The 57671-nt window shown below is 70.8% G+C and carries 47 protein-coding genes, 4 tRNA genes and 1 pseudogene (1 of these 52 cut by a window edge); 8 read left to right on the top strand and 44 right to left on the bottom strand.

The features are described 5' to 3' along the window. Window positions 1-2766 carry the 5' portion of a leucine--tRNA ligase gene (gene leuS, locus ACFYMM_RS13695; RefSeq protein ID WP_388386055.1) on the bottom strand. It extends 114 nt beyond the left edge of the window, so the window shows 2766 of its 2880 coding nt (coding positions 1-2766); the start codon lies at window positions 2764-2766; its stop codon lies off the left edge, out of view. A 426-nt stretch (window positions 2767-3192) separates the two neighbouring features. Between leuS and ACFYMM_RS13690 the strand changes: the two genes are divergently transcribed. Together ACFYMM_RS13690 and ACFYMM_RS13685 are read left to right on the top strand one after the other, a co-directional pair. Further along, complete coding sequence (locus ACFYMM_RS13690) at window positions 3193-4515, top strand: cytochrome b/b6 domain-containing protein (RefSeq protein WP_388386054.1); 1323 nt, start codon at window positions 3193-3195, stop codon at window positions 4513-4515. Further along, on the top strand, window positions 4512-6122 hold the full coding sequence (locus ACFYMM_RS13685) for an NADH-ubiquinone oxidoreductase-F iron-sulfur binding region domain-containing protein (protein ID WP_388386053.1): 1611 nt from the start codon (window positions 4512-4514) through the stop codon (window positions 6120-6122). Before ACFYMM_RS13690 ends, ACFYMM_RS13685 begins: the two co-directional genes overlap by 4 nt. Before the next feature lie 138 nt (window positions 6123-6260). Here ACFYMM_RS13685 and ACFYMM_RS13680 read toward each other — a convergent pair. The 10 genes from ACFYMM_RS13680 to ACFYMM_RS13635 all read right to left on the bottom strand — a co-directional run bounded on the left by ACFYMM_RS13680 (window position 6261) and on the right by ACFYMM_RS13635 (window position 11430). Next, window positions 6261-6333, bottom strand: a tRNA-Ala gene (locus tag ACFYMM_RS13680). A gap of 168 nt (window positions 6334-6501) precedes the next feature. Then, entirely contained in the window at window positions 6502-6735 is a 234-nt protein-coding gene (locus ACFYMM_RS13675; protein WP_006136074.1) for a hypothetical protein, read from the bottom strand. 3 nt (window positions 6736-6738) lie between these two features. Then, window positions 6739-6912, bottom strand: a complete 174-nt coding sequence (locus ACFYMM_RS13670) for a hypothetical protein (protein WP_388386052.1) — start codon at window positions 6910-6912, stop codon at window positions 6739-6741. A gap of 209 nt (window positions 6913-7121) precedes the next feature. Then, window positions 7122-7194 (bottom strand) — tRNA-Ala (locus ACFYMM_RS13665). 98 nt (window positions 7195-7292) lie between these two features. Continuing rightward, a complete protein-coding gene (locus ACFYMM_RS13660) occupies window positions 7293-7961 on the bottom strand; it encodes a histidine phosphatase family protein (protein ID WP_388386051.1) in 669 nt (222 codons plus the stop codon). Beyond that, window positions 7958-8404, bottom strand: coding sequence for a ribosome silencing factor (rsfS, locus tag ACFYMM_RS13655; protein ID WP_388386050.1), 447 nt, complete (start codon window positions 8402-8404; stop codon window positions 7958-7960). Before rsfS ends, ACFYMM_RS13660 begins: the two co-directional genes overlap by 4 nt. A 103-nt stretch (window positions 8405-8507) precedes the next feature. Continuing rightward, window positions 8508-10232, bottom strand: coding sequence for a LytR C-terminal domain-containing protein (locus tag ACFYMM_RS13650; protein WP_388386049.1), 1725 nt, complete (start codon window positions 10230-10232; stop codon window positions 8508-8510). A 16-nt stretch (window positions 10233-10248) separates the two neighbouring features. Beyond that, window positions 10249-10935 carry a nicotinate-nucleotide adenylyltransferase gene (nadD, locus tag ACFYMM_RS13645; protein ID WP_388386048.1) on the bottom strand — a complete coding sequence of 229 codons (687 nt, stop codon included), beginning with the start codon at window positions 10933-10935 and terminating at the stop codon, window positions 10249-10251. 56 nt (window positions 10936-10991) lie between these two features. Continuing rightward, complete coding sequence (locus tag ACFYMM_RS13640) at window positions 10992-11156, bottom strand: hypothetical protein (RefSeq protein ID WP_388386047.1); 165 nt, start codon at window positions 11154-11156, stop codon at window positions 10992-10994. A 109-nt stretch (window positions 11157-11265) separates the two neighbouring features. Next, window positions 11266-11430, bottom strand: coding sequence for a hypothetical protein (locus ACFYMM_RS13635; RefSeq protein WP_388386046.1), 165 nt, complete (start codon window positions 11428-11430; stop codon window positions 11266-11268). A gap of 100 nt (window positions 11431-11530) precedes the next feature. Here ACFYMM_RS13635 and ACFYMM_RS13630 point away from each other — a divergent pair, with 100 nt between their 5' ends. After that, window positions 11531-12619, top strand: coding sequence for a M48 family metallopeptidase (locus ACFYMM_RS13630; RefSeq protein WP_388386045.1), 1089 nt, complete (start codon window positions 11531-11533; stop codon window positions 12617-12619). Between the two features lie 15 nt (window positions 12620-12634). Here the strand turns inward: ACFYMM_RS13630 and ACFYMM_RS13625 are convergent, their stop codons facing one another. From ACFYMM_RS13625 to ACFYMM_RS13495, 27 genes and pseudogenes are all read right to left on the bottom strand, one after another. After that, the gene (locus tag ACFYMM_RS13625) at window positions 12635-13705 is read right to left on the bottom strand and encodes a hypothetical protein (RefSeq protein ID WP_388386043.1); all 1071 of its coding nucleotides are present in this window, start codon (window positions 13703-13705) and stop codon (window positions 12635-12637) included. Window positions 13706-13794: 89 nt separating this feature from the next. Then, complete coding sequence (locus ACFYMM_RS13620) at window positions 13795-14391, bottom strand: hypothetical protein (RefSeq protein ID WP_388386042.1); 597 nt, start codon at window positions 14389-14391, stop codon at window positions 13795-13797. 90 nt (window positions 14392-14481) lie between these two features. Beyond that, complete coding sequence (locus ACFYMM_RS13615) at window positions 14482-15768, bottom strand: glutamate-5-semialdehyde dehydrogenase (protein WP_388386041.1); 1287 nt, start codon at window positions 15766-15768, stop codon at window positions 14482-14484. 61 nt (window positions 15769-15829) lie between these two features. Further along, window positions 15830-16306 (bottom strand): hypothetical protein, encoded by a 477-nt coding sequence (locus tag ACFYMM_RS13610; RefSeq protein WP_388386039.1) that lies wholly within the window; start codon window positions 16304-16306, stop codon window positions 15830-15832. 110 nt (window positions 16307-16416) lie between these two features. Next, window positions 16417-17535: a glutamate 5-kinase gene (gene proB, locus ACFYMM_RS13605; protein ID WP_388386037.1), complete on the bottom strand. Its 1119-nt coding sequence runs from the start codon at window positions 17533-17535 to the stop codon at window positions 16417-16419. Window positions 17536-17812: 277 nt separating this feature from the next. Next, a pseudogene (locus ACFYMM_RS13600) lies at window positions 17813-18143 on the bottom strand (hypothetical protein); the annotation flags it as partial. Between the two features lie 23 nt (window positions 18144-18166). Beyond that, complete coding sequence (gene obgE, locus ACFYMM_RS13595; protein ID WP_388386036.1) at window positions 18167-19603, bottom strand: GTPase ObgE; 1437 nt, start codon at window positions 19601-19603, stop codon at window positions 18167-18169. 111 nt (window positions 19604-19714) lie between these two features. Then, window positions 19715-19969 (bottom strand): 50S ribosomal protein L27, encoded by a 255-nt coding sequence (gene rpmA / locus ACFYMM_RS13590; protein WP_061922958.1) that lies wholly within the window; start codon window positions 19967-19969, stop codon window positions 19715-19717. Window positions 19970-19983: 14 nt separating this feature from the next. Further along, entirely contained in the window at window positions 19984-20304 is a 321-nt protein-coding gene (rplU, locus tag ACFYMM_RS13585) for a 50S ribosomal protein L21 (protein WP_003990208.1), read from the bottom strand. Between the two features lie 241 nt (window positions 20305-20545). Continuing rightward, window positions 20546-24910, bottom strand: a complete 4365-nt coding sequence (locus ACFYMM_RS13580) for an Rne/Rng family ribonuclease (RefSeq protein ID WP_388386035.1) — start codon at window positions 24908-24910, stop codon at window positions 20546-20548. Between the two features lie 279 nt (window positions 24911-25189). Further along, the gene (locus ACFYMM_RS13575; protein WP_388386033.1) at window positions 25190-25966 is read right to left on the bottom strand and encodes a TIGR03936 family radical SAM-associated protein; all 777 of its coding nucleotides are present in this window, start codon (window positions 25964-25966) and stop codon (window positions 25190-25192) included. A 46-nt stretch (window positions 25967-26012) separates the two neighbouring features. Then, on the bottom strand, window positions 26013-26894 hold the full coding sequence (locus tag ACFYMM_RS13570; protein ID WP_388386032.1) for a hypothetical protein: 882 nt from the start codon (window positions 26892-26894) through the stop codon (window positions 26013-26015). Window positions 26895-26950: 56 nt separating this feature from the next. Next, window positions 26951-29062: a restriction endonuclease gene (locus ACFYMM_RS13565; RefSeq protein ID WP_388386031.1), complete on the bottom strand. Its 2112-nt coding sequence runs from the start codon at window positions 29060-29062 to the stop codon at window positions 26951-26953. A gap of 100 nt (window positions 29063-29162) precedes the next feature. Further along, window positions 29163-31721, bottom strand: coding sequence for an amino acid permease (locus ACFYMM_RS13560; RefSeq protein WP_388386030.1), 2559 nt, complete (start codon window positions 31719-31721; stop codon window positions 29163-29165). Between the two features lie 164 nt (window positions 31722-31885). Next, the gene (locus tag ACFYMM_RS13555) at window positions 31886-32326 is read right to left on the bottom strand and encodes a hypothetical protein (protein ID WP_388386029.1); all 441 of its coding nucleotides are present in this window, start codon (window positions 32324-32326) and stop codon (window positions 31886-31888) included. Between the two features lie 287 nt (window positions 32327-32613). After that, window positions 32614-33207 carry a DUF4291 domain-containing protein gene (locus tag ACFYMM_RS13550; RefSeq protein WP_388386027.1) on the bottom strand — a complete coding sequence of 198 codons (594 nt, stop codon included), beginning with the start codon at window positions 33205-33207 and terminating at the stop codon, window positions 32614-32616. Window positions 33208-33315: 108 nt separating this feature from the next. Next, window positions 33316-35277 carry a TIGR03960 family B12-binding radical SAM protein gene (locus ACFYMM_RS13545; RefSeq protein WP_388386026.1) on the bottom strand — a complete coding sequence of 654 codons (1962 nt, stop codon included), beginning with the start codon at window positions 35275-35277 and terminating at the stop codon, window positions 33316-33318. 98 nt (window positions 35278-35375) lie between these two features. Beyond that, a complete protein-coding gene (locus ACFYMM_RS13540; protein WP_388386025.1) occupies window positions 35376-36875 on the bottom strand; it encodes a CHAD domain-containing protein in 1500 nt (499 codons plus the stop codon). A gap of 46 nt (window positions 36876-36921) precedes the next feature. Further along, window positions 36922-38118, bottom strand: a complete 1197-nt coding sequence (gene rodA, locus ACFYMM_RS13535; RefSeq protein ID WP_388386024.1) for a rod shape-determining protein RodA — start codon at window positions 38116-38118, stop codon at window positions 36922-36924. After that, window positions 38115-40364 (bottom strand): penicillin-binding protein 2, encoded by a 2250-nt coding sequence (mrdA, locus tag ACFYMM_RS13530; protein ID WP_388386023.1) that lies wholly within the window; start codon window positions 40362-40364, stop codon window positions 38115-38117. Before mrdA ends, rodA begins: the two co-directional genes overlap by 4 nt. 110 nt (window positions 40365-40474) lie before the next feature. Beyond that, window positions 40475-41152 carry a rod shape-determining protein MreD gene (gene mreD, locus ACFYMM_RS13525; protein ID WP_388386022.1) on the bottom strand — a complete coding sequence of 226 codons (678 nt, stop codon included), beginning with the start codon at window positions 41150-41152 and terminating at the stop codon, window positions 40475-40477. A gap of 14 nt (window positions 41153-41166) precedes the next feature. Continuing rightward, window positions 41167-42108, bottom strand: a complete 942-nt coding sequence (gene mreC, locus ACFYMM_RS13520) for a rod shape-determining protein MreC (protein ID WP_388386021.1) — start codon at window positions 42106-42108, stop codon at window positions 41167-41169. A gap of 117 nt (window positions 42109-42225) precedes the next feature. Next, window positions 42226-43245 carry a rod shape-determining protein gene (locus tag ACFYMM_RS13515; protein ID WP_266514304.1) on the bottom strand — a complete coding sequence of 340 codons (1020 nt, stop codon included), beginning with the start codon at window positions 43243-43245 and terminating at the stop codon, window positions 42226-42228. A gap of 345 nt (window positions 43246-43590) precedes the next feature. After that, window positions 43591-44004: a nucleoside-diphosphate kinase gene (gene ndk / locus ACFYMM_RS13510; RefSeq protein WP_388386020.1), complete on the bottom strand. Its 414-nt coding sequence runs from the start codon at window positions 44002-44004 to the stop codon at window positions 43591-43593. Window positions 44005-44070: 66 nt separating this feature from the next. After that, window positions 44071-44448, bottom strand: a complete 378-nt coding sequence (locus ACFYMM_RS13505; RefSeq protein WP_388386019.1) for a DUF4233 domain-containing protein — start codon at window positions 44446-44448, stop codon at window positions 44071-44073. 7 nt (window positions 44449-44455) lie between these two features. Next, entirely contained in the window at window positions 44456-45988 is a 1533-nt protein-coding gene (locus ACFYMM_RS13500; protein ID WP_388386018.1) for a bifunctional folylpolyglutamate synthase/dihydrofolate synthase, read from the bottom strand. Between the two features lie 117 nt (window positions 45989-46105). Then, window positions 46106-48763 carry a valine--tRNA ligase gene (locus tag ACFYMM_RS13495; RefSeq protein ID WP_388386017.1) on the bottom strand — a complete coding sequence of 886 codons (2658 nt, stop codon included), beginning with the start codon at window positions 48761-48763 and terminating at the stop codon, window positions 46106-46108. Between the two features lie 137 nt (window positions 48764-48900). On the opposite strand from ACFYMM_RS13495, the gene ACFYMM_RS13490 reads away from it, so the two are divergent. Next, complete coding sequence (locus ACFYMM_RS13490; RefSeq protein ID WP_388386016.1) at window positions 48901-49923, top strand: hypothetical protein; 1023 nt, start codon at window positions 48901-48903, stop codon at window positions 49921-49923. 80 nt (window positions 49924-50003) lie between these two features. On the opposite strand, the gene clpX is transcribed toward ACFYMM_RS13490, so the two are convergent. The 5 genes from clpX to ACFYMM_RS13465 form a co-directional block, all read right to left on the bottom strand. Continuing rightward, a complete protein-coding gene (gene clpX, locus ACFYMM_RS13485) occupies window positions 50004-51290 on the bottom strand; it encodes an ATP-dependent Clp protease ATP-binding subunit ClpX (protein WP_388386015.1) in 1287 nt (428 codons plus the stop codon). Window positions 51291-51458: 168 nt separating this feature from the next. Then, entirely contained in the window at window positions 51459-52124 is a 666-nt protein-coding gene (locus ACFYMM_RS13480; RefSeq protein ID WP_388386014.1) for an ATP-dependent Clp protease proteolytic subunit, read from the bottom strand. A gap of 70 nt (window positions 52125-52194) precedes the next feature. After that, window positions 52195-52800 carry an ATP-dependent Clp protease proteolytic subunit gene (locus ACFYMM_RS13475; RefSeq protein WP_388386230.1) on the bottom strand — a complete coding sequence of 202 codons (606 nt, stop codon included), beginning with the start codon at window positions 52798-52800 and terminating at the stop codon, window positions 52195-52197. A 334-nt stretch (window positions 52801-53134) separates the two neighbouring features. Continuing rightward, window positions 53135-54544: a trigger factor gene (gene tig / locus ACFYMM_RS13470; protein ID WP_388386013.1), complete on the bottom strand. Its 1410-nt coding sequence runs from the start codon at window positions 54542-54544 to the stop codon at window positions 53135-53137. Between the two features lie 181 nt (window positions 54545-54725). Continuing rightward, window positions 54726-54802: transfer RNA gene (locus ACFYMM_RS13465), tRNA-Pro, on the bottom strand. Window positions 54803-54965: 163 nt separating this feature from the next. On the opposite strand from ACFYMM_RS13465, the gene ACFYMM_RS13460 reads away from it, so the two are divergent. The 3 genes from ACFYMM_RS13460 to ACFYMM_RS13450 all read left to right on the top strand — a co-directional run bounded on the left by ACFYMM_RS13460 (window position 54966) and on the right by ACFYMM_RS13450 (window position 55766). Next, window positions 54966-55036: transfer RNA gene (locus tag ACFYMM_RS13460), tRNA-Gly, on the top strand. A 160-nt stretch (window positions 55037-55196) separates the two neighbouring features. Beyond that, window positions 55197-55553, top strand: coding sequence for a PRC-barrel domain-containing protein (locus ACFYMM_RS13455; RefSeq protein WP_388386012.1), 357 nt, complete (start codon window positions 55197-55199; stop codon window positions 55551-55553). Window positions 55554-55595: 42 nt separating this feature from the next. Beyond that, a complete protein-coding gene (locus ACFYMM_RS13450) occupies window positions 55596-55766 on the top strand; it encodes a hypothetical protein (RefSeq protein WP_388386011.1) in 171 nt (56 codons plus the stop codon). Window positions 55767-55844: 78 nt separating this feature from the next. Here ACFYMM_RS13450 and ACFYMM_RS13445 read toward each other — a convergent pair whose 3' ends face one another. Continuing rightward, window positions 55845-56039 (bottom strand): hypothetical protein, encoded by a 195-nt coding sequence (locus tag ACFYMM_RS13445; protein ID WP_388386010.1) that lies wholly within the window; start codon window positions 56037-56039, stop codon window positions 55845-55847. Window positions 56040-56500: 461 nt separating this feature from the next. Here ACFYMM_RS13445 and ACFYMM_RS13440 point away from each other — a divergent pair, with 461 nt between their 5' ends. Beyond that, window positions 56501-57670 carry an acyltransferase family protein gene (locus ACFYMM_RS13440; RefSeq protein ID WP_388386009.1) on the top strand — a complete coding sequence of 390 codons (1170 nt, stop codon included), beginning with the start codon at window positions 56501-56503 and terminating at the stop codon, window positions 57668-57670. Window position 57671: the final 1 nt, after the last annotated feature.

The raw sequence follows: 57671 nt of genomic DNA, 5'->3' as shown, positions 1-57671 counted from the left end.
CGCCTCCGAGATGGCCGGAGGCACCTCCAGACGGGCCTTGACCTTGCCCTTGATCTGCACGACACAGGTCACGGTCTCGTCCACGACGTAGCGCGGGTCGGCGACCGGGAAGTCCTGGTGGACCACCGAGCCGGTGTGGCCCAGCCGGCGCCACAGCTCCTCGGCCACGTGCGGGGCCAGCGGGGCGATCAGCAGCACCAGCGGCTCGGCGACCGAGCGCGACACCGGACCGCCCACCTTGGTCAGGTGGTTGTTCAGCTCGGTGACCTTGGCGATGGCGGTGTTGAACCGCAGCCCCTCCAGGTCCTGGCGGACGCCGTCGATCGCCTTGTGCAGGGCCCGCAGGGTGTCCTCGTCGGGCTCCGCGTCGACGACCGTGACCTCACCGGTGGTCTCGTCGACGATGTTGCGCCACAGCCGCTGCAGCAGCCGGAACTGGCCCACCACCGCGCGCGTGTCCCACGGCCGGGACACGTCCAGCGGGCCCATCGCCATCTCGTACAGGCGCAGGGTGTCGGCGCCGTACTCGGCGCAGATCTCGTCCGGAGTGACCGCGTTCTTCAGGGACTTGCCCATCTTGCCCAGCAGCCGGGAGACCTGCTCGCCCTGGTGGTAGTAGGAGCCGTCGCGCTCCTCCACCTCGGCGGCCGGCACCGCGATGCCCCGGCTGTCGCGGTAGACGTAGGCCTGGATCATGCCCTGGTTGAACAGCTTGTGGAACGGCTCGGCCGACGAGACGTGCCCCAGGTCGTACAGGACCTTGGACCAGAAGCGGGCGTACAGCAGGTGCAGCACGGCGTGCTCGGCGCCGCCCACGTACAGGTCGACACCGCCGTGCGGCATGCCCTCGCGCGGGCCCATCCAGTACCGCTCGATCTCCGGGTCGACCAGCTTGCGGTCGTTGTGCGGGTCCAGGTAGCGCAGCTCGTACCAGCAGGAACCGGCCCAGTTGGGCATGGTGTTGGTCTCGCGGCGGTACTTCTTCGGCCCGTCGCCCAGGTCCAGGGTGACGTTCACCCAGTCCTCGTTGCGGGACAGCGGCGTCTCCGGGGACGTGTTCGCGTCGTCCGGGTCGAAGGTGCGCGGCGAGTAGTCCTCGACCTCGGGCAGCTCCAGCGGCAGCATCGACTCGGGCAGGGCGTGGGCGGTGCCGTCCTCGTCGTAGACGATCGGGAAGGGCTCGCCCCAGTAGCGCTGGCGGCTGAACAGCCAGTCGCGCAACCGGAAGTTGACCGTGCCGTGGCCGATGCCCTTGCGCTCCAGCCACTCGGTGATGCGCGCCTTGGCGTCGGCGACACTCAGGCCGTCCAGGGAGATGTCGCCGTTGGCGGAGTTGATGATCTTCGCGTCGTACGACGCGAAGGCGTCCTGCCACGTCGAGGTGTCGGTCCCCCGGCCGTCGGTCGGCTCGACGATGCAGTGGACCGGCAGCTCGAAGGCGCGCGCGAACTCGAAGTCGCGCTGGTCGCCCGCCGGTACGGCCATGATCGCGCCGGTGCCGTAGCCCATCAGGACGTAGTCGGCGATGAAGACCGGGATCCGCTCGCCGTTGACCGGGTTGGTCGCGTAGGCGCCCGTGAAGACGCCGGTCTTGTCCTTGGCCTCGGCCTGCCGCTCCACGTCGGACTTGGCGCCGGCCTGCGCCCGGTAGGCGGCGACGGCCTCGGCCGGGCTCGCGTGACCGCCGGTCCACACCTCGTGGGTGCCCTCGGGCCAGGCGGCCGGGGTGAACTTCTCGACCAGCGGGTGCTCGGGGGCCAGCACCATGTAGGTCGCGCCGAACAGGGTGTCCGGGCGGGTGGTGAAGACCGTGATCTGCTCGCCGTCGATCGGGAAGTCGACGCGGGCGCCCTCGGAGCGGCCGATCCAGTTGCGCTGCTGCAGCTTGATCGCCTCGGGCCAGTCCAACGCCTCCAGGTCGTCCAGCAGCCGGTCGGCGTAGGCGGTGATGCGCATGTTCCACTGGCGCAGCTTGGCCTTGAAGACCGGGTAGTTGCCGCGCTCGGAGCGGCCGTCGGCGGTGACCTCCTCGTTGGCCAGCACCGTGCCGAGACCGGGGCACCAGTTGACCGGCGCGTCGGAGGCGTAGGCCAGGCGGTACTCGCCCAGGACGTCGGCGCGCTCGGCGGCGCCCAGCTCGTTCCAGGAGCGCCCGCCGGGCACCGCGCGCTCACCGGATTCGAACTGGGCGATCAGCTCGGAGACCGGACGGGCCTTGCGGGCCTCGTCGTCGTACCAGGAGTTGAAGATCTGCAGGAAGATCCACTGGGTCCACTTGTAGTAGTCCGGGTCGATCGTGGCGAACGACCGGCGCCTGTCGTGGCCCAGGCCCAGCCGGCGCAGCTGGATCTTCATGTTCTCGATGTTGGCCTCGGTGGACACGCGCGGGTGCGTGCCGGTCTGCACGGCGTACTGCTCGGCGGGCAGGCCGAAGGCGTCGAAGCCGAGGGTGTGCAGGACGTTGTGGCCGGTCATGCGCTGGAACCGGGCGAAGACATCGGTGGCGATGTAGCCCAGGGGGTGACCGACGTGCAGTCCCGCACCGGAGGGATACGGGAACATGTCCATGATGAACTTCTTGGGCCTGGCCGCCAGCTCCGGGTCGCCGGACAGGTCACCCGTGGGGTTGGGCGCCGAGTAGGTACCCTCGGTGTCCCAGAAGTCCTGCCAGCGTGCCTCGACCTCGGCCGCCATGGCTGCCGTGTAGCGGTGCGGCGCCGCGTCCGCCGACGCGGCGGCGGGGGCGGCGGGGTTCGTCTCGCTCATGATCCTCAAAGCTCCATCGGTCGTCTCTGCCTGCGGCGGTGACTTTCGGGAAACGAAAAATCCCCTCGCACAGGAGGGGACGCCGCGCCGATTCCGCCAGCCGGTTCACCGGTGGTCGGGACTGATCAGCGCGGCCCGCTAAGCAGAAGGCGTACGGCACGCATGGCGTCAGGGTACCGCAGCCCTTGAGCAAGCCGCGACGCGCTTGCGTATGCCTGGTCGACAGTGCCGTCACCATGACAGGAGCCGCACCGTGACCGACCCAAGGTCAAAGGTTACTTCGCGTAACAGCTACTAAGGGACATTACAACTAGCACATGGTCCTTTGATAACAACGCAATAACTGAAACCTCGTACCGATCGGTATGGCGCCACCTAAAGTTCGGCAGCGGGACCGCTTTCCCGAAACTGCTCGGAGTTGCCCCCATGAACCCTCGTCGTAGTACCAGCTCGCTCCCCCGGCCCGGCCGCTCGGCCTATGGGGTGGCCTCAGCCGTCGTTCTGCTGCTCATACCCTTCGTCGTCCTGTTCGGTGGCGACTGGCTCCAGCAGTTCCTGAACTTCGGTGCGGGCGTGCTGTCGCTCGTCTGCCTCACCTGCTCGTGCATCTGGGGCCTCGTCGCCCAGGACCGGCTCCTGCTCAACATCCGCCAGCGGATCGTGGCCCAGGGCATCCACCGGGTGACCGCCGTCGCCTCGATCGCCTTCGTGATCGTGCACATCGGGGTCAAGCTCGCCCTGGACCACGCCAGCTGGATCGCCGCCCTGATCCCCTTCGGCATGCTGTTCGGCAGCGACGGCGCCAACCCGGGCAGCGCCACCCTCATCGGCCTGGGCTCCCTGGCCGCGTACCTCATGATCTTCGTGGGCGTCACCGGCGCGCTGCGCAACCAGTTCGCCTCCCCCGCCCCGGTGGCCGCACGCTGGCGCGCCATGCACATGCTGGCCTACCCCGCCCTGTGCGCGGCCCTGGTCCACGGCCTGTTCGCGGGCCGCCCGGCGAAGACGTTCTTCATGGTCTCGTACGAACTGTGCCTGGCCGGCATCATCGCGGCCCTGCTGCTGCGCGCCGCGCCGCGCCCGTTCAAGCGCAGGGTCGCCGACCGGATCATGGGACTCCTGGGCACCGAGGAGGGGCCGGGCCGCGACGACCTGGACGCCAGCCGGGCACGGCTCACGGACACCCAGTCCACGTCCACGCTGCCGGGCTACGAGAACCGGCGCTCCGCCACGCCGTCGTTCCCGGACATGCCCACCTCCGCCACCGGGTCGTACGACACCGGCGCCTTCCGGGCGGCCCAGGAGCCCGCCTCCGGCTTCGCGGCCGCCTACCGGGCCGTCCAGACGCCCGGCCGGTCCCAGCAGCCGTTCGCGGCCGGCCAGACGGCACGCATGGACCTGCCGACGGACTTCCAGGCCACCGAGGCGATCCCGCGCGTGGACGGCCCCTCCAGCACCTCGGGCAACTGGCCGATCCCGTCCCCGCCGCCGGTCGGCGAGGCACCGCCGTCGGCGTACGACCCGCTCCAGGACACCGGATACAACATCCCGGTCTACGGCAATTCGGGCACGGGCGGATACGGCGGAAGTGACATGTACGACACCCGTGAGACGAACGCCGCCTACGGCACGTACAACTCGAATGACACGTACAACAGCGGTCCCGCCACTGAACCATCACCCGGAGCGTCCTTCGACGCACCGGGTCCGGGCGAACCTTGGAACACGCCTTCCGGAGGCTATAGGTGAACGAGGCCCTGCCCGACGTCCCCGAAGTCCGCGTGGTCGGACTTCCGCAGCTCACGTCGGGCTTCGACCTTGTCGAGCGACTCGATCTGCCCATGCACCTGAAGGTGCACGGGCCGCTTGAACCCATGGGCGGAGAGGCCCTCGCGAAGCTCTCGGAGAACATCAACCTGAAGGGCCGCGGCGGCGCGGGCTTCCCGTTCCACAAGAAGCTGCGCTCGGTCGCCGAAGCGGCGATCAAGCGCGGCGTCCGGCCGGTCGTCGTCGTCAACGGCAGCGAGGACGAGCCGGCCTGCCGCAAGGACACGGTGCTCATCAACCGTGCCCCGCACCTCATCCTGGACGGCGCGCTGCTGTGCGCCGAGGCCCTGGGCGCCCGCACGCTCGTGGTGGGGGTCACCCGTGAGTCGACGCAGCGCTCCATGGAGGCGGCGCTCGCCGAACGCGGCCTCAGCAACAGCCGCCGCTCGGCGCTGAAGGCGTTCGTCCAGCGCAACCCGGTCCGGATGGTCACCGGTGCCGCGTCCTCCCTGATCCGCTCGATCGACGGCGGCCCGGCGATCCCGCCCGGCCGCAAGGTCAGCGCCTCGCAGAACGGCGTCGGCGGCGCGCCCACCCTGCTGTCGAACGCCGAGACGTTCGCCCAGCTGGCCATCGCCGCCCGCATCGGCCCCGAGCGCTACGGCAACACCGGGCTCTACGACGAGCCGGGCACCGTCATGCTCACGGTCTCCGGGGCGGTCGCCCGCCCCATGGTGATCGAGGTCCCCACGGGTGTGCCGCTGCGCTACGTCCTCCAGCTGGCCGGCGCCCCGCCGGTCCCGCAGGGCGTGCTGACCGGCGGCTACCACGGCAAGTGGATCGACGCCGCGACGGTCAACGAGGCGATCGTCTCCCGCAACTCCCTGGACGCGGTGGGCGGCGCGCTCGGCGCCGGCGCGATCCTGCCGATCACCCAGGACACCTGCCCGCTGGGCGAGTCGCTCCGGGTGGCCCAGTGGCTGGCCGAGGAGAGCGCGGGCCAGTGCGGCCCCTGCTACCTCGGGCTGCCGGCCGCCGCGCGCGGCATGGAGGACATCCTCAACGGCGGCGGACCGGCCGCCCTGGAGGCGCTCAAGCAGGTCGCCAAGAACGTCAAGCGGCGCGGCGCGTGCTCGCACCCGGACGGCTCGGCGATGTTCCTGGAGTCGACGATCAAGGCGTTCACCGACGACCTCGCCGCGCACGTCCTCGGGAACGGCTGCGGACGGCCCGTGGAGGGCGTTCTGCCGCTCTTCGAGGGGGGCAGGGCCCCTACGGGCATCCCGGGCGGCGGAGAGCCGGAGGAGACCGGCGAGAGCCGTCAGAAGATCTACGTCGACTGGACGCTGTGCCGGGGCCACGGTCTGTGCGCGGACATCCTCCCGGAGGTCTTCGAACTCGGCGCCGACGGCTTCCCGACCGTCGCCCAGGCGAAGGTGCCGCGCTACGCGGAGGCCAAGGCGCTGCGCGCGGTGCGCCGTTGCCCGGCGCTGGCACTGCGCCTCGAGGAGGACACGCGCGGACAGGCGCCCGCGCGCAACCTGCCGGTCCTCTCCCAGGGCCGCGGCCGCCGCGCCCTCGGCCGCTGAACGATCCGACCCCTACGGCGGGTCACCCGGTCCCGGGTGACCCGCCGTCGTCGTACGACGTGCCGGCGACGGGCCGGTGACGGCTTCCAAAACGCCGAAGGCGGACCATCCCTGGGGATGATCCGCCTTCACTTCGTGTGGAGCTAAGGAGAATTGAACTCCTGACCTCCTGCATGCCATGCAGGCGCTCTACCAACTGAGCTATAGCCCCTTGCCGCCACGCGGCGGAGCCGCATGGTGTCTGTGTCGCCCGGTTTCCCCGGCGGCGACGCCAACATTACACGGTCACAGGGGTGCACCACCAAATCGGTTTCCGTTCCGGGCGGACTCCGGGCGGACACGGACGCCATGTCGGCGTCGGGGGGGCGCCGCGCCGGCCTCAGGCCGTCACGAACGAGTAGAACCTCTTGAGCGTGCAGTGCTCCTCGAGGAGACGGCCGTAGATCGGCTCGCCCTCCAGCTCGCGGTAGGTCTCGATCGGGTCGCCCTTTATGATCAGCGCCCGTGCGCATTCCTCGCACCAGTACTGGTAGTCGGGGTTGATCGGCTCCATGTCACGGACGATCGGCGTACCACTGCCGCACCAGTCGCACTTTCGCCTGTGTGCACCCATCGATCAGCTCCAGCTGTGGCCGCAGGCCGTGCACACGTAGGAGATCCCGCCGTTGTCGCCGAGGACCTGGGCGACATGCGCGGAACCGCAGGAAGGGCACCGGAGGCGGGTGATCGTGTCCCGTATCAACGCCGCACCGAGGAGGTGGCCGCCCTCCCCAAGGATGCTCGCAGGCATCGCTACTCCCTCCCGTCGGGCCGCGCCCCCTTCCGGCCGTTTGATTCTGCCACGGCCGGACCAATACGGTCAGCGACGCCTCAGTACCAGTCCGGACACAGCGCCTCCGCAGAGGTATACGCCTGCGAGGCCCCAAGTGACTCAAGGCAGGCGCGTCCGGAGACCGAACGCAGAAGATCCCGCCCCCTGAGGGGGACGGGATCCATACGTGGAGCTAAGGAGAATTGAACTCCTGACCTCCTGCATGCCATGCAGGCGCTCTACCAACTGAGCTATAGCCCCTTGCCGCCACGCGGCTGGGCCGCATGGTGTTTCGCCCCGCTCGGCGGGGCGAACAAGAAGAACTTTAGCCTGCGACCTGCCGGAAAGTGAAATCCGGGTCAGTCGTCGTCGCCGAGGACCGGTTCCGGGAGGGTGCCGGCGTTGTGCTCCAGCAGGCGCCAGCCGCGGACGCCTTCACCGAGGACCGACCAGCAGCAGTTGGAGAGGCCGCCGAGGCCCTCCCAGTGCCGCGCCTCCAGACCGAGCAGGCGTCCGATGGTGGTGCGGATGGTGCCGCCGTGGCTGACCACCACGAGGGTGCCGTCCTCGGGCAGCTTCTCGACGTGCCGCAGCACCACGGGAGCGGCGCGGTCGGCGACCTCGGTCTCCAGTTCGCCGCCGCCGCGGCGGACGGCCTCGCCGCGCTTCCACGCCCGGTACTCGTCGCCGTGCCGGGCGATGATCTCCTCGTGCGTCAGCCCCTGCCAGACGCCCGCGTAGGTCTCGCGCAGGCCCTCGTCGAGGGTGACGTCCAGGCCGGTGAGGGCGGCCAGCTCGGCGGCCGTCAGCGCGGCCCGCCGCAGGTCGGAGGAGACGATCGCGTCGGGCGCCAGGGAGGCCAGCAGCCGGGCCGCGCGCCGGGCCTGGCCGACGCCGGTCTCGGTGAGGGCGACGTCCGTCGTGCCCTGGAAGCGGCGCTCCACGTTCCAGGCGGTCTGGCCGTGCCGCCACAGGATGACGCGGCGGCCCCGGCCGGTGTGCTCGGTCACCTCGCCGGTGGCGCTCATCGCCAGTCCTCGTCCAGTTCGGCGGCCTCCTCCGCGGCCCGCACCTTGGCGTGCTCCTCGGCCTTGCCCCGGGTGGCCTTCGCGTCGGCCGGCAGCTCGATCTCGGGGCAGTCCTTCCACAGCCTCTCCAGGGCGTAGAAGACCCGCTCCTCGCTGTGCTGGACGTGCACGACGATGTCGACGTAGTCGAGCAGGATCCAGCGGGCCTCGCGGTCGCCCTCACGGCGTACCGGCTTGGCGCCCAGCTCCTTGGCCAGGCGCTCCTCGATCTCGTCGACGATCGACTTGACCTGGCGGTCGTTGGGGGCGGAGGCCAGCAGGAAGGCGTCCGTGATCGACAGGACGTCGCTGACGTCGTAGGCGATGACGTCGTGGGCGAGCTTGTCGGCGGCCGCCTGGGCGGCGGTGTTGATGAGCTCGATGGAACGGTCGGTGGCGGTCACTACGTGGCTTTCCGTCGGCGGTCACTGGACCTCAAGGGTCTCACGGACCGCCGAGCGCACCCCACGCGATAAAACGGATCACGCGGGGTGCCCCGGCACGTGCTCAGGAGGCGGCGGGTTTGTAGTTCTGGCCCAGGACCACCGAGACGTCGGCGCCCGAGGAGACCGTGCCCTTGGTCACGGCGGTGGCGGGCAGCCCCAGGGTCTTGGCGACCTCGGTGGCGTTCTCCTTGTCGGCCGCGTCGGAGTAGACCACCTTGGAGGCCGCCTGGGCCCCGGAGGCGGCGCCGCCCTCCAGGAACGTGAAGCCGCCGTTGAGGAGCACCACGCGGGCCTTCTCCGTGTTGTCCTTCACACCGGTGGCGTTCTGCACGGAGACCCGGACGGCGGAGCCGGCGGCGGGGCTCTTGGCGGTGCCGCCGAGGATGTCCTTGATCACGCCCGCGCTGGTCCGCGCGCTCAGGGTGCCGTCGCCCTGGACGGGCAGCAGCGCCGTCTTGTAGTCGCCGCCCTTGGCGAGGTCGGCGAGCTTGGCGAGGAAGGCGCCGAGGTTGCTGTCGGTCAGCGGCGGTTCGATGATCTGCCCCAGCGTCTGCACGGTGACGGTCGCGCCCTGCGCGTCGGAGGACAGCTTGCGCAGCACGCCCTGCATCACCTGGCCGAACCGCTCCAGCTGGGCGTCCGGGGACTCGCCGGGGGCGCGGTAGGTGGCGTAGGCGACGGCCGCCTTGCCGCTGAGGGTCTGGTCCTTGCCCTGGTGGACGAGGGCCGGGCTGCCCTTCTTCTCGTCCGGGTCGGGCACGTCGGTGTTGGTGTCGATGTCGATGTTGCCGACCAGCTCGACGAGGTTCTGCAGGTAGGGGGTGTCGAGGCGCCAGGTGCCCTCGATGTTCGTGCCGAGGACGGTGTCCAGCTGGTCGCGGGTGCCGGAGGAGCCGTCGTCGTCGACCGACTTGGCGAGGGTCGTGGTGCTGCCGGAGTCGTCGGTCAGGGCCAGGGAGTTGGGCAGCAGGACGGTGCTGCCCTGCTTGGTGGTGGTGTTGTCGACGAGCAGCGCGGTGGAGGTGCCGCCCTTGGCCGTGTTGTGCAGATGGACGACGATCACGTCCCGGTTCTGGGCGGCGGCGGCCGTCGTGGTGCCCGACTTGGCGCCGGAGGAGGACAGTCCGGGGAGCTTTCCGGCGTACCAGAGGTAGCCGACCCCGCCGACGGCGACCAGCGCGAGGACGACGGCGAGGGCGACGATCCGGCTGCGGGCGCGGCGGCGGGCCTCCTCGCGGCGTTCGGTGCGGTTCTCGGTGAACTTCAGCCAGTCGATGACGTCTTCTGAGTCGTCGGTGGGTTCCTCGACGAAGGCGAACTGCCCGGTGTGGTAGTCCCGTTCGCCGTCCTCGGGCCCGCTCTCCGCCCCGCTGTCCGCCCTGCTCTCCGCCCCGGTCTGCTGGGCCGGGCCCGCCTGCTGCGGGATGTAGGCGGTCTGCTCGGCGACCCGGGGCTGCCGGCCGGCCGGGGCCGCCTGCCCGTAGGGGTCGTACGAGTCGGCGGGCGCGGCCGTGCCGTACTGGTCGTAGGCGTCGTAGGCGGGCGTCGCCGGCTGCGGGCCGGTGTCGTAGGGCTGGTACCCGTCGTGGGACGGCACGGGCTGCTGCGGGCCGGTCGCGTACGGGTCGTAGCCGTAGCCCTGCTGCTGGTACGCGTCGTAGCTCCGGCGCGGTGCCTGCTGCGCCGGGATCTGCCGGTACACGGGCTGCCCGTACTCGTCGTAGCCGACCAGTTCGTACTGGTCGGCGCCGTGGCCCGCGGCCCCCGCGTCGTATCGGTCGTTCACCGGTGCCCCTCTCGGCTCACTCGCCGCGGTACAGCTCGCGCTTGTCGATGTAACGCACGACTCCGTCCGGCACCATGTACCAGATGGGGTCGCCCTTGGCGACTCTCGCACGGCAGTCCGTGGAGGAGATGGCGAGCGCGGGCACCTCGACGAGCGAGACACCGCCTTCCGGCAGGCCCGCGTCGCTCAGGTGGTGGCCGGGCCGGGTGACGCCGATGAAGTGCGCCAGGGAGAACAGTTCCTCGGTGTCGCGCCAGGTCAGCAGCTGGGCGAGGGCGTCGGCGCCGGTGATGAAGAAGAGGTCCGTGTCCGGGTTGAGGGCGCGCAGGTCCCTCAGGGTGTCCACGGTGTAGGTGGGGCCGCCGCGGTCGATGTCGATGCGGCTGACGGAGAACTGGGGGTTCTCGGCGGTGGCGATGACCGTCATCAGGTAGCGGTCCTCGGCCGGGGAGACCGCGCGGTGGGACTTCTGCCAGGGCTGGCCGGTGGGTACGAAGACCACTTGGTCCAGGTGGAACTGCGCGGCGACCTCGCTGGCCGCCACGAGGTGCCCGTGGTGGATCGGGTCGAACGTCCCGCCCATGACGCCGAGGCGGCGCTTGCCGGTGTGCGCGGGGCCGTTGCCCGGCCGGAACCGCGGGTGGTTCGCCGTGTGGCCGGCCCGTTCGTTCGCCGGACCGGTAGGCATGTCCTGCTCTCCCATGCGTGCAGACCCTACCGGCCCGGCCTGCGGGCCCCGCCCGGGGACGGGCGTCCGGTTCAGCGGTCGCGGTTGAAGCGGGTGGTGATCCACAGCAGGAGCAGCAGGACGATGAAGGCTCCGCCGCCGGTGAGGAGGGGGTTGAGGCTGTTGTGGTTGCCTCCGTGCTCCTCGCCCTCGGCTGCGAGGGTGACCAACTGGGCAGCGGTGCTGTGGAAGCTCATCACGGCGGGACCTATCCGGTGTGGGCGGGATAAAGATGTCGGCTCATGGTAAGCGGGCGGTCCGGGGCCGATCACTCCGACTCCGCCGTCGGGGAACCTTCGCGGCCCCTCAGTCGTCCTTCCGCTTGTACCCGCGCAGCAGGAACCAGGCGGTCAGCCCGCAGCCCAGGAACATCACGACGATCACGATCCGGAGCAGATTCCCCGACCCGTGCTGTTGGACGGCGCTCGCGGCGGCCTCGGTCAGCCAGGCGGCTGAGGAATGGTGCTCCATGGCGTGGACTCCTTCGCTGTACTGCCCGTCCACGGTATCTCCGCCTAGGCTGGGCCCTGCCTCGGGGGCACGGTGGGCACTCACACGCATGGGGGATGACATGTCCGACGACGGCCATGAGCGCAACGGGTCGGGGCACGAGCACGTGCCGGGCCGGCAGCGCAGGCGGTTCCCGGGGATCTCCTCGCGGGCCTACGAGCACCCGGCGGACCGGTCGGCCCTGGTGGCGCTGCGCAGGCTGAGCGGCTTCGACACGGTCTTCAAGGCGCTCAGCGGGCTGCTTCCCGAGCGCAGTCTGCGGCTGCTGTTCCTGTCCGACTCGGTGCGTGTCTCGGACGAGCAGTTCGCGCACCTCAACGACATGCTGCGGGACGCCTGTTACATCCTGGACCTGGAGAAGGTCCCGCCGATGTACGTCACGCAGGACCCGCAGCCGAACGCGATGTGCATCGGCCTGGACGAGCCGATCATCGTCGTCACCACGGGCCTGGTCGAGCTGCTCGACGAGGAGGAGATGCGGGCGGTCGTCGGGCACGAGGTGGGGCACGCGCTGTCCGGGCACTCGGTGTACCGCACGATCCTGCTGTTCCTGACCAGCCTCGCGCTGAAGGTCGCGTGGATTCCGCTGGGCAATCTGGCGATCATGGCGGTGGTGACCGCGCTGCGGGAGTGGTTCCGCAAGTCGGAGCTGTCCGCCGACCGGGCCGGGCTGCTGGTGGGGCAGGATCTGCGGGCCTCGATGCGCGGCCTCATGAAGATCGCGGGCGGCAACCACCTGCACGAGATGAACGTGGACGCGTTCCTGCGGCAGGCGGAGGAGTACGAGTCCGGGGGCGACCTGCGCGACTCCGTGCTGAAGATCCTCAACGTGCTGCCGCGCTCCCACCCCTTCACCACGGTGCGGGCCGCCGAGCTGAAGAAGTGGGCGGAGTCCCGGGACCACCAGCGGATCATGGACGGTCACTACCCGCGGCGCAGCGAGGACAAGGACACCTCGGTCGGCGACTCGTTCCGGGAGTCGGCGGCGAGCTACGCGGACGATGTGAAGAGTTCCAAGGATCCGCTGATGAAGCTGGTCACGGACCTGGCCGGCGGCGCCGGGGGGCTGGGCGGCCGGGTGCGGCGCGGCTTCGACGGCTTCACGAGCCCGCCTCCGCCGAAGGACGCGGGGCCGCGGGACGCGGACTGACGGCCGGCTCCCGGCTCAGACCCGGGGCTCCGCCCCGTCGGCCAGCGTGCCGCACAGGGCGGTGGCGCCGCCCGTCGCGTACGGGTTGGTGCCGGCCGGGCCGCCCGCCTTGGCGATCTGGCCGGCCAGCAGGGGGCGCAGGGAGTCGGCGGAGTCCTCGGCGCAGGACATCGGGCCGGCCTGGACGTAGGAGACGACCAGCTGGGCCTGGTGGGTGCGCAGGTCGTCGCGGTCGAAGCGGAAGGTCAGCTCCCGGCGGACGGTGAAGAGCGAGACGGGGGCTCCGGCCGGCGCTCCGGTGGCGCGCAGGGCGTACACGAAGGTGTGGTCGGCGGTGACCTCCAGGGTGGCCGCGTCGGTCTCGGCGGCCTGCAGGCTGCCCTGGACGCGGATCTTCCGGTCGGCCAGCTCCGCGCGGGAGGCGTCGAGGCGGATGAGCCATCCGGTGGGGGCGTGCCGGCCGTCGGCCGCCGGGTGGTCGAAGCTCTGGTCGAACTGGTCGAGTTGGTCGGGGTCGAGAAGGGCCCGGGCGGGCCGGACCTGGCCGCCGCGCAGCACGCCGGGGTCGAGCGAGGAGCGGACGATGTAGTCCCTCGCGGTGGTCAGGGCGGCGACGACCTGGCTGTCGGAGAAGTGCGCGGTGCTGCGGGAGACCGGCAGCGGTATCCCCTCGGCGCCGATCTCGTACTGCGCGGCGGGGCTGTGCGCGTACAGCTGCTCGGCGTCGGCCGATCCCGGCACCTTGCCCTGTGGGACGAGCGGGATGACGGTCATCCGCAGGGGCTCGATCGGCCGGCGGGCCTGCGGGGAGCCGTAGGGGTGGCGTATGCCCATGTAGATCGCGGTGCCGAAGGCGAGGGCGATCAGCAGGACGAGGATCAGGGCCTGCCGGGTCAGTCCCCGGTGCAGGGGCGGGCGGCGGCGTACGGCGGGCGCGTGGTCGGCCATGCGCTCCTGGGCGGAGTACTCCTGGAGGCGGGCAGCGCGGACGAACGACTCGTCGAACACGACGGATCGGTACTCGTCCTCTCCACCCGCGGGACCGCCCTCGGGAGTCCCCTCAGGTGGGTCTCCAGGCCCGCCCATACTTTCAGAGTAGGTCTCGCGAGCCTCAGGTAAACGCCCTGCTACACCACAACTTCTGACAGGTTCTCACCAGAAACGCGCGGGGTGTCTCAGGGGGTGCGCGGGATGGCCGCGACGGCCGGCTGGGAGGAGTCGGCGGAGGCGGAGGGGACCGCCGCGCTGCCCTGTTCGAGGCCGGTCGGGGCGGACGTCGGCAGGTGGTCGCGGCTGCTCGAGGAGGCGCCCCGGTAGACCGCGGCGAAGGCCAGCGCGACCATGCCGACGCCCATCACGAGGGCGAGTACCCAGGCGACGGGGCGGTGCCAGCGGACCTGCTTGCCGAAGGGTCCGGAGGTTCCGTACCGGTGGGAGAGGACATCCGGGTCGTCGGGGTCGTCCGGGTCGTCGAGGTCCCGATCTTGGCCGAGATCCGTCCCGTCGGGCCGGTACCGCTCGCCTCGGATGCGGGCGCGGCGGGCCTCGGCCTCGGAGGCCTCGGCTCTCGCCTGGGCGGCGGCCAGGAGGCGTTCGACGGCGGTCGGCTCGTGCACCACGGCCGCCCGTACGAAGGCCTCGTCGAAGACCACGGAGGCGAACTCTTCGTCCGACACTCCGCGGTCGTGGTCGTCGTCGGGCTCCCAGCCGTCCGGGAACGGCGTGCCCCCCACGTCCTCCGGCACATGTCCAGAGTAGACCTGGGGGGTCAATTTGGGCAGACGGTATGGAAATTCATCCGCCTGCTGAGACGGGACGGCGGCGGGTTCCGGCCGTCGTCGGCCTGGTCGTCGGCGTCGTCGTCAGCGCCGTACGTGGCCGTCGCCGGTCACGATGTACTTCGTGCTGGTCAGCTCCGGGAGGCCCATGGGGCCGCGGGCGTGCAGCTTCTGGGTGGAGATGCCGATCTCGGCGCCGAAGCCGAACTGGCCGCCGTCGGTGAAGCGGGTGGAGGCGTTCACGGCGACGGTGGTGGAGTCGACCAGCTGGGTGAAGCGGCGGGCGGCCTGCTGGGAGGTGGTGACGATGGCCTCGGTGTGCCCGGAGGTCCACAGCCGGATGTGGGCCACGGCCTTGTCGAGCGAGTCGACGACGGCGGCGGCGATGTCGTACGACAGGTACTCGGTGTCCCAGTCGTCGGGCGTCGCCTCCACGACGGTGGCCCGGGAGTCCTTGGCGTACGCCATGACCCGCTCGTCGGCGTGCACGGTCACCCCGGCCTCGGCGAGCGCGTCCAGGGCGCGCGGCAGGAACTCGGGGGCGATGTCCTGGTGGACCAGGAGGGTCTCGGCGGCGTTGCAGACGCTGACCCGCTGGGCCTTGGAGTTGATCAGGATCTCGACGGCCATGTCGATGTCGGCCGCCGCGTCGACGTAGACGTGGCAGTTCCCGGTGCCGGTCTCGATGACCGGGACCGTGGACTCGGAGACGACCGTCTGGATCAGGGAGGCGCCGCCGCGCGGGATCAGTACGTCGACCAGGCCGCGGGCGCGCATCAGCTCGCGCACGCTCTCCCGGCTCTCCCCCGGCACCAGCTGTACGACGTCGGCGGGCAGGCCGGCGCCGCCGACGGCGTCCCGGATCACCCGCACGAGGGCGGTGTTCGACTCGTAGGCGGAGCCCGAGCCGCGCAGCAGGACCGCGTTGCCGGACTTCAGGCAGAGGGCGGCGGCGTCCACGGTGACGTTCGGGCGGGCCTCGTAGATGATGCCGACGACGCCGAGCGGGACCCGGACCTGGCGCAGGTCGATGCCGTTGGGCAGGGTGGAGCCGCGGACCACCTCGCCGACCGGGTCGGGCAGCTTGGCGACGTCCCGGACGTCGGCGGCGATGGCGCGGACCCGCTCGGGGGTGAGGGTGAGCCGGTCGACGATGGCCTCGCTGGTGCCGTTCTCCCGGGCCGTGGCCACGTCCTTGGCGTTGGCCTCGACGATCTCGCCGGTGCGGACCTCCAGGGCGTCCGCGATGGCGAGCAGCGCGTCGTCCTTCACCGCGCGCGGCAGCGGCGCGAGGTCGGCGGCGGCGGCCTTGGCACGGTAGGCGGCCTGGGTGACCGGGGACATGGCGTCGTACGGCGAGAGCGTGGTCATGAGGGAAGCGTAGTGCGCGCGGCGGGGGCGTCCACAGCTCGTTCCACCCCCCGAGACGGGGTCAAAAGGGGTGAACCCCTACGGGGGTCGCGGGTGCGGGGCCGTAGCCGGCGGCGATGCGCTGGTGGTAGGTCTCGCGGTCGATGACCTCCAGTCCGACGATCTCCCAGGGCGGCAGTCCGGAGGTCTGGCGGTGCTCGCCCCACAGGCGCAGCGCGACGGCGGCCGCGTCGTGCAGGTCGCGGGCCTCCTCCCAGTAGCGGATCTCCGCGTGGTCGTGGGCGTAGCGGCTGGTCAGCAGGAAGGGGTGGTCGTGGGCGAGCTGTTCCAGGGCGCGCCGCAGGTCCGCCAGGGGGACCTTCTCCCCGGAGACGCTGAGCGTGACGTGCCACAGCCGGGGCAGGTCCTCGGGCCTCTGTGCCTTGGGCATCTGCGCCTCCTTGGGCGCCCGCGACGAGCCCTCCTCGTAGGCGTCCCCGGCCGCGACGCTCGTCAGAGCACCGCGGGACGCCGCCGCCCCAGGGCGCACTCGTCTCACGACGGCCTCCTTCACGCAGCGCTCGGGAATGTTGCCCTAGAGACAAAGTTGAGCAGGCCGCACGGGTTCGTGGGGCGGTTTTACGGAACGTCCCCCAGCGGGGGCCGTCGTTACGCCCCGTTTGACGAGTGCAGGACGACGACGTCGTCCCTGTGTACGACCTCGCGTTCGTACTCGGCGCCGAGTTCGCGGGCCAGCTCCCGGGTCGAACGTCCGATCAGCTGAGGGATCTCCCGGGCGTCGAAGTTGACGAGTCCGCGGGCGACCGCGCGGCCGGTGGCGTCGCGCAGCTCGACCGGGTCGCCGGCGCTGAACTCGCCCTCGACGGCGGCGATCCCGGCGGGCAGCAGGGACTTGCGCCGCTCGACGACCGCGCGTACGGCGCCGTCGTCGAGGGTGAGGGCCCCCTGCGGGGTGGAGGCGTGCTGGAGCCACAGCAGCCGGTCGGCGGAGCGCTTGCCGGTGGGGTGGAAGTAGGTGCCGGTGTCGCCGCCGGACAGTGCCTCCGCCGCATGGACGGCGCTGGTGAGCACCACCGGGATGCCGGCGGCGGCGGCGATCCGGGCGGCCTCGACCTTGGTGACCATGCCGCCGGTGCCCACGCCCGCCTTGCCCGCGCTGCCGATCTCGACGTGCGCGAGGTCCTCGGGTCCCCGCACCTCGGCTATCCGTGAGGTGCCGGGCCTCGTGGGGTCGCCGTCGTAGACGCCGTCCACGTCGGAGAGCAGGACCAGCAGGTCGGCGTGGACGAGGTGAGCGACGAGGGCGGCGAGGCGGTCGTTGTCGCCGAAGCGGATCTCGTCGGTGGCGACGGTGTCGTTCTCGTTGACGACCGGCAGGGCGCCCATGGCGAGCAGCTTGTCGAGGGTGCGGGAGGCGTTGCGGTGGTGGGCGCGGCGGCTCATGTCGTCGGAGGTGAGCAGGATCTGGCCCACCCGGACGCCGTAGCGGGCGAAGGAGGCGGTGTAGCGGGCGACCAGCAGGCCCTGGCCGACGCTGGCCGCGGCCTGCTGGCGGGCCAGGTCCTCGGGGCGGCGGCGCAGGCCGAGGGGGGCGAGGCCGGCGGCGATGGCACCGGACGAGACCAGGACCACCTCCCGTTCACCCCCGCTGCGGGTCTTGGCGAGGACATCGACGAGCGCGTCGACACGGTCGGCGTCGAGACCGCCCGAGGCGGTGGTCAGCGACGAGGAGCCCACTTTGACGACGATCCTGCGGGCCTCGCTCACGGCCTGCCTTGCCCTTGCCACCTTGCGTTCTGTCCCCTCGCGCGGATCCGGCTGCCTGCCCGGCAATCTACGCGAACGGGGACCGGCCCGGCGCACCGGTCCAGCCCCCGGACAGGCGCCCGCGTCAAGAGCGGATGGTAAGGAACCTCGACCGGGACCGCGCTCGGCTCGGGCGGTCAGCCCGCGTTGACGCCGTCCATCTCACCGGCCGAGGCCGCCCGCCGGCCCGGCCCGGCACGGCGTCGGCCGGCTGGGCCGTCTCGACGCGTCCGGCCCGGGTCGGCTCGGCCGCCTCGGCGGGGTCCGCGTCGGCGCTGCCCACGCGGGACTCCTGGCCGACGTTGCGCGCCTCGGCCCTGAGGGCGAGGTCGGCGACCGCTGCTCCCCGCCGTCCGCGGCCGGCGGATCGCCGACGGCTCGCGTACGGCGTCCAGCAGGCCGCCCAGCTCCACGGCGCTGTCGGACAGGATCACCGCGGCGCGCACGGCCGTGTTCTGCCGCTTGAACTCCTCCACGCCCAGCTCGGCCGAGTCCGTCACCGCGTACGGCTTGCCGTTGACGATGAAGTCGGAGACCACCGAGGAGATGTCGGAGACCATCGCGTCGGAGTCGCACAAAGCGGCGACAGGTTCTAGAACGGCTCGAAGTCGTCGAACTCCCGCAGGGTGTCGTCCCGCTCCGCCTGCCGGTCCCGGCGCCGCTGCACGGCTGGCCGCTGCTCCTCGAACCGGTGGTCCTCGCCGCGCCGGCCCAGCATCTCGGCGCCCGCCATGACGGTCGGCTCCCAGTCGAAGACGACCGCGTTGTCCTCGGGGCCGATGGCGACGCCGTCGCCGGAGCGGGCGCCCGCCTTCATCAACTGCTCCTCGACGCCGAGGCGGTTGAGGCGGTCGGCGAGGTAGCCGACGGCCTCGTCGTTGTTGAAGTCGGTCTGCCGCACCCAGCGCTCCGGCTTCTCGCCACGCACCCGGAACAGCCCGTCCTCCTCGCGGGTCACCGTGAAGCCCGCGTCGTCCACGGCCTTGGGCCGGATGACGATCCGCGTCGCCTCCTCCTTCGGCTTCGCCGCCCGCGCCTTGGCGACCAGCTCACCGAGCCCGTACGACAGCTCCTTCAGCCCGGTGTGCGCCACCGCCGACACCTCGAACACCCGGTAGCCGCGCGCCTCCAGGTCGGGCCGCACCATCTCGGCGAGGTCCTTGCCGTCCGGTACGTCGATCTTGTTCAGGACGACGATCCGGGGACGGTTGTCGAGGCCGCCGTACTGCTTCAGCTCCTCCTCGATGACGTCGAGGTCGGAGAGCGGGTCGCGCTCGGACTCCAGGGTCGCCGTGTCCAGCACGTGCACCAGCACGCTGCACCGCTCCACGTGCCGCAGGAACTCCAGGCCCAGGCCGCGGCCCTGGCTGGCGCCCGGGATCAGACCCGGCACATCGGCGATGGTGTAGACGGTGGCGCCCGCGGTCACCACGCCCAGGTTCGGGACGAGCGTCGTGAACGGATAGTCGGCGATCTTCGGCTTGGCCGCGCTGAGCACGGAGATCAGCGAGGACTTGCCCGCGCTCGGGTAGCCCACCAGTGCCACGTCGGCGACCGTCTTCAGCTCCAGGACGATGTCCTGCAGGTCCCCCGGCACGCCGAGCAGCGCGAAGCCGGGCGCCTTGCGGCGGGCCGAGGCCAGCGCCGCGTTGCCGAGACCGCCCCGGCCGCCCTGCGCGGCGACGTAGGAGGTGCCGTGTCCTACCAGGTCGGCGAGGACGTTGCCCGCCCTGTCGAGGACGACGGTGCCGTCCGGCACGGGCAGGACCAGGTCCTGGCCGTCCTTGCCGGCGCGGTTGCCGCCCTCGCCGGGCTTGCCGTTGGTGGCCTTGCGGTGCGGCGAGTGGTGGTAGTCGAGGAGCGTGGTCACGGACTGGTCGACGGTGAGGATCACGTCCCCGCCCCGGCCGCCGTTGCCGCCGTCCGGGCCGCCGAGCGGCTTGAACTTCTCACGGTGGACGGAGGCACAGCCGTGGCCTCCGTTACCCGCGGCGACGTGCAACTCGACGCGGTCCACGAAGGTGGTCATGGTGGGGTGCCTCCAGCACTGGGATGTCGTACGGATCTCTACTGCTGCAACACGCGAAAGGCGGACCCGCTTCCCGACCGGGAAGTGAGGTCCGCCTCGCGAAAAGTCCGATCAGGCGACCGGAACGATGTTCACGACCTTGCGGCCACGGTGGCTGCCGAACTCCACCGCACCGGCCTGCAGCGCGAACAGCGTGTCGTCGCCGCCCCGGCCGACGCCGGCGCCCGGGTGGAAGTGGGTGCCGCGCTGGCGGACCAGGATCTCACCCGCGTTGACGACCTGACCGCCGAAGCGCTTCACGCCGAGCCGCTGGGCATTGGAGTCGCGACCGTTCCGAGTGGACGACGCGCCCTTCTTGTGTGCCATTTCTCCTCAGTCCCTTACTTCGCAGCCGTGGGGATCTCAGTGACCTTGATCGCCGTGTACTGCTGGCGGTGGCCCTGCCGACGACGGTAGCCGGTCTTGTTCTTGTAGCGCAGAATGTCGATCTTCTGGCCCTTGTGGTGGTCCACGACCTCGGCCTGGACCTTGATGCCGGCCAGCACCCACGGGTCGCTGGTCACAGCGTCGCCGTCGACAACGAGCAGGGTCGAGAGCTCGACCGTGTCGCCAACCTTGGCAGTGGAAATCTTGTCAACCTCAACGATGTCGCCGACAGCAACCTTGTGCTGGCGACCACCGCTGCGCACGATGGCGTACACGCGATCTCTCTTTCGCTCGAAGAAACGGCACCCCCGCAGGCCAGCCGCCCAAGAACAGCAGGAACGACCTCTCCCGGCCAGCCGTGTGCCCGGGAGGAAGAGGTTTACGGGGATGTGGCGTGTTCAGTGGACACGCCGACGGTCAAGGTTACGGGGCCGTGGCCGAGGGGGTCAAACCGGGCCGGGTCCGGCGGGTGTGCGGCCGGTCACAGGGACCGGCCGCACACCCACCGCGGGCTCCTCAGCCCTCGTCGGTGGCGGCGGAGACCGTGGTCTTCTTCGCCGCCGACTTCGCGGCGGCCGTCTTGGCGGTCTTGGTGGCCGCCTTCTTGGCCGTCGTCTTCTTGGCGGCCGTCTTCTTGGCCGCGGTCTTCTTGGTGGCGGCCTTCTTCGCCGTCGCCTTCTTGGCCGTCTTGCGCGCCGCCGTCTTCTTGGCGGGCGCGGCCTCCTCCGCGGGAGCCTCGGCAACGGCCTCGACGGGACCCTCGGCTGCGGCCTCCTCCGGCGCGGCCGACGGGACGACCACGACGGCCGTCTCCTCGGACGCGGTCGGCGCGGTGGCCTTGCGCACGGCGCGGCGGCGCGGACGGGCCGGGGCGGCGCTCTCGGCCTCCACCGCCGGGGCCTGGGCCTCGGGCGCGGTCTCGGGCAGCGCGGCCGGCTGTACCGGCTGCTCCACCGGCGCGGCCTCGGCGACCGTCACCACGGCGGCCTCGGCACCGGCGGGGGAACCGGCGGGCGCCGACACCTTCCGGGTCGCACGGCGACGCGTACGGCCCTTGGGCGCGGCCTCCTCGACGGCTTCGGCGGTCTCGGTCCGCTCGGCGGCGACGACCGGGTCCTCCACGGCGACCGGCTCGGCCTGCGCCTCCGCGGCCGTCTCCGGCCGCACCGGTCGTACGGCCTCCGCCTCGGCCGGCACGGCCTGCGCGGTGGGCACCTCGACGGCCTCCACGACCCCGGCCTCGGCCTCGGCCCTGGCGGCCTCCGCCCTGCGGGACTCCCGCTGCCGGGGCTCGGCCTTCGGTGCGCCCGCCGGAGCCGAGGCCCTGCGGCCGGCCCGGCGTCGGGTACGGCCCCGGGTCGCCGCGGCCTCCGCCTCGGCGACGGAGCTGTACAGCTCCTCGTCCGGCGTGAAGTCGGGCGAGGGGAGCGCGACGGGCTCGGCCAGTTCGGCCACGACCTCCACGGCGGCCTCCGCCGCGTGGTCCACCTCGGGCTCGACGGCCTCGCCGGTCTCCAGGGCCACGGCGGCCGTCTCGTGCTCGTGCTCGGGCACCTGGCCGTCACCGCCGCGGCCGCGCTTCTTGCGCTTGCCGCCGCCTCCGGTGGAGGCCGGCTGCTCCATGTGCACGATGACACCGCGGCCGTTGCAGTGGACGCACGTCTCCGAGAAGGACTCCAGCAGGCCCTGGCCGACCCGCTTGCGGGTCATCTGCACGAGCCCCAGCGAGGTCACCTCCGCGACCTGGTGCTTCGTACGGTCCCGGCCCAGGCACTCCAGCAGGCGCCGCAGCACCAGATCACGGTTCGACTCCAGCACCATGTCGATGAAGTCGATGACGATGATGCCGCCGAGGTCGCGCAGCCGCAGCTGGCGCACGATCTCCTCGGCCGCCTCCAGGTTGTTCCTGGTGACCGTCTCCTCCAGGTTGCCGCCCTGGCCGGTGAACTTGCCGGTGTTGACGTCGATGACGACCATCGCCTCGGTCCGGTCGATCACCAGCGAACCGCCGCTGGGCAGCCAGACCTTGCGGTCCAGCGCCTTGGCGAGCTGCTCGTCGATCCGGTACGTGGCGAAGACGTCGACCTCGGAGGTCCACTTGGACAGCCGGCCGGCGAGGTCCGGGGCGACGTGCGAGACGTAGCCGTGGATGGTCTCCCACGCCTCCTCGCCGCTCACGATGACCTTGGAGAAGTCCTCGTTGAAGATGTCGCGCACGACCCGGACGGTCATGTCCGGCTCGCCGTACAGCAGCGACGGCGCGTTGGAGCTGCCGCCGTTCCTGGACTTCTTCTGGATGTCCTCCCACTGCGCCTGCAGCCGCTCGACGTCCCGGCGCAGCTCGTCCTCGCTCGCGCCCTCGGCGGCGGTGCGCACGATGACGCCCGCGTCGTCGGGGACGATCTTCTTGAGGATGCTCTTCAGCCGGGACCGCTCGGTGTCGGGCAGCTTGCGGCTGATCCCGGTCATCGAGCCCTCGGGGACGTACACGAGGTAACGGCCCGGGAGGGAGACCTGGCTGGTCAGACGGGCGCCCTTGTGACCGATCGGGTCCTTGGTCACCTGGACGAGCACCGGCTGGCCGGACTTCAGGGCGGACTCGATGCGGCGCGGCCCGTTGGCCATGCCCAGCGCCTCGAAGTTGACCTCGCCGGCGTACAGGACGGCGTTGCGGCCCTTGCCGATGTCGATGAAGGCGGCCTCCATCGAGGGAAGCACGTTCTGGACCTTGCCCAGGTACACGTTGCCGACGTACGAGGTCGCCTGCTCCTTGTTGACGTAGTGCTCGACGAGCACGCCGTCCTCCAGGACGCCGATCTGCGTGCGCTCACCGCTCTGCCGGACGACCATCACGCGCTCGACGGCCTCGCGGCGGGCCAGGAACTCGGCCTCGGTGATGATCGGCACCCGGCGGCGGCCCTGCTCGCGCCCCTCGCGGCGGCGCTGCTTCTTGGCCTCCAGACGGGTCGAGCCCTTGATGGACTGCACCTCGTCGGAGGGCTCGGCGGCCTTGCGGGGCTCGCGGACCTTGACGACCGTACGCTCCGGGTCGTTGTCGGCGGGCTCGTTGTCGGCCGAGGAGTCACCGGCACGACGACGGCGCCGACGACGGCGACGGCTGCTGGAACTGGAGCCGGATTCCTCGCCGCGGGCGTCCTCGGCGTCCTCGTCCTCCTGCTCGGCGGTGTCCTCGGCGTCCTGGTCCGCCTGCTCGGCGGCCAGTTCGTCGGCCTCGGCGTCCGGACCGTCGCCGTCGCCGAGGTCACCCCGGCGGCGACGGCGGCCACCGCGACGGCGACGGCGACGGGAGCCGGTGTCCTCCGACTCCTCGGTGTCGTCGATGTCGTCGGCCTCGGCCTCGACGTCGGTCTCGTCGTCGGCCTCGGCCTCGGTACGGGTGCGGTCCTCGACGGCCTGCTCGGGCTCCTCGGCCGCCTGGACCTCCTCGGGGGCGCCCCGACGGCGACGGCGGCGCCGCGCACCGCTGTCGGCGCGCTCCTCCGGGAACTCCCGCGTCTCCTCGGGCTCCTCCTCGGGGGCATCGGTGACGGCGGCCTCGGCGGCGGCCTCGGCGGCGGCCCGCTGGGGGGTCTGGAACTGCGGCTCGGCGAAAACGGGCGCCTGGAACACGGCGACGGCGGGGCGGGCCGGGCGGCGCGGTGCCCCGGCCTCGTCCGTCTCGGCGTTTCCGGCGGCCGGGCGTGCGGGCTCGGCGAACCCGGAGGCGGCCTGCCGCACGACCCGGCGCCGACGACGCGGACCGGTCTCGACGGCGGGCTCGGCGGCCTCGGTGACCTGGGGGGGCTCGGTGACCTCGGCGGCCTCAGGGGCCTCAGGGGCCTCAGGGGCCTCGGCGGTCACCTTGGTCTCGGTGGACTCGGCGGTCTCCTCGGCGGCGGTCACCCGGCGCGTGGCACGGCGGCGCGTACGACGGGGGGCGGTGTCCTCGACCGGCTCGGCGGATTCGGCGGCCTGTGTGGGCGCGACGACCTCGGGGGTCTCGACGGCCCCGGTGGCGGCTTCGACGGCGGGCGCGCCGGTGGGCGCGGTCGCGCGCCGGGAGGCCCGGCGGCGCGGACGAGCCGCGGGCGCGGCCTCGGTGGCCGCGGGGGCCGCGGGGGCCTCTTCGGCCTCCTCCGCCTTCGCCGCCTCGACGGCGGGCACCACGGTCTCCGCGGCGGTGTCCGCTCCCTCGGCGGCCGGCGAGCCGGTGGGGGCGGTCGCGCGGCGAGTGGCCCGGCGGCGCGGACGAGCCGCGGGCGCGGCCTCGGCAGCCACAGGGGCCTCCGCCGTCGCCTCCGCCTCGGCGGCAACCGCCGTACCGGGGGCAGCGGCAGGCACGACGGTCTCCGCGGCCTCCGCCTGCGCGGGGGACGCGGTGGGGGCGGAGGCACGCCGGGTGGCACGGCGCCGCGGGCGGGCCGGGGCGGCCTCCTCGTCGGCAGCCGGCTCCTCGGCATCGGTGAGCGCGGCGGGGGCGGCGGTCGCGACGACGGTCTCCGCCGCCTCCTCCGCTTCGGCCGTCTCCGCCGCAGCGGGGGCACCGGCGGGCGCGGACGCGCGTCGAGTGGCCCGGCGGCGCGGACGGGCGGCGGGCGGCGCCTCGGCGACCGCAGGGGCCTGCCCGGCCCCCTTCGGCTCCTCGGCCTCCGCCGTCTCGGCGGCCGCGACGGCCTCCTCGTCGGCCTCGGCGAGCGCGTCGGGCTCCGCGACGGCCGGTATGGCCGGCACGGTCACCTCGGCCTCGGTTTCGGTGACGCCCTCGGGCGCGGCGGGCGGACCCGCCGGGCGGGACGCGGCACGGCGACGCCTGCGCGGGGGCAGGGTGTCGCTCGGAGTGTTGAATTCGGAACCCTCGGTGGGTTCGGTCGGTTCGAGCATGCGGGCGTTTCTCCCGTCAGGCTCCCGGGCGCCGCGCCTGGTCCGGCGTCGGTCGTGCTGACCGATCGCCGTTGACGTCCGCGGCCCGCGCGATGCGCGATGGCCGCCGTCCGGGGCGCGGGCGCCGCACGGGAGCTCTCCGTGTCCTGTCTCGCCGGTTCCGTACGCCTTGTTGTGCACGGCCTGGCGAAAGTCTTCTGGTCGAATGCGCTGCCCGACCCAGGTGGCTCCCGAGTACGAGGGCGGCGCTACGACGTCCGTCCCTACGCGGAACCTTCCTTACGCCGGCGCCGTCGCGGTGGCAGCGGCCGTTGTCAGGGCCTCAGCTGCCTCGCGGTCGGGCGCGAGCGGGTCGGTCACCGTGCCGGTCTCTTCATCGAACAGCCCCTGCGCCAGCCTGGTCACCGCTGCGGGGACCGGCGGCGCCAGGTCGGCCACGGCGCGGAGACCGGACAGGACGTCGTCGGGTCGTACGGCAGGCGTCACGTGCCGAACAACCAGCCGCAGTATCGCACAGGCGTGGTCGGTCGGCCTATCAGCATGCGAACTGTGCGTTTCACCACTTGAGCGGCTCTCCAGCGCGGCGACGGCCGAGCGGGCGTCGAAAGTACGGACGCCGTTCTTGGTCGTGCGCTGCACCTCGACGGCGTCGGCCCGGTTGAAGGCGTCCACCGCACGGGCCGCGTCGGCCGGGTCGACCCCGTCCAGCCGCAGCTCCCAGACGGAAGCCGTCAGCCGGTCGGCGAGGCCCGGGGTCCGCGCCTCGACCGCGTCGACGATGTCGAGCCCGGTGGGCAGCGACTCGTCGAGGAGGACGCGCAGCGTCTCCGGGTCGCGGGGCGCGGTGAGGGCGATCTCCAGGTACTCCGCCTCACTGCCGGTGCCGGTGGGTGCGGCATTGGCGTACGACACCTTCGGATGCGGCGTGAACCCCGCCGAGTACGCCATGGGCACCTCGGCGCGGCGCAGCGCACGCTCGAAGGCGCGCTGGAAGTCACGGTGGCTGGTGAACCGGAGGCGGCCGCGCTTGGTGTAGCGCAGTCGGATGCGCTGCACCGCGGGTGCGGGCGGCGGGCCTTCGGGCTGTCGCTTGCCCAGTGTCCTAGTCCTTCGTGAGAGCGGTCGTCCTGTCATCAAGAGTACGTGTGTCGCGGGCTCCGGGTTCCCGTCGGCCCGGCCGTTCCACCTGCCGGGGCTGCCGGGGCTCGCCGAACAGCGCCCGGCGGACGTCGGCGCGGGTCTGCCGCAGGGTGGCGCGGGCGGAGTCCAGCACCTGCCCGGTGACCCGGCCGACCAGGCGCGCGGCCTCGGCGACGGGCCGCAGCACGAGGTCCCGGACGACATGTCCGACGGGAGTGAGGAGCGTCCGGTACACCCAGCGCAGCGGCTCCAGGAAGATCCACCGCAAGAGGCTGCCGAGAACCCGTCCCACGGCGCGTGAGACATGTCCGGCGATCCGCCAGCCGTGCCCGAGCGCCTCCCCCACCTCCCGTGCGACGAGGGCGAGGAACCGGCCGACGGGGGCCAGCAGGTAACGCCACAGCGTGCGGGCGGGCAGGACGAGGAGGACGCGCGCGATCCAGTACAGGGCCGTGCCGATCCCGGACAGGAGCCGGGCGAGGGCCAGGCCGACCGGGGTGAGGAGCCGGCGGATGGCGTGCCCGACCGGGGTGAGCACGCGCGCGTACAGCCGGCACAGGGCATGGCCAAGGGGGGTGAGCAGGTACCGGTACAGCCACACCAGTGGCACCACGAGCAAGGCGTGCAGGAGCAGGGCGAGGGCCCTGCCGACGGGGGCGAGCAGGTAGCGCCCGAGAAACTTCCCGACCGCCACGAGGGCGTCCCAGACCAGGCGCACCGGTACGACCAGCACGAGCACGAGGATCCGCACGGGGAGCCGTATCGCTACGACGAGACACCCCTCGGGGTGCTGCGGTGCCGGGGGCTGCTGCGCCGGAGGCCGCGGCGGCTTCTGGAGATCCATGACGGGGTAGACGCACCGGCCGCCCTCCCGGATTCACCCCCCGGGTTGCGAAGTCGTCACGTCTCCACGTCGATGCCGTGGTCCCTGAGCAGTTGCTCGAGCCCGCCGGGGTATCCCTTACCGCCCAGCACGAAGTCCCAGTCGCCCCCCGCCCTGCGCCGGAAGGACCCGAGGACCAGGGCCGTCTCCCCGGGACGCCCGTCGGACACGTCGAGCCGGCTCAGCTCCGCCAGCGCCGGGTCGAGCAGCCGGACGCGGGCGTCGGTGAAGCCGGACAGGTCGGCGTGCGGGTCGCTCTCCGGGTCCACGGCGGCCACCAGGACGAGCCGGTCGGCCCGCTGCGGCAGTCCGTCGAAGGCGACGCGGATCGCCGCCCGGTCCGGTGCCGTGGCCGGGATCGCGCGCACCGAACCGTCCGGCGTGCGCTCGTTGTTGAAGAAGACGAAGTGGTCGTCGCTCAGGACCTGGCTGCCGTGGCAGACCAGCGCGCACACGTCCAGCGCGACACCGCCGGACCAGGACATCCCGAGCACGTTGTAATCGCCCCTGTCGCCCCCGTCGCCCCCGCCACCGCCGGCCGGGGCAGAGCGCCGCGCCCCCGCCCGGCCGCCCTCCCCCAGCCGCCCCCGCAGTCCGTGCCGGTGCAGCAGGTCGACGAGTTCGGGGCCGGAGATCAGCTCCAGGGGCTTGCCGGCGGCGAACGTACGCGAACCGGGCCCGAAGCCCGACGTGGTCACCAGCACCCCCTTGTTGGCGCCCACGTCCTGGACGGTGCCGTACAGATCCCGTACGGCGGTGGGCGGCACAGTGTTGCGGTACCGCTTCACCTGCACCACGATCTTGCCGCCCCGGATCGGCGTCGGATCCAGCGCGTCCACGTCCACGCCGCCGTCGTTCGACCGCGCGGTCGTCACCGCCTGCATGCCCATGGCCCGGAACAGGTCGGCGACGAGTCCCTCGAACTCGATCGGATCCATCTCGTACAGATCCGGCTCCTCGCCCCGGTCCGGCTCCGCCCCGTCGGCGTCCCGCGCGGACACCCGCCGCACGACGTCCTCGGGCCGCCGCCCCGGCCGTACGGCGCCGAGCTGGTCGGGCCGCGCGGACAACTGCCCCCTGAGCGCGTCCGTCAGACAGCTGACGGCGTCCACCTGCTCCAGACGCAGCTCCGTGAACAGCTCGCGGGGCACCATGACCGTGCCCAGCACCAGACGGGCCCGCCGCCCGGTGGCCGGATCGTGGCCGTCGACGAAACCGTTCAGCACCACGGACTCCAGCGCACCCGCCTCATCCGCCCCGAAGAGCCGGCAGAGCACCAGCAGCAGGCTCTGGGCCAGCACCTCCCGGTACAGCGCGCGGCGCCGGCTCGCCGGACGCGCCGTCTCCTTCTCCTCGTCCAGGGTGGGCACGTACCGCACCGACTTCGCCTCCGGTACGACGTCGTACCCGGGCAGCTCCCAGTCCAGTACCAGTTGCCGGGCCGCCGGGTCGTACGCCGCCGAAAGCTGCCGGGGGAAACCTTCCGGCCAGGCCGTCGAGGCGTGGAGGGCCGCCGAGGCGTGGAGGGCCGCCGAGAAGTACGCCACCACGGAGTCGGGGTCACCGCGCCGGACCCCCTCGGTCACCGCCGTGATCCCCGCGTTGTGCCGCCGCACCTCCTCACGCCCGGCCGCCACCCGCCGCTCGTGCTCCCGCCGGCAGGCGGCCAGTTCCCGCTGCCGCCGCGCCTCGGCGTCCTGCGCCGCGTACCAGTCCCGCTCGAAGCGCGCCCGTGCCTCGGCCTGGACCTGCGCCCGCCCCTGGGCCGTCCACGCGCTCTGCGGCTGGTACCGGTCCGGATCCGGCATCGCCACCGGCCGGCCGAGCGCCCCCGGATCGAACGGCGGCACCTCCTCGGACCGCAGCAACGGCGCCGCCCGGAACGCGGGAGCCCGGCACCCGGCGACCAACAGCCCCCGCAGGGCCGCGACCCGGGCCTCGATCTCCTCCGTCCGCCGCCGGGCCTGAGCCTGCCGGTACTCCCGATGGCTCTGCGCGACCTGCCGCTCATGGGCCCGCGCCTGCCGCTCCTGTTCCCGGCGCTGCCTGGCCTCGGCCTCCCTCTGGTGCTGTTGCTGACGCTGTATCTCGGCCCAGACCCCGACCACACCGGCAGAGCGACGACTCATGCGCTGCTAGCCCTCCCCAGGACGTCGGCCACCACCGACCACACCCCGATTGTCCCCACAACCGGCCGTGACTCCCCGACTTTATCCGTCCGCGGACCGGCTACCGGCCGTCCGGCCCCGGCAGATCCTGCTCGGTCCAGATGGTCTTGCCGGTGGGGGTGTAGCGGGTGCCCCAGTGATGGGTCATCTGGGCGATGATGAACAGGCCCCGGCCGCCCTCGTCGTCGTTCGCCGCGTGCCGCAGATTGGGCGTGGTGTGGCCGGTGTCGGAGACCTCGCAGATCAGCGTCCGGTCGCGGATCAGACGTACCTCGATCGGACCGCCGACGTAACGGATGGCGTTGGTGACGAGTTCGCTGACGATGAGTTCACTGGTGAAGGACAGGTCGTCCAGCCCCCAGTCGCCGAGCTGCTTGCTGACGGCGGTGCGGATGGTGCCGACCGCGGCCGGATCGGGGAGCAGCGCCCACTCGGCGAACCTGTTCCGGTCGAGCAGGCGGGTGCGGACCATGAGCAGCGTCGCGTCCACGTCCACCGGCCCGGACAGCAGGGTGGCCACCGCGCTGTCGCACAGCTCCTCCAAGGACGACGCCCGGGCGCCGTCGAGGAGCCGGGACAGCTGCGCGAGCCCGGTGTCACGGCCGTCGGACGCCTGGAGGAGACCGCAGGTGAAGAGGGCGAGCACACTGCCCGGCTCGAACTGCAGTTCCATACTCTGGTAGGGCAGGCCCGCGACACCCAGCGGCGGCCCCGGCGGCAGCTCCGGGTGTTCGACGGCACCGGTGCGCGGCCCGACGACCGCCAGCACCGACTCCCCGGCCCGCGCCAGACTGCACTTACCCGAGACGGGGTCGTACACCGCGTACAGACAGCTCACGCCCAGGGCCTGGCCGGACTGCGGCCTCGCCCAACCCGGGCCGCGGCCGGCCCCGCCGTCGTACGCGTCCTCCTCGGCCAGGTCGGCGAGGTCGGCCAGCCGGGACAGCAGCTCGTCCGGACCCAGGTCCAGCCGCGCCAGCACGCGCACCCCCGTGCGCAGCCGTCCCATGGTGGCCGCCGCACGCAGGCCGTGACCGAGCACGTCCCCGACGACCAGGCCCACCCGGGTGCCCGACAGGGGGATGACGTCGTACCAGTCGCCCCCCACCCCGGACCCGCTGTCGGCCGGCAGGTAGCGGCTCGCCGACTCGACGGCGGCGTGCGGCGGCAGCCGGCACGGCAGCAGGCTCCGCTGGAGTCTGAGGGCGACGCTGTGTCCCCGGGTGACCAGCGGCATCAGCAGCAGACCGATCAGCAGCGCGCCCAGACCCAGGACGGTGACCCCGCCCGTCCTGCCGATCAGCGGCAGGTCGACGGCGGTCGTCCCGTACTCGGGGTCCGCGTAGACCACGAAGGTGGCGTACAGGAACAGCAAGAGCATGATCAGCCCGCCCAGTCCCGGCAGTACGCCCTTGAAGACCAGGTCTCTGACGTTGTGACCGAGGATCTTGCGGTAGTACCAGACGCAGGCGAAGCCGGTCAGGCCGTACTGGAACGCGATCGCCAGCCCCACCGAGTCGATCGAGTCGGCCAGGACGTTCCGGCTGACCGACGCCAGCAGGACGAACAGGAGGACCGAGGCCGCCCCCATGCCGACGGTCCCCCAGGTCGGGGTGAGGAACCTGCGGTGCAGCCGGGCGAACCGGGAGGGGACCGCCTTGTGGACCGCCATCGAGAAGACGGTCCTGGCCATGGGCAGGATGGTGGTCTGGGCGGAGGCCAGCGCGGAGGTCAGCACCATCAGGATGAGCAGCCTCGACAGGAACAGCCCCGTGCCCTGGCCGCCGAACACGGCCGTGCCCAGTCCGGAGAGGACGTCGTCCGAGTTGCCGACGTTGCCGAGCCCGATGCCCGAGGTGCCGACTCCCGCGAACGCCTGCGCCGAGGTGGACACCAGCCCGTACATGACCAGGAGCAGCACGGTGGACATGACCGCGGCCCGGCCGGGGACGCGGGTGCTGTCGACGGTCTCCTCGTTCACCGAGAACGCGGTGTCCCAGCCCCAGTAGATGAAGACCCCCGCGAGGATGCCCGAGGTCAGGTCCCTCGCCGAGGGCACCTCGAACGGGTTGAACCAGGAGGCCGACACCCGCATCGCCGTCGGGGGCGGGTCGACGTAGACCCTGACCAGCGCGGCGACGGCGAACACGATCAGCATCGCCACTTCCAGGCACAGCAGCCAGCGCTGGACGGCCGCCGAGACCTCGATGCCGACGTAGCAGATCGCGGTCAGCAGGGCGATCCAGGCGATGCCCGCCACCGTGGTCCACAGCCGGTTCCCCGCCAGTCCGTCCAGGCCCACCAGCCGGAAGCCGTAGGCGGCGGCGATCTCGGCGAGGTTCCCCATGACGATGATGTTGGCGACGATGAGGCCCCAGCCGCCCATCCAGCCGGTGCGCGGCCCGAAGGCGCGGGTGGCCCAGGTGAACGTGGTCCCGCAGTCGGCGTTGCTCGCGTTCAGTTCCCGGAAGGCGTAGGCGACCAGCAGCATCGGGACGAACGCCAGCATCGTGACGATCGGGGCCCGCAGTCCGACTCCGGCCACGATGATGCCCAGCGTGGCGGCCAGGCTGTACGCCGGTCCGGTGGAGGCCAGGCCCATGACCACCGAGGAGAACATGCCCAGGGCGTCGTTCCTGAGCCCCTTCCGGCCGGGCCCGCTCCCCGGAGCGGGACGGCTGGCGGACTCGGCCCCGCCAAAGTGCCTCACACTTGATTCCAACGCCCGGCCACTCACCTCCGCAACAGCGGGGGCCGGCCGAGCCCGCTCGACACCCGGCATTCTCAGTAACGCTGCGCCTTGGCCAGAACAGGCGTCAGCTTCGGCTCCGGCGGCTGACGACTGAAGGCGATCGGCTGTTCCTTCTTCCCGGGCTGGAGGTGCTCCGCGCCGACGTACCGCGTCTCGACCACCTTGCCCGCCGCGTTCTCGAAGTCGATCTGCACGGCGTAGGAGGCCGCGCTGCGGGTCTTGTTGGTGATGGTGACCAGCACGGCGAGTACTCCGCCGGTCTGCGCTCGCGGCATGCCCGTCATGGCGACCTCGGAAAGTGCGTTGCCCCGGCCCTTGACGTCTTTCAGTTCCTTTTCGGCCGCCGCGCTCCTGCGCTGGGTCGCCGCGTCCACCGACGCCTCGAACTCGGAGGCGCGTGCAGAGGCGGAGGAGGCCGCCGCCGACGCGGAGGCCCGGGCCGAGCTGACGGCCGCGGAGGCCGAGGAGGCCATCGCGGACGGCGGTGTCCCGGAAAACGACGAGTCATTCGGCGTAGGGGAGGCGCTGGGCTGGAGCGAGGCGCTGTTGCCCTGCCCGGTCCCGTTGCCGCACCCGGCGAGCGCCCCGGCAACGAAAAGCCCGCCAAGGGCGCTTCCCAGCAGAATCCGATGCCGGCCCCGTACAGAGCCAGGGAGTCGTCTCACGGGCATGCTGCCGTCCAAGGAAATGATGGTCCGGTTCTCCCGCCATCATCAAGGCCGGACTCACCACCCGCCACCTGAACCTGCCCGCGCTCTCGTCACCCGAGCAGGTCGGCAAGAAGTCCGTCTTCCACCGGATACGGGCGTTCTCGGGGCAGCAGCCGGGCGGCGGAACCAAGATCACCACCGTTCACCAGGGCGTGGATCTCATGGGCGAGCGGGGTCACGTCGCGGATGGCGACCGTCCACTCGTCCGCGTAGCGTCGTGCGGCCTCACCGCACAGGCCGAGTTGCAGAGACCGGTACGGCAGGGCCCGCAGGTGCAGATCCCGCTCGGGGTCCCACTGCACGCGAGCGGGCGCGCGCTTCAACTGACGCTGCCAGGCGCCCCGGTCCGGATGTACCCCGCGGACGTAACTCGACAGACACGCGTGCCGCAGCGCCCACTCGAAACCGTCACGACTGATCTCGACCGCGAGAACGGTCTCCTGCCCTTCCTTGGCGCCCCAGCCGCAGCGGTACATCATCCACAGGAACGACGGCTTGATCCACGTCATCCTGTCGCGCTTCCACGCGGCGGGGAAACGGCCCTCCTGGACGGCGGGCAGGCCGATCGCCGGGGCGTACGTCTGGTAGACGGTGATCGTGGAGTCCGCGTAGGCCGCACGGATCTCGCGTTGCGGTTGTGCCATGGCGTACAGGGTGGAGTCAGCAGGTTCGGGCGGCCACTGATTTTCGACCGCCGTCCACCGCGAAGGAGAACGACGGCCGCGACACCACGCCGAACCGCCCCGGCCGCCTCAGTGCGAATGACCGCTCGAAGCCGGCGTCGGACCCGCGTTCTTGACCGTCAGCGGCAGCAACTTCTTGCCCGTCGGGCCGATCTGGATATGGGTGTCGAGCTGAGGACACACCCCGCAATCGAAGCAAGGCGTCCAGCGGCAGTCCTCGACCTCGGTTTCGTCGAGGGCGTCCTGCCAGTCCTCCCAGAGCCAGTCCTTGTCGAGGCCGGAGTCGAGGTGGTCCCAGGGGAGGACCTCCTCGTAGGTGCGCTCGCGGGTGGTGTACCAGTCGACGTCGACGCCGTAGGGGGCCAGGGCCTTGTCGGCGCAGGCCATCCAGCGGTCGTAGGAGAAGTGCTCGCGCCAGCCGTCGAAGCGGCCGCCGTCGTCGTACACCGCGCGGATGACGGCGCCGATGCGCCGGTCGCCCCGGGACAGGAGGCCCTCGACGATGCCGGGCTTGCCGTCGTGGTAGCGGAAGCCGATCGAGCGGCCGTACTTCCTGTCGCCGCGGATCTTGTCGCGGAGCTTTTCGAGGCGGGCGTCCGTTTCCTCCGCGGAGAGCTGCGGCGCCCACTGGAAGGGGGTGTGCGGCTTGGGGACGAAGCCGCCGATCGAGACCGTGCAGCGGATGTCGTTCGAGCCGGAGACCTCGCGGCCCTTCTGGATGACGTGCGTCGCCATGTCGGCGATCTGGAGGACGTCGTCGTCGGTCTCCGTCGGCAGACCGCACATGAAGTACAGCTTCACCTGGCGCCAGCCGTTGCCGTACGCCGTGGACACCGTCCGGATGAGGTCCTCCTCGGACACCATCTTGTTGATGACCTTGCGCATGCGCTCCGAGCCGCCCTCGGGGGCGAAGGTCAGGCCGGAGCGGCGGCCGTTGCGGGTCAGTTCGTTGGCCAGGTCGACGTTGAAGGCGTCGACTCGGGTGGAGGGGAGGGAGAGGCCGATCTTGTCTTCCTCGTAGCGGTCGGCCAGGCCCTTGGCGATGTCGCCGATCTCCGAGTGGTCCGCCGAGGAGAGGGAGAGCAGGCCGACCTCCTCGAAGCCGGTCGCCTTCAGGCCCTTTTCCACCATCTCGCCGATGCCCGTGATGGAGCGTTCACGGACCGGTCGGGTGATCATGCCCGCCTGGCAGAAGCGGCAGCCCCGGGTGCAGCCGCGAAAGATCTCCACCGACATGCGCTCGTGGACCGTCTCGGCCAGCGGGACGAGGGGCTGCTTGGGGTACGGCCACTCGTCCAGGTCCATCACCGTGTGCTTCGACACGCGCCACGGGACGCCCGACCTGTTGGGGACGACACGGGCGATACGGCCGTCGGGCAGGTACTCGACGTCGTAGAAGCCGGGGATGTACACCGAGCCCGTCTTCGCCAGGCGGAAGAGGACCTCCTCGCGGCCGCCCGGCCGGCCCTCCGCCTTCCAGCCACGGATGATCTCCGTCATGTCCAGCACGGCCTGCTCGCCGTCGCCGATGATCGCCGCGTCGATGAAGTCCGCGATCGGCTCGGGGTTGAAGGCCGCGTGGCCGCCGGCCAGGACGATCGGGTCGTCCACCCCACGGTCCTTGGATTCCAGCGGGATGCCCGCGAGGTCGAGGGCGGTGAGCATGTTCGTGTAGCCAAGCTCGGTGGAGAAGGACAGGCCGAACACGTCGAAGGCCTTGACCGGGCGGTGGCTGTCCACCGTGAACTGCGGGACGCCGTGCTCACGCATCAGCGCCTCCAGGTCCGGCCACACGCTGTAGGTGCGCTCGGCGAGGACGCCCTGCCGTTCGTTGAGTACCTCGTAGAGGATCATGACGCCCTGGTTGGGCAGACCGACCTCGTACGCGTCCGGGTACATGAGCGCCCAGCGCACGTCACAGGAGTCCCACTCCTTGACCGTGGAGTTCAGCTCGCCACCGACGTACTGAATCGGCTTCTGCACGTGCGGGAGCAGAGCTTCGAGCTGTGGGAAGACCGACTCGACAGACATCGCGGGGGTTACCTTCGTGAGCTGACTGGGGGCGCACCCGGCCGGAGGCTGGGGGGTGACCATCTAGCCTAACGCGCCCGAAGGCCTCCCCCCGACGATCAGACGGACGCCCCGGACGTGATCTCCCGCCACAGCCCCGGCAGCTCCGCCTCCACCGCCGCCGCCCGGGCCTCCTCCCTGCCGTACAGCAGCCCGTACGTGAACGCGCTCTCCCCCGCGGCGTGGGCCACCGCGGACAACTCGCGCAGGGCGCCGCGGGCCATGACGCTGTCCTGGTGCTCGCCGAGCAGGCTGGTCAGGGACTTCATGGACTTGGCCAGGGAGCGGGCCGGGCCGCCGAGGGCCCCGATGGCCGCCTCGCCCGCGTACCGGGTGCGCTTGGCCTTCTTGCGGGCTTCGTGGATCGCGAGGTCGCGTTCCTTGCCGGGCGGCAGGTCGAGTGCCTCGGTGACCAGGCGGGAGACCTTGGCGAGGTCCTTGTGTACGGCCTTGGCGAGCACCTTCTCCGGTTTCCCGGCCGCCTTCGGGCGCAGCGGCGGGTCGGCGAGCAGGGCGTCGAGGCTGTCGAGTACGGCGAGGTAGCGGGCGGAGTCGAGGATCGCGACGAGGTGGCCGTGCGCCTTTTTGTGCCCGGAGCGCGACCAGGTGGTGAGCCGTTTGCGGACGGGGCCGGAGACCAGGCTGTCCGGGAGGGCGTCCAGCGCGGTCGAGAGGCGGTCGGCCAGGACCTCCTGGTCGCGGTCGGCTCCCAGTTCGCCCGCCAGCCACTTCAGCTCGGCGGCGACCGGTTCGGTGACGGCGCGGTCGAGGACCGTGCCGAAGGTGCGCAGGGTGCTGCGCGTGCGGCGGATGGCCACCCGCATCTGGTGGACGGAGTCGGGCAGGTCCCGGCGGACGCCCGGGTCGTACTCGAGGATCGTCTCGCGCTGTTCGCGCAGATAGGCCAGGACGTGGTCGCCCGCGGTCACGGGCTTGGCGCGCCGTCCGGAGCCGTGCCGTCGGCCGCCGGTCTGCTGAAGCGCCCGGGCCAGCTTCGACGGTGACTTCGACGGCCGTAGGCCCGCCTTGCGCAGGCGTTTGTCCACCTTGTCGAGGAAGGCCGGGTCGCCGTCGTCAGCGAGTTCCACCTCGATCTCGGTCCACTGGGCGCCTTTGCCCTTGCCGGTGAGCCGTTCGGCGGTGACGGTGTCGACGCTGGCCTCGGCCAGCAGGGCGCCGTCGGCGTCGACCAGGTGGCGTACGTCACGGGCGGAGCGGAGCCGGACGAGCGGGATCAGTTCGGCGCGGCGGGTGCGGGCGCGGACCAGTGCGGCGATCTCGTCGGGGACGGAGTCGGACAGCGGCGATCTGATCTCGTCGCGGACGCCGGGGGCGACCGGGAGCTTCAGGTGCCAGCCGGCGTCGGAGCCTCCGGTGCGGCGGCGCAGGGTGAGGCCGGCCGCGGCCAGGCGTTCGTCGGCGGTGTCGTAGTAGGTGGCGTCGAGTTCGACCAGACCTTTGTCGAGGACGTTCGCCACCCCGCCGACGCCGGTCAGGTCCGGCAGTCCGCTGTCGTCGGATTCGTACTTGCGCTCGATCTCGCGTTTCTCATCCGCCATGAACCGAATCTAGTGGCAGAGGGGCCGTGAGGGCAGGGGCTCGCCCTCATGCCGACATCGGTCTTTGTACCTTGATCGACTGGAGCAGCCCGACCGCCACCCATACCGCGAACATCGATGAGCCGCCGTACGACACGAACGGCAGGGGCAGGCCGGTGACCGGCATGATGCCCAGGGTCATCCCGATGTTCTCGAAGGCCTGGAAGGCGAACCAGGCCACGATTCCGGCGGCGACGATGGTCCCGTACAGCTCGGTCGAGTCGCGGGCGATGCGGCAGGCGCGCCACAGGACGATGCCGAGCAGCAGGATGATCAGGCCCGCGCCGACGAAGCCGAGTTCCTCCCCGGCGACCGTGAAGACGAAGTCCGTCTGCTGTTCGGGGACGAACTGGCCGGTGGTCTGTGAGCCGTGGAAGAGGCCGGCGCCGGTCAGGCCGCCGGAGCCGATCGCGATACGCGCCTGGTTGGTGTTGTAGCCGACGCCGGCGGGGTCCAGGTTCGGGTTGGCGAAGGCCGCGAAGCGGTTGATCTGGTACTGGTCCAGGATGTGCAGCTGCCAGATGGCGATGCAGCCCAGGACGCCAGCGATGACCAGGCCGAAGACCCAGCGGTTGGAGGCGCCGGAGGCGAGCAGCACGCCCAGGATGATGGTGACCATGGCGAGGACCGAGCCGAGGTCGGGCATGAGCAGCAGGATCATGATGGGTACGGCGGCCAGGCCCAGGGACTGTACGACGGTCCGGTGGTCGGGGTACTGCTTGTCGCCTGCGTCCACCCGGGCGGACAGCAGCATCGCCATGCCGAGGATGATCGTGATCTTGAGGAACTCGGCCGGCTGGACGGAGAAGCCGCCGATGACGATCCAGTTGCGCTGGCCGTTGATCGTGGCACCGAGCGGGGTGAGGACCACCAGAGCCAGCATGACCGACATGCCGTAGAGGATCGGTACCGCGTTGCGCAGGACGCGGTGGCCGAGCCAGATGGTGCCGATCATCAGGCCGAGGCCGATGCCGAGGTTCATCAGGTGCCGGACGAGGAAGTAGTACGGGTCGCCCTGGTTGATCTCGCTGCGGTTGCGGGTCGCGGAGTAGACCAGGAGGGAGCCCATCAGCGACAGGACCACGGCGGACAGCAGTATCGGCCAGTCCAGCCTGCGGGCCATGGAGTCGCGGGCGAGGATCCGGGTCCAGCCCGAGCGGGCGGGGCCGTATCCGGAGACGGAGAAGTTGTTCGCGCCCGTCATGAGAGCGTCCTCCGGCTTCCTCGCCTGCGCGGGCGCCTTCGCCTGTTGGTGGTGCTGGTGGGCGAGGGGTTGGTGGCGGGCGTCTGCTGGCCGTCCGCGTTGGTGCTGTTGTCCTTCTGGGAGGCCTCGGCGTCCTTGGCCGGGTCGCCGGAGATCTTCGGGGCGGCGATGGTGCCGTCCGTGCGGACCTGGGGCAGGCTCTTCTGCGGGGTGGGCAGCAGGGCCTTCTTGTTGTCGATCGAGCCGTCGCCCTGAACGCCGTAGAGCGCGCTGTAGATGTTGCGGACGGCCTCACCGGAGGCTCCGGAACCCGTACCGGCCTGGGCGATGGTCATGATGACCGTGTAGTCCTTGGAGTACGTGGCCAGCCAGGACGTGGTCTGCTTGCCGTAGACCTCGGCGGTACCGGTCTTGGCGTGCAGGGGGATCTTGTCCTGGGGCCAGCCGCCGAACTTCCAGGCCGCCGTACCGCGGGTGATGACGCCGGCGAAGGCCTCGTTCATGCCCTTGAGGGTGGCCTGGCTGACGGGCAGCCTGCCGGTCTTCCTGGGCTTGATCTCCTGGACGGACTTGCCGTCGGGGCTGACGACGGCCTTGCCGATGGTCGGCTGGTACATGGTGCCGCCGTTGGCGACCGCGCCGTAGATCGCCGCCTCCTGGATCGGGGTGACGAGGGTGTCGCCCTGGCCGATGGAGTAGTTGATCTCGTCGCCCTCGCGCATCTTGTTGCCTTCGAGGCAGTTCTCGTACGCGATCTTCTCGACGTAGCTGCCGTCCTTCTTGCCGGTCCGGCACCAGGCGTCCTTGTTGGCCTTCCAGTAGTCGAGCTTCCACTGGCGGTCCGGGACGCGGCCGGTGACCTCGTTGGGCAGGTCGATGCCGGTCTCCTTGCCGAGGCCGAACTGGTGGGCGGTCTTGAAGAAGTAGTCCTTGGGCTCACCCTTCTTGGGGTTGATGCCGCCGTCCTTCTTCCACTCGCGGTCGGCGAGGCCGTAGAAGACGGTGTCGCAGGAGACCTCCAGGGCCCGGCCGAGCGAGATCGGGCCGAAGTTCTCCCCCTCGAAGTTCTTGAAGACCTGGCCGCCGACGGAGTACGAGCTGGTGCACGGGTAGCCGCCGTCCCAGGCGTATCCGGCCTGGACGGCCGCGGCCGTGGAGACCACCTTGAAGGTCGAACCGGGCGCTGCCTGACCCTGTATGGCGCGGTTCAGCAGCGGGTAGTCGCTGTCCTTGCCGGTGAGCTGCTTGTAGTCCTTGGCGGAGATGCCGCCGACCCACACGTTCGGGTCGTAGGTGGGCGCCGAGGCCATGGCGACGATGCGGCCGGTCCTGGCCTCCATGACGACCACGGCGCCGGAGTCGGCCTTGTAGTTCTCGCCGGTGATCTTGTCGTACTGCTGGCGGGCGGCCTTCATGGCCTTGTCCAGCTCGTACTCGGCGACCCGCTGGACCCGGGAGTCGATGCTGGTCACCAGGTCGGAACCGGCCTCGGCGGCGTCCGACCTCGCCTTGCCGATGACCCGGCCGAGGTTGTCCACCTCGTAGCGGGTGACGCCGGCCTTGCCGCGCAGTTCCTTGTCGTACTCCCGCTCCAGACCCGAGCGGCCGACCATGTCGGAGCGCAGATAGGGGGAGTTGGTGTTCTTGGCCTGCTGGATCTCCTCGTCGGTGACCGGCGAGAGGTAGCCGAGGACCTGGGCGGTGTTGGACTTGCCGGGCCCCGCGTACCGGCGCACGGCCTCGGGCTCGGCGGTGATGCCGGGGAAGTCCTCTGAGCGCTCCCGGATCTGCAGGGCCTGCTTGGCGTTGGCCTTGTCGGTGATCGGGATCGGCTGGTACGGCGACCCGTTCCAGCAGGGCTGGGGGGTCTTGGCGTCGCACAGCCGGACCTTCTGCATGACCTCCTCGGTCTTCATGCCGAGGACTCCGGCCAGCTTGGCCAGGACCGCCTTGCCGCCGTCCTTCTGCTTCAGCAGGTCGGTGCGGGAGGCGGAGACGACGAGGCGGGTCTCGTTGTCGGCGAGCGCCACTCCGCGCGCGTCCAGGATCGAGCCGCGCACGGCGGGGTCGACGACCTGCTGGACGTGGTTGCCGGACGCCTCCCTCTGGTATGCGGCGCCCTCCCGGATCTGCAGGTACCACAGCCGGCCGCCGAGGGTGCCGAGGAGGGAGAGGACGAGGATCTGGATCACGACGAGCCGGATCTGGACCCTTGGGGTCCGCCCGGTCTCGGGAATGTTGGTCACTGTCTCCCCCTCTCAGTGCGCCGACGTGTGTGCGCGTACGAATGATGAACGTCCGGCCTGTGAGGCCGCGTTCCGCCGGAACTTCCCCGTTCGGGTGAACTCTCGCGCGTTCACAGCCGCTTGACCCCCTTGATGCGTCCGACCCGGGTGGTGCGGCTGCGGGCCTTGGCCTTCAGGCCGCCGAGGCCGCCGCGCTGGCTGCCGATGCGCAGGCCGGTGCCGGAGGAGAGCCAGCCGGAGGAGATGTCGCTCGCCTTGGCCGAGGAGTTGGTCTCCGCCAGCGGGTCGTTGTCGGCCCGGCGGGCCAGGAACATGATGCCGGGGACCACGAACGGCGCGAGCAGCAGGTCGTACAGGGCGGCCGTGAACAGCAGGCCGGTCAGGCCGACATGGCGGGCGGCGGTGTCACCGACGAGGGCGCCGACACCGGCGTACAGCAGGGTGGAGCCGATCGCGGCGGCGACCACGGTGACCATCGGGCCGGTCGCCGACTTCAGACGGCCGTTCTCCGGTTTGATGAGACCGGCGAAGTAGCCGGTGACGCAGAGGACCAGGGCGTAGCGGCCGGCCGCGTGGTCGGCGGGCGGCGCGAGGTCGGCGAGCAGGCCCGCGCCGAAACCGACGAGGGCGCCGCCGACATGGCCGTACACCATGGCCAGGCCCAGGACGGTGAGCAGCAGCAGGTCGGGGACGGCGCCCGGCAGGTGCAGGCGGGCGAGCACGCTCACCTGCACCACCATGGCGACGACGATCAGCGCGGAGGAGAGCAGGATCCGGTTGAGACGCATGGGGTTGCAAGCTCCTACTGCTGCTGGCCGGTGGTGTCGGTCGGGCCCGCGGAAGGGGTCACGGTGACGGTGACCGTCGGGGTCGGGGTGGGCCTGGGCTTGGCCGGCAGTACCTCGTCGCGCGGGTCCTTCTTCGGGGCCTCGACGACGACGCCGACGATGTCGAGCTTGGTGAAGCTGACGAACGGCGTGACGTAGAGGGTGCGGGTGAGGCCGCCGCCGGAGGGGTCGACGCGGGAGACGACGCCCACCGGCACGCCGGGCACGAAGGGCTTGTCGGCCTGCGAGCCGAAGGTGACGAGCCGGTCGCCCTTCTTCACCTCGGCCTTGCCGTTGAGGAGTTCGACGCGCAGCGGGCGGTCGCCCTGTCCGGAGGCGAAGCCGAGTTCGTCGCTGTTCTCCATGCGGGTGCCGACGGTGAAGTCGGGGTCGTTGGCGAGCAGTACGGTGGCGGTGTCCGGGCCGACCGTGGTGACGCGGCCGACCAGGCCGTCGCCGTTGAGTACGGTCATGTCCCGCTTGATGCCGTCGTTGGCGCCGGCGTCGATGGTGATGGTCCAGGAGAAGCCCTGGGCCGAGCCTATGGCGATGACCTGGGCGCCCTTGATGCCGTACTGGCCCTCGCCGGCGACCTTCAGCATCCTGTCCAGCTGCTGGAGGCGGCTGTGGTTGCGGTCGTCGCTGCCGAGCCGCATCTTGAGGGCCGCGTTCTCCCTCTCCAGCAGGGCGAGCCGGTCGTGCCGGGCACCGGAGTCACGGACGGCGGAGACGGCGTTTCCGACGGGATCGACCGCTGAGGACACCCCGTTCTCGACCGGTCCGAAGACCGCGGCGGCGGCCTGCCGGGCACCGTCGACCGGCGAGTTCCGGCCACCGCGGATGTCCACCGTGATCAGCGCGAACGCGATGGCGATCAGCAGGACCAGAAGCAGCCGGCTCTCTTTCGTGTCCCTCACGTGCGGCGGCCGTGCCCTTCCTCATAGGAATGGAGTTTTGTGGGAGTTTATGCCTCGATATCAACGATCCGCCGTACGAGAGGCGATCATCTCGTACGGCGGAATCGAAGCGTTACGTCATCTGCGCGGCTGGGCGTCCAGGACCTGCTGGAGCGCCTCGAACTCCTCGACGCACTTGCCGGAGCCGAGCGCCACGCTGTCCAGCGGGTCCTCGGCGATGTGGATCGGCATGCCGGTCTCGCGGCGCAGCCGCTCGTCCAGACCGCGCAGCAGGGCTCCGCCGCCGGTCAGAACGATTCCCCTGTCCATGATGTCGCCGGACAGCTCCGGCGGACATTTGTCGAGCGTCGTCTTGACGGCGTCGACGATCGCGTTGACGGGCTCCTCGATCGCCTTGCGTACCTCGGCTGCCGAGATGACGACGGTCTTGGGCAGGCCGGAGACGAGGTCCCGGCCGCGGATTTCGGTGTGCTCGTCAGCGTCGAGTTCGTACGCGGAGCCGATCGTGATCTTGATCTGCTCGGCCGTCCGCTCACCGAGGAGGAGGCTGTACTCCTTCTTGATGTGCTGGATGATCGCGTTGTCCAGTTCGTCGCCCGCGACGCGGATGGACTGGGCGGTGACGATGCCGCCGAGCGAGATGACCGCGACCTCCGTGGTGCCGCCGCCGATGTCCACCACCATGTTGCCCGTGGCCTCGTGGACCGGCAGACCGGAGCCGATGGCGGCGGCCATGGGCTCCTCGATGATGTGCACCTGGCGGGCGCCGGCCTGGGACGACGCCTCGATGACGGCGCGGCGCTCGACGCCGGTGATGCCGGAGGGCACACAGACGACGACGCGCGGCCTGGCGAGATACCTCCGCTTGTGGATCTTCAGGATGAAGTAGCGGAGCATCCGCTCGGTGATCTCGAAGTCGGCGATGACACCGTCCTTCAGCGGCCTGACGGCAACGATGTTGCCGGGGGTCCGCCCGATCATCTTCTTCGCTTCGGCGCCGACCGCGAGAATGCCACCGGTGTTGGTGTTGATCGCGACCACGGACGGCTCGTTGAGTACGATCCCGCGACCCCTGACGTACACCAGCGTGTTGGCGGTCCCGAGGTCGACAGCCATGTCACGGCCGATGAACGACATTGAGTTCCCCATCAGGATTCGTCTGGCCTTCCCACGAGCTTTTGAGGGCTTTTCAGGTCGGCGAGGTGGGTGCTGTGACGTGAAGGCTTCCATCGTAGACGCGCCTGCACGAACACTGCGCGAGGGTCTTCGCCATTGTCAGCAGATGGCGTACCGCCTCGCTTGTGGAGACGGTCCATCGGGGGCACACGTTCCCCCGATCGCCACCGCATATGCCAAACCGCGGCCGAAAACGTACGCTCGCCGCAGGTCAGGGGTCGAACGCACCCTGACGGACCATCAGAAAAATCCCTGGAACCGGGGGTCCGGCCGGCGGGAGGTCCCGGCCGGCGAACCCCCGGTGGGTCACGCGTGGGCGGGGAAGAAGAGCTTGATCTCGCGGGCGGCCGACTCCTCGGAGTCGGAGGCGTGGATCAGGTTCTCGCGGACGATGACGCCGTAGTCACCGCGGATGGAGCCGGGAGCGGCGGCGACCGGGTCGGTGGGGCCGGCCAGGGCGCGTACGCCCTCGATGACACGCTCACCCTCGACGATCAGGGCGACGACCGGGCCGGAGAGCATGAACTCGACCAGCGGCTCGTAGAAAGGGCGGCCGACGTGCTCGGCGTAGTGCTGCTCCAGCGTCGCCCGGTCCAGCGTCCGCAGCTCCAGCGCCGTGATCCTCCAGCCGGCCTTGCGCTCGACACGGCTGATGATCTCGCCGGTCAGGCCGCGACGGACGGCGTCGGGCTTGAGCAGGACGAGGGTGCGCTGGCTCACGGAGGACTCCTTCTACTGACTGACGTCTGCGGTGGGACGAGGTTACAGGGCGTGTCGGAGCACCTGTTACGCAACGTCAGCTGTGGTGGAGGGCCCCGAGGTCCCAGAGGAGTCCGCCTGCGCCGCGAACCTCGCCTTCGCCTCGTCGACCTTCCGGCCGAAGTGCACCGAGGCCCACCACAGCGCCCCGAACACCGCGCCCATGAAGAACATGGTCGGAACGAAGACCCCGGAGGCGACCAGCGCGAGCTGCAGCGCCCAGCCGAGGGCGACGCCGCCCGGCCGCGTCACCATGCCGCACAGCAGCAGGCACAGGACCATCGCGATGCCGCTGACCAGCCAGACGGTCGACGTGGTCAGGCCCGGGTCCTTCATCGCCACCAGCCCCGCGAAGCCGATGACGAAGAACTCGCCGATCAAGGTCGATGAGCAGAGCGTACGCATGGGGTCCTCAGCCCTTCCCGAGCAGCAGGCGGGCCTCGCCCACCGTGATGACCGAACCGGTGACCAGCACACCGCCGCCCGCGAACTCGCCCTCCTCCTCGGCCAGCGTGATCGCGGCCTCCAGGGCGTCGGGCAGCCGCGGTTCGACCTGGACGCGGTCCTCCCCGAACACCTCGACGGCGATCGCGGCCAGCTCGTCCGCGTCCATGGCGCGGTGCGAGGAGTTCTGCGTGACGACGACCTCGGCGAAGATCGGCTCGAAGGCCTCCAGCAGCCCCCGCACGTTCTTGTCCCCGCTCGCCCCGACCACGCCGATCAACCGGCTGAAGTCGAAGGCCTCGCCCACGGCCTCGGCGGTGGCGCGGGCGCCCGCCGGGTTGTGGGCCGCGTCCAGGACGACGGTCGGCGAGCGCCGTACGACCTCCAGACGGCCCGGCGACGACACGGCCCCGAAGGCCTTGCGCACGGTGTCGACGTCGAGGGGCTCGGGCCGCTGGGAGCCGACGCCGAAGAAGGCCTCCACGGCGGCGAGCGCGACGGCCGCGTTGTGCGCCTGGTAGGGGCCGTGCAGCGGGAGGTACACCTCGGGGTACTCGCCGCCGAGGCCACGCAGGGTGAGGAGCTGTCCGCCGACGGCGACCTGGCGGGCGACGACGCCGAACTCCAGGCCCTCCCGGGCCACGGTGGCGTCGACCTCGACGGCCTTCTTCAGGAGCACCTGGGCCGCGTCGACCGGCTGCTGGGCCAGGATGACCGTCGCGTCCTGCTTGACGATGCCGGCCTTCTCGGTGGCGATCTCGGCGGGCGTGTTGCCCAGCCGGTCGGTGTGGTCGAGGTCGATGGGGGTGACGACGGCGACGTCACCGTCGATGACGTTGGTGGCGTCCCAGGAGCCGCCCATGCCCACCTCGACGACGGCCACGTCCACGGGCGCGTCCGCGAAGGCGGCGTACGCCATCCCGGTGAGCACCTCGAAGAAGGACAGCCGGAACTCCTGCTGGGCGTCGACCATCCCGACGTACGGCTTGACGTCCTCGTACGTCTCGATGAACCGTTCGGCCGAGATCGGCGCGCCGTCCAGGCTGATGCGCTCGGTGATCGACTGCACGTGCGGGGACGTGTACCGCCCTGTGCGCAGCTCGAAGGCGCCGAGCAGGGCCTCGATCATGCGGGCGGTGGACGTCTTGCCGTTGGTCCCGGTGATGTGGATGGAGGGGTACGACCGCTGCGGCTCCCCCAGCACGTCCATCAGCGCGGCGATCCGGCTGACGGAGGGCTCCAGCTTGGTCTCGCCCCAGCGGGTGGCCAGCTCCGCCTCGACCTCGCGCAGGGCCTTGTCGACCTCGGGGTCCTCGGGCCGCGCGGGGACGTCCCCCTGCGGCGGGCCGCCCTGGGTGCGCAGGGTGCGGCTGCCGGCCTCGATCACCGCGAGGTCGGGGTCGCGGTCGGTCGCCGCCTCGATGATCTCGTCGAACGAGTCGGGGGAGTCGAGCGGGTCGACGGGGTCGGGCTGGTCGCTGTTGCCGGGGAGGTCACTCACGGGGCCAGTCTACGGAGCACCGGTGACAGACGTACGCAAAGGCCCCCGGAGCCCGACCGACGGCTCCGGGGGCCTCGCCGGCGTACCACCTCCGACGTGGACGGACCGGTCGCGTGCCTACGCCTGCGGCAGCCGCTCCAGCTGGGCCTGGATGCGGGCGATGTCCTCGTCCGCCTTGGCCAGCCGCGTGCGGATCTTGTCCACCACGTTCTCCGGGGCCTTCGCCAGGAACGCCTCGTTGCCGAGCTTCGCGTTCGCCTGGGCCTTCTCCTTCTCGGCCGCCGCGAGGTCCTTGGCGAGGCGCTTGCGCTCCGCCGCGACGTCGATCGTGCCGGACAGGTCGAGGGCCACCTCCGCACCGGCCACCGGCAGGGTCGCCGTGGCCGTGAAGGACTCGCCCTCCGGCTGCAGACGCAGCAGCTGGCGGATGGCGGCCTCGTGCGACGCCAGCGCCGTGCCGTCCAGCGTCAGCCGGGCCGGGACCCGCTGGCCGGGCTGAAGACCCTGGTCGGCGCGGAAGCGGCGGACCTCCGTGATGACCGACTGGAGGGACTCGATCTCCTTCTCGGCGGCCGGGTCCCGGAAGCCGCCCGGTGTGTCGGCACCGGGAACGGACACGGCCTTCGGCCACTCGGCGACGACGAGCGACTCGCCACCCGTGAGGGTGGTCCACAGGGTCTCCGTGACGAACGGGACGACGGGGTGCAGCAGCTTCAGGGTGACGTCGAGGACCTCGCCGAGAACCCGCTGGGAGACCTTCGCCGGCTCGCCGCCCGCCTGGAACGTCGTCTTGGACAGCTCGACGTACCAGTCGAAGACCTCGTCCCAGGCGAAGTGGAACAGCGCGTCCGACAGCTTGGCGAACTGGAAGTCCTCGTAGAACGCGTCGACTTCGGCGACGACGGAGTCGAGGCGGGAGAGGATCCAGCGGTCCGTCGACGACAGCTTCGCCGCGTCCGGCAGCGGGCCCTGGACCGTGGCGCCGTTCATGAGGGCGAAACGCGTGGCGTTCCAGATCTTGTTGGCGAAGTTGCGGGAGCCCTGGACCCAGTCCTCGCCGATCGGCACGTCGACGCCCGGGTTGGCGCCGCGCGCGAGGGTGAAGCGGAGCGCGTCGGAGCCGTACTTGTCCATCCAGTCCAGCGGGTTGACCGCGTTGCCGAAGGACTTGGACATCTTCTTGCCGAACTGGTCGCGGACCATGCCGTGCAGGGCGATGGTGTGGAACGGCGGGGTGCCGTCCATCGCGTACAGGCCGAACATCATCATCCGGGCGACCCAGAAGAAGAGGATGTCGTAGCCGGTGACCAGGACGGAGTTCGGGTAGAACTTCGCCAGCGAGTCGGTCTGTTCGGGCCAGCCGAGCGTGGAGAAGGGCCACAGGCCGGAGGAGAACCAGGTGTCGAGGACGTCGGTGTCCTGGTGCCAGCCCTCGGTCTCGGTGCCGGGCGGCTCCTCGTCGGGGCCGACGCAGACGGTCTCGCCGTTCGGGCCGTACCAGACCGGGATGCGGTGGCCCCACCACAACTGCCGTGAGATGCACCAGTCGTGGAGGTTGTCGACCCAGTCGAAGTACCGCTTCTCCATCTCCTGCGGATGGATCTTGACGCGTCCGTCACGGACCGCGTCGCCCGCCGCCTTCGCCAGCGGACCGACCTTGACCCACCACTGCATGGACAGGCGCGGCTCGATGGTGGTCTTGCAGCGCGAGCAGTGCCCGACGCTGTGGACGTACGGCCGCTTCTCGGCGACGATCCGGCCCTCGGCGCGCAGGGCGGCGACGATGGCGGAGCGGGCCTCCAGGCGGTCCAGGCCCTGGAAGGGGCCGTGCGCGGTGATGACGGCGTGCTCGTCCATGACGGTGAGGGACGGCAGGTCGTGGCGCTGGCCGATCTCGAAGTCGTTCGGGTCGTGGGCCGGGGTGACCTTGACCGCGCCGGTGCCGAACTCGGGGTCGACGTGCTCGTCGGCGACGACCGGGATGGAACGGTCCGTCAGCGGAAGCTTGATGAGCTTGCCGACGAGGTGCCGGTAGCGCTCGTCGTCGGGGTGAACGGCGACGGCGGTGTCACCGAGCATGGTCTCGGCACGGGTGGTGGCGACGACGATCGTGTCGTCCCCCTCCCCGTACTTCATGCTGACCAGCTCGCCGTCGTCGTCCTGGTACTCGACCTCGATGTCGGAGATGGCGGTGAGGCAGCGCGGGCACCAGTTGATGATGCGCTCGGCGCGGTAGATCAGCTCGTCGTCGTAGAGCCGCTTGAAGATGGTCTGGACGGCCTGGGAGAGGCCCTCGTCCATGGTGAAGCGCTCGCGCGACCACGCGACGCCGTCGCCGAGGCGCCGCATCTGACCGCTGATCTGCCCGCCGGACTCGGCCTTCCACTGCCAGACCCGCTCGACGAAGGCCTCACGGCCCAGGTCGTGCCGGGACTTGCCCTCCTTGCCCAGCTCCCGCTCGACGACGTTCTGCGTCGCGATACCGGCGTGGTCCATGCCCGGCTGCCACAGCGTCTCGTGGCCCTGCATGCGCTTGCGGCGCGTGAGGGCGTCGATGAGGGTGTGCTCGAAGGCGTGCCCGAGGTGCAGCGAGCCCGTGACGTTCGGCGGCGGGATGACGACGGTGTACGGCGGCTTGTCGCTCTTCTCGTCCGCCTCGAAGTAACCCCGCTCCACCCAGCGCTCGTACAGCGGCCGCTCTACATCGGCCGGCGCGTACTGGGTCGGCAGTTCGGTGTCGGGCGCTGGTGGCTGCTGCTGAGCGTTCTCGGTCACGGGCTCAGTTTAGGGGGGACGCGGGGCAGTCCTGAAACGCGTTTGTTCTGTAACGGTGCGCCCCCCGGTGCCGTGTGCCCACCCCGGCTGGGCCAGGATGTCAGGAACACATAAGGCATCTGGAGGGGAACCCAGAAATGAGCAACAACCAGCCGGGCCCGTACGGGGGGCCGCCCCAGCAGCCGGGCCCTTACGGCCAGCCGGGGCAGCCGGGTCCCTACGGGCAGCCGGGTCCCTACGGCCAGCAGCCGCAGGCCCCGCAGCCCGGTTACGGCTACCCCCAGCAGGCCCCTCCGGCACCGCCGCAGCCCCAACCGCCGTACGGCTACCCGCAGCAGCAGCCTCCGGCCCAGCCCGGGTACGGCTTCCCGCAGCAGGGCATGCCCCCGCAGCCGAACCCGTACGGCCAGCAGCCGCCCTACGGTCAGCAGCCCCCGTACGGCCAGCAGCCCTACGGCGCCGTCCCGCAGCCCCCGGCCCCCGGCGGCGGCAAGAAGACGGGCCTGATCATCGGCGCGGTCGCCGTGGTGGCGGCCGTGGCGGTCGGGGCGTACTTCGTGCTGGGCGGTGGCGGCGCCGCGGCCATCAAGGACGACGGCCCGCACAAGCTGATCACGCCGCAGACGGTGCTCGGCGGGGAGTACACCAAGTCCGCCGACGGCGGCTCGGTGAGTAACGACGACCTCGACAACTTCAAGAAGGTCGGCGTCCAGAACGCCCAGGCCGTCCAGGCCGGCTACAAGGCCGGTACCGGTCTCACCAGCAAGAACCTGACGTTCGAGGGTGCGTACGGCACGATCAAGGATCCCGAGTCCGCCGTCGACGCGATGTTCGCCAAGATGAAGACGGAGTCCGAGAAGAAGGACAACACCAGCGGGACGACCAAGGGCAAGCTCGTCGGCTCCCCGCAGGCGTTCTCGCCGTCCGGTTTCAGCAACGGCGTCATGAAGTGCCAGGAAACCCAGGTCACGAACAACGACTCGCAGGCCGGCGTTCCGAAGAACATGAGCGTGCCGTTGTGCATCTGGGGTGACCACAGCACGGTCGCCATGGTCCTGTCGTTCGACGTGGCCTCCCTGGCCAGCGGCAAGGGCATGAGCATGCAGGACCTGGCGGAACTCGGCGCGAAACTGCGCAACGACGTCCGCGTCAAGGCCTGACGGCCGCAGGACACACGGAGGGGCCCCGGTCGCGGTCGACCGGGGCCCCTCCGTGTGTCTCCCGTACGGGCTGACGCCCGCTACGCCGTCTTCTGCTCGCCCGGCCCCCGGCCCCGCGCGTCCCGCGGGATCAGGGTCGGGTTCACGTTCGAGTGGACGACGTCCGCCGTGATGACGACTCGGGCCACGTCCTTGCGGGACGGCACCTCGTACATCACGGACATGAGGACCTCCTCCATGATGGCCCGCAGGCCACGCGCGCCGGTCTGGCGGAGGATGGCCTGGTCGGCGATGGCCTCCAGGGCCTCGCGCTCGAAGTCCAGCTCCACGCCGTCGAGTTCGAAGAGGCGCTGGTACTGCTTGACCAGGGCGTTGCGCGGCTCGACCAGGATCTTGAGCAGGGCCTCGCGGTCCAGGTTGTGGACCGAGGTGATGACCGGGAGGCGGCCGATGAACTCGGGGATCATGCCGAACTTGACAAGGTCCTCCGGCATGATGTCCTCGAAGACGTCCTTGGACTGCAGCTCCCGCTTGGAGCGGATCGTGGCGCCGAAGCCGATGCCCTTGGCGCCGGCCCGGGCCTCGATGATCTTCTCCAGACCGGCGAACGCGCCGCCCACGATGAACAGCACGTTCGTCGTGTCGATCTGGATGAACTCCTGGTGCGGGTGCTTACGGCCGCCCTGGGGCGGAACCGAGGCCGTGGTGCCCTCAAGGATCTTCAGCAGGGCCTGCTGGACGCCCTCGCCGGAGACATCGCGGGTGATCGAGGGGTTCTCGCTCTTGCGGGCGACCTTGTCGATCTCGTCGATGTAGATGATCCCGGTCTCGGCCTTCTTGACGTCGTAGTCCGCCGCCTGGATCAGCTTGAGGAGGATGTTCTCGACGTCCTCCCCCACGTACCCCGCCTCCGTGAGCGCGGTCGCGTCGGCGATCGCGAACGGGACGTTCAGCATCCGGGCCAGCGTCTGGGCCAGCAGGGTCTTGCCGGAGCCCGTGGGGCCCAGCAGGAGGATGTTGGACTTGGCCAGCTCGATCGCGTCGTCCCGGCCCTGGGCACCGCCGTTCTCGCCGGCCTGGACCCGCTTGTAGTGGTTGTACACCGCGACGGAGAGGGCCTTCTTGGCCGGCTCCTGGCCCACCACGTAACCCTCGAGGAACTCGTAGATCTCGCGGGGCTTGGGAAGCTCCTCCCAGCGCACCTCGCTCGTCTCGGCCAGCTCTTCCTCGATGATCTCGTTGCAGAGATCGATGCACTCGTCGCAGATGTACACACCGGGCCCTGCGATGAGCTTCTTGACCTGCTTCTGGCTCTTGCCGCAGAACGAGCACTTGAGCAGATCGCCGCCGTCACCGATGCGTGCCACGGTGTGCTTCCCCTTCGCCTGGGAGACGCCTGGACGCTACGAGTCCAGCGGCTCCTGGTGCTGCCTTATGTCCGACGGTACCTTGCCGGGGCCCCCGTTCGGGCCCCCCTTGGCATGGTTCACTTTGACGTGCACCGTGCCAAGGGCGGCACGGAACTCCGCTCCGGGTCAGCGGACGTCGGCGTTGTTCATCTTCCGGGTGGAGATGATCTGGTCGACGAGGCCGTACTGCAGCGCCTCCTCGGCCGTGAGGATCTTGTCCCGCTCGATGTCCTCGCGGACCTGTTCGATGGGCCGGTTGGAGTGCTTGGCCAGCATCTCCTCCAGCTGCGTCCGCATCCGGGCGAACTCGTTGGCGATGATCTCCAGGTCGGACAGCTGCCCGCGGCCGGTGGAGCCGGCCGGCTGGTGGATCAGCACGCGGGAGTTCGGCAGCGCCATGCGCTTGCCCGGCGTACCGGCGGCGAGCAGGATGGCCGCGGCGGAGGCCGCCTGGCCCATGCAGACCGTCTGGATGTCGGGCTTGACGAACTGCATGGTGTCGTAGATCGCCGTGAGGGCGGTCATGTCACCACCGGGGCTGTTGATGTAGATCGAGATGTCCCGGTCGGGGTCCATCGACTCCAGGCACAGCAGCTGCGCCATGACGTCGTTGGCGGAGGCGTCGTCGATCTGGACGCCGAGGAAGATCACGCGCTCCTCGAAGAGCTTCGCGTACGGGTCGTACTCGCGGATGCCCTGGGAGGTGCGCTCGACGAAGCGCGGGATGACGTAGCGGCTGTCGGGGCGCGGCCCCTCGTGCAGGCCGCTGGCGGCGCCGGGGAAGTCGTTCATGTGCGTATTCACCGTCCTGGTGGCGTTCTGGGGAGTGGAGTCTCGGCGGAGCGAGGCGATGCCGGGCCGGTCAGGCACCGGTGCCGCCGCCTCCCGGAACACCGGAGGCGTGCGTGATGATCTCGTCGATGAGGCCGTACTCCTTGGCCTCCTCCGGCGTGAACCAGCGGTCGCGGTCGCCGTCGCGGATGATCGTCTCCACGGTCTGACCGGAGTGCAGGGCGGTCAGCTCGGACATGCGCTTCTTGGTGCGCAGCAGGTACTCGGCCTGGATCTTGATGTCCGAGACCGTACCGCCGAGGCCGGCGGAGCCCTGGTGCATCATGATGTCGGCGTGGGGCAGCGCGAAGCGCTTGCCCGCGGTACCGCCGGTGAGCAGGAACTGACCCATCGAGGCCGCCATGCCCATGGCGATCGTGACCACGTCGTTCGGGATGTACTGCATGGTGTCGTAGATCGCCATGCCGGCCGTCACCGAGCCGCCGGGGCTGTTGATGTAGAGGTAGACGTCCTTGGTCGGATCGGCGGCGAGAAGCAGCAGCTGTGCGGTGATCTTGTTCGCGATGTCGTCGTCGACCTGCTGGCCGAGGAAGATGATCCGCTCGCCGAGCAGCCGGTTGTAGACCTGGTCGCCGAGGCCACCACCGAAGGAAGGCTCGCCGGCGGCTGAAGGCATCAGATTCGTCACGTATCCACCTGCTCGTCTCAACGACGGCGCCGGGGCCGTCTCACGTGTTCCCTACGGGTCCTGCCGGGGGCTTCAGGAGACTCCCCTGCCCCCGTACTCATGGACCCTAACGCGCGGGTCCCTTCGGGGAATCCCGCGAAGGGGGGTGTTCGCCGGGGGCGTAGCGCGAGGGGCTCCGCCGGGACGGGGCGCGGTCCGGGGGGCCGAGCCGCGGTCGTACGGCCCCCGCGGCCCCTTCGGGCCGGCCGTCGCCCGCGTACGACACGGGCCCCCGGGGACATTCCCCGGGGGCCCGTCGTACGTCGCGGAAGACGCCGTGGGCTCAGCCCTCGGTCTTCTCCTCGGCGGACTCGGTGGAGTCAGCGGACTCGGCCGACTCGGAAGCCTCGGCCGCCTCCGCCGTCGCCTCCTCGGTCTCGTCCTCGTCGTCCAGGTCCACGATCTCGCCGTTGGTGTCCTTCACCGTGGCGGCCTCGACCACGACGGCCAGGGCCTTGCCGCGGGCGACCTCGCCGACGAGGAGGGGCACCTGGCCGCCCTCGACGACGGCCTGGGCGAACTGGTCGGGGGACATGCCGGAGGAGGCCGCGCGCCGCATGAGGTGCTCGGTCAGCTCCTCCTGGTTGACGTTGAGCTTCTCCAGCTTGACCAGCTCGTCGAGGACGAACTGGGTCTTGATGCCCTTGACCGCGGCCTCGCGGGTCTCGGTCTCGAACTCCTCCTCGGTCTTGCCCTGGATCTCCAGGTACTTCGCGAGGTCGAGGCCCATCTGGCCGAGCTGGTGGTGCTCCAGGTTGTGCTTGCGGGTGTTGATCTCGTCCTCGAGCAGCTTCTCGGGGACGGGGACCTCGACCAGTTCGAGCAGCTTGTCCAGGACGCGCTCCTGGGCCTGGGTGGCCTGGTCGTACTGCTTCATGTTGGCCAGGCGCTTGCGGCTGTCGGCCTTCAGCTCGTCCAGGGTGTCGAACTCGGAGGCGAGCTGCGCGAACTCGTCGTCCAGCTCGGGCAGTTCGCGGGCGGCGACCTGGGAGACCTTGACGGTGACCTCGGCCTCCTTGCCCGCCCCGGTGCCGCCCTTCAGCTCGGAGGTGAAGGTGGCCTCGCCACCGGCCTCCAGGCCCTTCACGGCCTCGTCGATGCCCTCGAGCAGTTCGCCGGAGCCGATGGTGTAGGAGACGCCGTTGGCGACGCCGTCCTCCAGCACCTCTCCGTCGACCTTGGCCTCCAGGTCGATCGTGACGACGTCGCCCTCCTCGGCGGCGCGCTCCACCGGGGAGGTGGACGCGAAGCGCTCGCGGAGCTGCTCGACCGACTTGTCGACGTCCTCGTCGGTGACCTCGACGGCGTCGACCTCGACCTCGATGCCGGAGTAGTCCGGGATCTCGAGGGACGGGCGGATGTCGACCTCGGCGGTGAAGTTCAGCGTCTCGCCGTCCTTCAGCTCCGTGATGTCGACCTCGGGCTGGCCCAGCGGGCTCAGTTCGGCCTCGTTGACCGCCTCGGTGTAGAACTTCGGGAGGGCGTCGTTGACGGCCTCCTCCAGCACCGCACCGCGGCCGAAGCGCTGGTCGATGACCCGGGCCGGGATCTTGCCCTTGCGGAAGCCCTTCACCGTGACCTGCTGGTTGATCTTCTTGTACGCCGCGTCGAGGCTGTCCTTGAGCTCCTCGAAGGGCACCTCGACAGTGAGCCGAACCCGGGTCGGGTTCAGGGTCTCCACGGCGCTCTTCACGGTTCGGTCTCCTTGTGGCTGACTTCTTGGTTTCTGCCGGAGCCAGACAGGTCCGGCGGATTTGGCCGCCCGGAGGAGTTCGTAGGCCGAGTGGGCCGGGACACACGGGCGCGCAGCTTGCATAGTAACCGCAGCCGCTCGGCGCCCCCAAAAGGGCGATCTTCACGGTGACGTGCGTCAGTGGTCGGGGTGGCGGGATTTGAACCCACGGCCTTCCGCTCCCAAAGCGGACGCGCTACCAAGCTGCGCCACACCCCGTCTGGTGCGACACGTAGGGTACATGCCCGGGCCGGATGCGTCGGCCGCTTTACCGCGCGGCACCGCCCATGACAGCGCACCGCCGCAACGCGTTGGCCTACCCGGCCTACGACCCGCTACGATGCCTGCAGTGCCGCGGTCGCCCGACCTGCGGCGCGCGCATGCGGGCGTAGCTCAATGGTAGAGCACTAGTCTTCCAAACTAGCTACGCGGGTTCGATTCCCGTCGCCCGCTCCGCAGGGGCGAGGCCCAGGCGAGACAGTGGAATGTCTCCCTGGGCCTTCGTCGTGTTCCGGGCCGGGGGCGGGCGTTCCCGGGAGCGCGTGGCGGTGGTCAGAGTAAGCTGAAAAACGGGCAAACCTCCCCGTAGCGGTGCCGCCGCAAGGAGAGCGGAATGATCCATTCAGCCGATATTCGCGAGTGGCGCGACCAGGACGTGATCGACCCCAGGGGACGCAGGATCGGAGCCCTGGAAGGGGTCTACGTGGACACCATCACCGACTCGCCGGCCATGGCCACCGTCCGTACCGGAATGCCGACTCGGCAGCGGCTGGTCTTCGTGCCCCTCGACGAGGCGACGCTGGGCCCCGGGTACGTGAAGGTCGCGCACGGAAAGGCGCTGGTGAGGAAGGCGCCGTCGATCGGCGTGGACGACGTCCTGCCGGTCGAGCGGGAGGAGGAGGTCTTCAAACACTACGCGAGGCCCTATGAGCGCGGTGCCGACAGCGGGCGCCGGCTCGCGCGCCGCTGACCGGCCGCGCCTTCGTCGCGAGAGCTCGAGGACGGACTCACCATGGTGCTTTTCCTGTTGCTGATCCTCGTGGCCGTCGCCCTGGGAATCATCGGCTCGGTGGCGAAGGGGCTGTTCTACCTGCTGATCATCGGGATCGCGGTCTTCGCGGCCGACCTGATCCTGTCCGGCCTGCGCTGGTCCCGGCGCTCCCGGCGGCACGTCGTCCGGTGACGCCGCCGCGGGCCCGGCGTCTCGCCGGTGCTCGCGGCGGACGACACCTCGTGCTCCCCCCGTCGTTCCGGCCGCCGGTCAGAACTTGATCCTGCTGATGGTGTCCGCTATCGAGGTGAGGAACCGGTTGATGGACGGAGCCATGCCGCTGGAGGCGAGGAAGAAGCCGAAGAGCACGGCGACGATCGCCGGCCCGGCCTTGATGCTCTTCCCCCGGATCAGCACCACCAGGATGATCGCCAACAGCACCACCACAGACAGCGAAATGGCCACAACTGATCACACCCTCGGTCGGTCCCGCTCTCCCGGCCCTGGGGTACGGCCCGCACCCCCGCCAGAACCATCGTGCCACCAACCCGGCCCCCCTATGCGGCCCGTGACGGAACGTTGTCCGAGCCCAGGCCGTGTGCGACCCGCCGCACAGTAATGCGACGGCATACCCGGGCGCCGAAGTGACCGTGAGAGACGGGGAATTGCGCGGCTTCGTTTCGCTGTCCACACATCACGTTCGCAGGTGATTCGAATTCTCGGCGCAGACACAACGCTATGCACCAATTAGTTGGGATTAATCGGTACATTCAGGATGAAAAGCCGGTCCGAGTGGCATCCCTGTGTGCCCACCATCACGTCGGCGCAGAGGCCGAGTTCGGCAATTGGGAGGTGGTCGAAGCCGATAACCCGGAATGGCTGTGGGAGTTTTACGAAATCCCACGGCCGACGCTAGGGTGCCTCGGATGTCTGACGCCGCCCCGCCCTCCGGCCAGAACCGCAGACCGCTCCCCCCGGCACGGTCACCGGCCCGGGGAGTGCCCGGTCCGCGCACCCCGGCGCGGGAGGACAGACCGGCCAAGCAGCGTGACGCGTTCTTCGACAACGCCAAGTACCTGGCGATCGTGCTGGTCGCCATGGGGCACTCGTGGGAGCCGCTGAAGGGCGACAGCCGCGTCCTGGAGGGCCTGTACACGGTCGTGTACGCCTTCCACATGCCGGCGTTCATCATCATCTCCGGGTACTTCTCCCGCAGCTTCGACATGCGCCCGGACCGGCTGAAGCGGCTGATCACCGGCGTCGCCGTGCCGTACGTCGTGTTCGAGACCGCCTACTCGCTCTTCAGGCGGTTCGTCGACCACGACCCCGGCCAGGAGATCAGCCTGCTCGATCCCTGGTACCTGACCTGGTTCCTGTGCGCCCTGTTCGTCTGGCGGCTGACCACACCCGTCTGGAAGCTGGTGCGGTGGCCGCTGCCGCTCGCCGTCGGCGTCGCCATGCTGGCCGGCGTCACCCCCAGCATCGGCGACGACCTCGACCTCCAGCGTGTCCTGCAGTTCCTGCCGTACTTCGTGCTGGGTCTGGTCATGAGGCCCGAGCACTTCCAGCTGGTGCGCCGGCGCTGGGTGCGGATCGCCGCGGTGCCGGTGTTCGCGGCCGCCCTGGCGGCCGGCTGGTGGGCGGTGCCGCGCATGACCACCGCGTGGTTCTACCACCGTGACTCGGCGCAGGAACTGGGCGCCCCCTGGTGGATCGGCCCGCTGATGGTCCTCGCGACGCTCGGCTGCTCGCTGCTGCTGACCGCCTGCTTCTTCGCCTGGGTGCCGGGCCGCCGGACCTGGTTCACCGCGCTGGGCGCGGGCACCCTGTACGGCTACCTGCTGCACGGCTTCCTGATCAAGTTCGCCGACTACCGGGGCTGGTTCGAGCCGGCGTATCTGCACCGCCCGCTCGGCGAGATCCTGGTGACCGTCCTGGCGGCCGGCGCCGTCACGCTGCTGTGCACCAAGCCCGTACGACGGGTCTTCCGCTTCGCGATGGAACCGAGGACGGAGTGGGCGTTCAGGCCGGACGCGGACCGGCCGGCCCCCGAGCGCAGCGGCGGGGAACGCGAGCGCGAGAAGGTCAGCGCGTAGA

This window comes from Streptomyces sp. NPDC006739 (genome assembly GCF_042869815.1).
GTDB lineage: Bacteria > Actinomycetota > Actinomycetes > Streptomycetales > Streptomycetaceae > Streptomyces.
Note: the sequence above shows the minus strand (reverse complement) of the source record. Positions and strands in the feature narration are given on the sequence as shown.

What these genes read in the sequence shown, in the direction of transcription:
- ACFYMM_RS13690 (WP_388386054.1), top strand. Translation starts at nt 3,193, where the DNA reads ATGAACCCTCGTCGTAGTACCAGCTCGCTCCCCCGGCCCGGCCGCTCG.
- ACFYMM_RS13675 (WP_006136074.1), bottom strand. Translation starts at nt 6,735, where the DNA reads ATGGGTGCACACAGGCGAAAGTGCGACTGGTGCGGCAGTGGTACGCCG.
- ACFYMM_RS13670 (WP_388386052.1), bottom strand. Translation starts at nt 6,912, where the DNA reads ATGCCTGCGAGCATCCTTGGGGAGGGCGGCCACCTCCTCGGTGCGGCG.
- ACFYMM_RS13660 (WP_388386051.1), bottom strand. Translation starts at nt 7,961, where the DNA reads ATGAGCGCCACCGGCGAGGTGACCGAGCACACCGGCCGGGGCCGCCGC.
- nadD (WP_388386048.1), bottom strand. Translation starts at nt 10,935, where the DNA reads ATGGGAGAGCAGGACATGCCTACCGGTCCGGCGAACGAACGGGCCGGC.
- ACFYMM_RS13640 (WP_388386047.1), bottom strand. Translation starts at nt 11,156, where the DNA reads ATGAGCTTCCACAGCACCGCTGCCCAGTTGGTCACCCTCGCAGCCGAG.
- ACFYMM_RS13635 (WP_388386046.1), bottom strand. Translation starts at nt 11,430, where the DNA reads ATGGAGCACCATTCCTCAGCCGCCTGGCTGACCGAGGCCGCCGCGAGC.
- ACFYMM_RS13630 (WP_388386045.1), top strand. Translation starts at nt 11,531, where the DNA reads ATGTCCGACGACGGCCATGAGCGCAACGGGTCGGGGCACGAGCACGTG.
- ACFYMM_RS13625 (WP_388386043.1), bottom strand. Translation starts at nt 13,705, where the DNA reads ATGGGCGGGCCTGGAGACCCACCTGAGGGGACTCCCGAGGGCGGTCCC.
- ACFYMM_RS13615 (WP_388386041.1), bottom strand. Translation starts at nt 15,768, where the DNA reads ATGACCACGCTCTCGCCGTACGACGCCATGTCCCCGGTCACCCAGGCC.
- obgE (WP_388386036.1), bottom strand. Translation starts at nt 19,603, where the DNA reads ATGACCACCTTCGTGGACCGCGTCGAGTTGCACGTCGCCGCGGGTAAC.
- rpmA (WP_061922958.1), bottom strand. Translation starts at nt 19,969, where the DNA reads ATGGCACACAAGAAGGGCGCGTCGTCCACTCGGAACGGTCGCGACTCC.
- ACFYMM_RS13580 (WP_388386035.1), bottom strand. Translation starts at nt 24,910, where the DNA reads ATGCTCGAACCGACCGAACCCACCGAGGGTTCCGAATTCAACACTCCG.
- ACFYMM_RS13570 (WP_388386032.1), bottom strand. Translation starts at nt 26,894, where the DNA reads ATGGATCTCCAGAAGCCGCCGCGGCCTCCGGCGCAGCAGCCCCCGGCA.
- ACFYMM_RS13565 (WP_388386031.1), bottom strand. Translation starts at nt 29,062, where the DNA reads ATGAGTCGTCGCTCTGCCGGTGTGGTCGGGGTCTGGGCCGAGATACAG.
- ACFYMM_RS13560 (WP_388386030.1), bottom strand. Translation starts at nt 31,721, where the DNA reads ATGTTCTCCTCGGTGGTCATGGGCCTGGCCTCCACCGGACCGGCGTAC.
- ACFYMM_RS13555 (WP_388386029.1), bottom strand. Translation starts at nt 32,326, where the DNA reads ATGGCCTCCTCGGCCTCCGCGGCCGTCAGCTCGGCCCGGGCCTCCGCG.
- ACFYMM_RS13550 (WP_388386027.1), bottom strand. Translation starts at nt 33,207, where the DNA reads ATGGCACAACCGCAACGCGAGATCCGTGCGGCCTACGCGGACTCCACG.
- ACFYMM_RS13545 (WP_388386026.1), bottom strand. Translation starts at nt 35,277, where the DNA reads ATGTCTGTCGAGTCGGTCTTCCCACAGCTCGAAGCTCTGCTCCCGCAC.
- ACFYMM_RS13540 (WP_388386025.1), bottom strand. Translation starts at nt 36,875, where the DNA reads ATGGCGGATGAGAAACGCGAGATCGAGCGCAAGTACGAATCCGACGAC.
- rodA (WP_388386024.1), bottom strand. Translation starts at nt 38,118, where the DNA reads ATGACGGGCGCGAACAACTTCTCCGTCTCCGGATACGGCCCCGCCCGC.
- mreD (WP_388386022.1), bottom strand. Translation starts at nt 41,152, where the DNA reads ATGCGTCTCAACCGGATCCTGCTCTCCTCCGCGCTGATCGTCGTCGCC.
- ACFYMM_RS13515 (WP_266514304.1), bottom strand. Translation starts at nt 43,245, where the DNA reads ATGTCGTTCATCGGCCGTGACATGGCTGTCGACCTCGGGACCGCCAAC.
- ACFYMM_RS13505 (WP_388386019.1), bottom strand. Translation starts at nt 44,448, where the DNA reads ATGCGTACGCTCTGCTCATCGACCTTGATCGGCGAGTTCTTCGTCATC.
- ACFYMM_RS13490 (WP_388386016.1), top strand. Translation starts at nt 48,901, where the DNA reads ATGAGCAACAACCAGCCGGGCCCGTACGGGGGGCCGCCCCAGCAGCCG.
- ACFYMM_RS13480 (WP_388386014.1), bottom strand. Translation starts at nt 52,124, where the DNA reads ATGAACGACTTCCCCGGCGCCGCCAGCGGCCTGCACGAGGGGCCGCGC.
- ACFYMM_RS13475 (WP_388386230.1), bottom strand. Translation starts at nt 52,800, where the DNA reads ATGCCTTCAGCCGCCGGCGAGCCTTCCTTCGGTGGTGGCCTCGGCGAC.
- ACFYMM_RS13455 (WP_388386012.1), top strand. Translation starts at nt 55,197, where the DNA reads ATGATCCATTCAGCCGATATTCGCGAGTGGCGCGACCAGGACGTGATC.
- ACFYMM_RS13450 (WP_388386011.1), top strand. Translation starts at nt 55,596, where the DNA reads ATGGTGCTTTTCCTGTTGCTGATCCTCGTGGCCGTCGCCCTGGGAATC.
- ACFYMM_RS13440 (WP_388386009.1), top strand. Translation starts at nt 56,501, where the DNA reads ATGTCTGACGCCGCCCCGCCCTCCGGCCAGAACCGCAGACCGCTCCCC.